The organism is Novosphingobium endophyticum (genome assembly GCF_014640675.1).
Classification (GTDB): domain Bacteria; phylum Pseudomonadota; class Alphaproteobacteria; order Sphingomonadales; family Sphingomonadaceae; genus Novosphingobium; species Novosphingobium endophyticum.
Map to the genome: position 1 here is coordinate 1 of NZ_BMHK01000014.1, position 53,255 is coordinate 53,255.

Genomic DNA, 53,255 nt, shown 5'->3' on the forward strand with positions numbered 1-53,255 from the left:
GCCGGCATCGAACTGCTCGCAGAAAATGCGTCGACCGCACACGACGGTGTCACACCAAAAGCGGCGCGCCAGGATCGTGAGAACGACGCGGCGCCCAGCAAGTGGGAGATCCGACGGCCGGCGCACATACCGGCTCTGAATCCGTCGGCTTGGACGCCCGCAATCCGGGCAAACACCTGAACTACGCCGTGAGCGGAGCATGATCTGGAAATCATCTCCGACGCTTTGCACTGATACAACCACCAAGCCTTCAGGAGCCAGGCGCGCACGTTGAAATCGACCATGCATGGCAGATCCTCCCAATGATGCGGGAGGAGCTTACCTCAGCAGCAGCAAATGTGAGTCAGAGCCAGTTCTCGATGAAAATCCCGGGTCACATCTCAGCGGACAGTCATCAGCCAGTATCTGGTCGATGATCCCGGTAAACTCCGCCAGCTTGCCGCTGTAGGTCCGGCCGGATCGCCCGTGCTGCGGCGGCTCCGGGAAAACTAGCATCTTGTCCACCGTCTTGCGGTTGATGCCAAAATACGCCGCAGCACCGCGCCGGCTCATCCCGTCGATCATCACGGCGCGGCGGACCTTCTGATAAAGTTCCACTCTCTTCATCCTCCACCCCCGCCCAAAAACGGAGGTCTAGCAGGACTGGCCCCCTTTTATCCCGGAGGTGCCGGCCGATAACTGGCCCCTTTTATTGCCGGTGTTCTCAGGTAAGCGCGCCCTGCGCGCGTTGCGGCCCGGCGCGGCGGGCCTAAAGGGAAGCGACGCCCACCCCATCGCGGGAGTGAAACGACGCAGCAACGCGATCGGGCCGGCGCAGCCCTGTCCCGATCTCCACAGTTTGAAACAGCTACAATCCGCGCGGCGGATTGGCCGATCGGCGCATTAGCGTCACCCGGCAGGGACGAGACCCGCAGGGGCTCGGTCGGAGCGCAGCGGAGATAGAGCGGCGGTCCCGCAGGGAGGCACCAGCCCTAACCTTGCATTTTTCGACCTCATCGACTAATATGCAGTCAATGACTTATGGAGGCGCATATGGCCGTCATGACAATCCGAAACATCGACGATGCAATCAAAAATCGTCTGCGCCTGCGGGCGGCAATGCACGGCCGTTCGATGGAAGATGAGGCCCGAGATATCCTGCGTTCGGCGCTCTCGACCGAAATCCCGCGGCCTCGCAATCTGGGCCAGGCCATCCATGACCGCTTCGGTGCGCTGGGCGGGGTCGATCTGCCTGACGTGCCCCGTGAGTCTATCCGGGCGGTGGACTTCGGCGAATGATCGTCCTCGATACTAACGTCATTTCCGAACTGATGCGCCGCGAGCCTGATCCGAAGGTCATGGTGTGGATCGCCGAGCAGCCAATGGCGGGCGTGTTCACCACGACGCTGACGCAGGCGGAAATCTTTTACGGACTGGCGCTACTTCCCGAGGGCCGTCGCCGCGATGACCTTCTGGCGGCCGCACGCCCCATGTTCGATGTCGATCTTGCCGGACGTGTCTTGTCGTTTGATACCGACGCTGCTCTTGCCTATCCCGAGATTGCCGCCGGGCGGAAACAGGGCGGCAAGCCGATCAGCCAGATTGACGCGCAAATCGCGGCCATCGTGCGCTCGCGCGGGGCGCGGCTGGCGACTCGCAACGTCCGCGACTTCGTTGATTGCGGGATCACGGTCGTCGATCCGTGGGGCGACGCATGACGCCTGCCGCCGTGCACCCCTATCTGCGCTTCGCCTCGCGAGAGGCTTTGCGCGGGATGCGGCTGCGCGGCAGCCTGCCGCTATGGCCCTTCCTCGCAAGCTCCGCCGCCGCACGCCTCGTCGCTGGGCCGAATGCCCGGATGACCTGCATGACTATACCAACCAAGTCGCGCCGCGCCGGGCTTCGCGCCGGTCGCACGACGATGACAGGCCAATCGTCGTATCCGACGATTGGCCGAAGCAAGTGCCGATTGGCGACGCGGAATTGCGCGCGATCGAAGGCCATATGCGGCAGGAGCTGGACAAGCTGTTCGGCCCTCTGCCGTGAAGTCAGGATTGAAGCGTCATGACCAGCGCCGCCATGCGCCGGGATGAGGATGGGGCGCCGGTCATTGCGGCCGCTCGTGCCGCCCTTTACCTGCGCGTCTCGACCGGCCGCCAGGCCGAGAGCGACCTGTCCATTCCCGATCAGCGCCGCCAGATCGAAGGCTATTGCCTGTCGCGCGGGTGGGAGGTCGCGGCCGAGTTCGTCGAGCCGGGTAACACCGCGACGGATGATCGCCGCCCGGCTTTCCAGGCGATGATCGACGCGGCCATGACCAAGCCGCCGTCATTCACCGTCATTGTCGTCCACAGCTTCTCACGGTTTTTCCGCGATCAGTTCCAGTTCGAGTTCTATGTCCGCAAGCTGGCGAAGAACGGCGTGAAGCTCGTCTCGATTACGCAAGACCTGGGCGATGATCCCATGAGCGTGTTGATGCGTCAGATCATGACGCTGTTCGATGAGTATCAGTCGAAGGAGAACGGCAAGCACACGCTGCGCGCGATGAAAGAGAATGCCCGGCAAGGCTTCTGGAACGGCGCGCGTGCGCCAATCGGCTACCGCGTGATCGCGGCCGGCGAGCGCGGCGCGAAGATCAAGAAGAAGCTGGAGATCGACCCGATCCAGGCAGAAACGGTGCGGCGCATCTACCGCATGGCGTTGAATGGCGTCGATAACAAAGGCCCGATGGGCCTCAAGTCGATCGCCACCTGGCTCAATGAGAACAACGTCCGGACCCGCGATGGCGGGCGCTGGGGCGTGGGCGCGGTGCATCAGGTGCTCACCCGCACGACCTATATTGGCCAGCACCGTTTCAACACCCGCGACCACAAGACGAGGACACCCAAGCCGGAGAGCGAGCACGCTGTCATGGGAGTGACGGCGATCGTCTCGGAAGCCGAGTTCGAGGCTGTCCAGCGCTCGCTCAAGGCGCGCAGCCCGAAAATGATGGCGCCGATGGCGGTGGGCGGCCCGACGCTGCTCACGGGCATCTGCTTCTGTGCGTGCTGCGGCGGCGCGATGACGCTGCGCACCGGCACCAGCAGCGTCGGACGCGAATATCGCTACTACACCTGCTCGACGAAGGCACGGCAGGGCGCGACCGGCTGTCCCGGTATCACCGTGCCGATGGACCGACTCACTGAGGCCGTGGTCGATCATCTCGAAGCGCGGCTACTCGATCCGGCACGGCTCGAAGCCCTGATGGATCAGATCCTCGAACGCCGCGACGAGTGGGTGAACCAGCGTCGCGAGCATGTCGCCGACCTTGCACGACGCGCGACCGAGGCGGAAGCGAAGCTCAAGCGGCTTTACGAGGCGATTGAGAATGGCGTCATCGACGTAAGCGACCCGTCTCTCAAGGATCGTATTGCCGAACTGACCGCGACGCGCGATCAGGCCAAGGGCGAATCTGAGCGCGCCTTGGCGCATATCCTCAAGATCGGCCCGACGATCACACCGGAAACCCTCCGGGCGTTTGCTGCGGCCCTGCGTATGAAGCTGCGGAACGGTGACGGGACGTTCGCCCGCGATCAGGTTCGGGCTGTTGCCCAGAGGGTCGAAGTCATGAGCAAGAGGGAAGTCCGCATCCGCGGACTGCGGAGCGAACTGCTCCGAACCCTCACCGCCGCCTCTGGCGTAGAGGCGGCGGTGCTAGGCGTTCGTGGTTTTGAACCGAAATGGCGCACCCGACAGGATTCGAACCTGTGGCCTCTGCCTTCGGAGGGCAGCGCTCTATCCAGCTGAGCTACGGGTGCAGTGGAGCGGCGGTTAGCAGAGGCCGCTTGCAGATTCCAGCGGCAAAATCTTCGTAGCCCTGCGACGGGCAATGGCGGCAAGGGGCGGGTGGTCGTCGCACGCGCGGCCATGCCCGCGCCTCTGCCCGACAATTGCCTTCGGGCGCACAGGATAGCCCGGACCTGGCGCCCGCGGCAAACGCATCCATTCTTGCAAGTTCCCATTATGTTCCTATCATGCGGGCATGACCGGACCCGATTCCCGCGTCGCGATTCCGGCGACGAACCCCGCCAGTCTCGCGGCGTCCAATGTCGTGCGCGGCATCGGCAGGTTGTTCGCGCGCAACGATATCTGGTGTCTTGCCGAGATGCCGCTGCGCTGCGGCCGGCGCGCCGATCTGATGGGAATCGACGCCAAGGGCCATGTCGTGATCGTGGAGATCAAGGTCAGCCGCGCCGATCTACTGGGCGACGGCAAGTGGACCGATTACCTCGATTATTGCGACCGCTTCTACTGGGGCCTGCCTCCCGCGCTCGACCGCGCGCCGCTCGAGAGCGAGGCCTTCTTGCCGGAGCGGTGCGGACTGATCGTCGCCGACGCCTACGATGCCGAGATCCTGCGTCCCGCCCCCCTGCGCCAACTGGCCCCCGCGCGCCGCAAGGTGGAAGTTGAACGCCTCGCGCGCGCCTCGCTGCGGCGGCTGGTGAACCTGGGGGATACGCATACCCTGCAATGGGGCAGGGAGGGTTAGGCCCTCATTTGCGGAAAGAAGGAACCGCCCTGCCAGCGAGCCTTGCCAGCACCGCGCGTTTTGCGCCCGCCCCCAGCAGCGGCCATTCGGCGATTTCGTCCATCGTGCGCCTGCAACCGAGGCAATAGCCCGTGGCGTTGTCGACCCGGCATACGCCGGTGCAGGGCGAAGGCACGTCGTGCATGATGCTTGCCTTGAGCAGGTGTGACCCGCAGGGCAAGCGTAATTTTCTTGCGCTTTCCTGCAATGCACTCTAGAGGCCCCTTCCGTAACCGGCGCGCGGGACCTGTCCCCGCCGCAATCCGAGAGCAGCGTGAGGTCGACGTGCGAAATGCGCGAAGGCCGGCCCGGATGAGCGGTTGCCAACTGAATCAAGCTTCCTTCCTCACGCAGGGTCGCCCGAAACGAACCCTTGCTGTGTTCGCGGGCCATGATGGCCCGTGCGCCCCGCACTTTTTGAAAGTGACGTATGTCCTATTTCTCCGAACTTGGCCTTGCCGAGCCCATTCTCCGCGCGCTCGAGGCCAAGGGCTACACCGATCCCTCGCCGATCCAGCGCAAGGCGATTCCCGCGCTGCTCGAGGGCCGCGATCTGCTCGGAATCGCGCAGACCGGCACCGGCAAGACTGCCGCGTTCGCGCTGCCTTCGCTCCACCGCCTCGCCCACGATCCCAAGCCGCGCAACAACGCCGGCTGCCGCATGCTGGTGCTCTCTCCTACCCGCGAGCTGGCGGCGCAGATCGCCGATAACATGCGCGGCTACGCGAAATTCCTGAACCTTTCGGTCCAGTGCGTGTTCGGCGGCGTTCCCGTCGGCAAGCAGGCGCGTGCGCTCGAGCGCGGCACCGACATCCTCGTCGCCACGCCGGGCCGCCTGCTCGACCTGATCGACCAGCGCGCGCTGACGCTGCGCCACGTCGAGATCTTCGTGCTCGACGAAGCCGACCAGATGATGGACCTCGGCTTCATCGTGCCGCTCAAGCGCGTCGCCGCTCTGCTGCCCAAGTCGCGCCAGAGCCTGTTCTTCTCCGCCACCATGCCGCAGGCGATCGCCGAGCTGGGCAAGCAGTTCATCAACAACCCGGTCAAGGTGGAAGTCGCCCCGCAGGCGACGACGGCCGAGCGCGTCGAGCAGTACGCGACCTTCATCAACCAGGCCGAGAAGCAGGCGCTGCTGACGATCAAGCTGCGCGAGGGCCTTGCGCCCGACGCGGGCGATAACGCCGAACATGGTGCAATCGACCGCGCGCTCGTCTTCACCCGTACCAAGCACGGGGCCGACCGCGTGGTGCGCCACCTCACGGCGGCCGGCATCCCCGCCGCCGCGATCCACGGCAACAAGAGCCAGGGCCAGCGCACCGCGGCGCTCGGAGGCTTCCGCCAGGGCACCGTGCGCGTGCTCGTCGCCACTGACATCGCCGCGCGCGGCATCGACGTTTCGGGCGTGAGCCACGTCTACAACTTCGAGATCCCGAACGTGCCCGAACAATACGTCCACCGTATCGGCCGCACCGCGCGCGCCGGCGCGGATGGCATCGCGATCAGCTACGTCGCGCCGGACGAAAAGCCCTACATCCGTGACATCGAGCGCCTGACCCGCATCAAGCTCGACGCGCTCGCCCTGCCCGAGGATTTCCAGAAGCAGGCGGCGCGCCTCCCCGCGCCCAGCCGCAAGGCTCCGGCGCAGCCGCAAGGTTCGAGCAAGCCGAGAGGCCAGCAGGCACGCGGCGGCCAGCGTAGCGACGAACGCCGCCACGATCGTCCGCACGGCGAGCGCCCACGTCACGACGCGCCCCATGGCGAACGCAGGGGCGAGCACGGCAGCGAGGATGGCGGCCAGCGCAAGCGCCGGTTCCGTTCGCGCGCCCCCAAGACCGTCGGCGCGCACAAGAGCGCGGTGCGCCGCGCGGGCTAGCCTATCGGGCATGGCGGGGCCATAAGGCTTCCGCCATGCCAGAAAGCTTCGGTCCGGGTCCCTGGGCGGTGATCGCCTCCGCCGCCGCCATGACGGCGATCGTGGGCGTGCGCTACCTGACGACTTCGGGCCTGTTCGCCTGGATCACAGGCAGGGTGCGCCCCGGCCTCTACAAGGGCCTGGGACAGCAGATCGGCCGAGAGATCGGCTGGTCGCTGATTTCGGCGGCGATCTACGGCATTCCCGCCGGAATCGTCGCCTGGGGCTGGCAGGACCATGGCTGGACGCGAATCTACACCGATGCGGACGATTACCCGCTGTGGTGGATGCCGCTCTCGCTGCTGACCTACCTCATCCTCCACGACACCTGGTTCTACTGGACGCACCGCTGGATGCACCTTCCCGGCCCGTTCCGCATCGCCCATGCCGTCCACCATGCAAGCCGGCCGCCGACGGCCTGGGCGGCGATGAGCTTTCATCCCCTCGAAGCCGTGACCGGAGCGGTCGTCATCCCCGCCCTTGTCTTCTTCGTGCCGATCCATGTCGGCGTGCTGGGACTCGTCCTGCTGATGATGACCGTCATGGGCATCACCAACCACATGGGTTGGGACATCTTCCCCCGTCGGCTCGTTCATTCGCGCGCAGGGCACTGGCTGATAACCGCCAGTCATCATAACCGTCATCACGAGTTCTATCGATGCAACTACGGACTCTACTTCCGATTCTGGGATCATCTGTGCGGGACCGACAAGGGCCTCTCCGCGCCCTGACCCTTGCCCTGTGCCTGCCGCTGGCAGCCGGGGCCGCACCGGTGGCGAGCGTCGACAAGGCGGACGTTTCAGCTACCGTCACCGGCTTGCGCTCGACCAAGGGACAGGTCCTTGCCTGCCTGACGACCCGCCCCGATGCCTTCCCGGATTGCGCGAAGGACCCGCACGCCTTCACCCGCATCGTCCGCGCCGGAGCGAACTTGCGCATCAATTTCGGTGCGGTGCCCGACGGCCGCTATGCGATCGCCCTCGTCCATGACGAGAACGGCAACGGCAAGCTGGACAAGCGCCTGATGATACCGCGCGAAGGTTTCGGCTTTTCCCGAGACGCGCCCGTGCGCATGGGGCCGCCCAGCTTTGCCGAGGCCGCCTTTCCCGTCGGGGGAGAGGACGCCCATGTATCGATCCGGATGCGTTACATTCTGTAGCTATCCAATAGCTCCGCAGCGAGAGGACGGGCACGCTTAGCGCTTGCCCGGGACGCGCCTCCGGAATACCCCGAGGCCGTGGTACAGGGCAGCAGCGAGAACGAAGGCGCGACCGGCGCCGTAGCCGGACGGGCTGGCACAGTGCGGGAAAACGGCACTTTCTCGCCGTTCCGCTATCCGGTCTTCCGCGCGATCTGGATCGCAAACCTCTTTTCCAACCTCGGCGCGACGCTGCAATCGGTCGGTGCCGCATGGCTGATGACCGAACTGACGCCCTCGCATCAGCTCGTCGCGCTCGTCCAGTCTTCGGCAACCGTGCCGATCATGCTGTTCGGCGTCTTCGCCGGCGCCATTGCCGACAACTATGACCGGCGACTGGTCATGCTCGCCGCGCAGGTGGGCATGCTACTGGTTTCGGGCGCGCTGGCCGCCCTCACCTATGCCGGCTGGATCAGCCCCTTCCTGCTTCTCGCCTTTACCCTGACGGTCGGCATCGGCACCGCGCTCAACTCACCGGCCTGGCAGGCATCCGTGCGCCAGCAGGTCCACCCGGAGCAGCTTCCGCAGGCCATCGCGCTCAACTCCATCTCGTTCAATATTGCCCGCTCCGTCGGTCCCGCGCTGGGCGGCGTGCTGATCTCGATCTGGGACGTATCATTCGCATTCCTGATCAACGCGATCAGCTATATCGGCCTGATCGGCGTTCTGCTCTGGTGGCGACCGCCGCCGCGTCAGGTCGAACGCCGGCCGATCCTTCCCGCCGTCGGCGTCGGGCTCCGGTACTGCGCGACCACGCCGCAACTACGCAGGATTCTGATCCGCGGGCTCGCGCTGGGCTTCAGCCTTGCCGCATACCAGGCGCTGCTGCCCGCAGTCGTCAGCGATCACATCCGGGGCGACGAGTTCGATTTCGGGCTGATGCTCGGGCTGTTCGGGCTCGGCTCGATCGTGATCGCGCCGTTCATCCGCATGATCCTGCGTAGGATCGGATTCGAGGGTATCCTGACGACGGGATCGGCGATGTTCGTCTTCTCGCTCTCGCTGATCGCGGAAGTCCACGAGGTGCTCTACGCCCTGCCCGCCGCTTTCGCCGCCGGCATCGGCTGGGTACTGATCCTGACCACGATCAACACCGCGGTGCAGATGCGCTCGCCCGACGAGATTCTCGGCCGCTGCCTGTCGATCTACCAGGCCGTGACATTCGGCGGCATGGCGCTGGGCTCGTGGACCTGGGGCGCCCTCGCCGACTGGAAGGATCTGCCTTTCGCGCTTCACGCGGGCTCGATCTTCCTGGTGGTTTCGTTCGGCGTGCTGCGTTTCCTCGCGCCGATGCCGCGCGTCGGCGAAGGTGTTCTGCGGCACCAGTAATGCCGGGCCGCACAGGCAAATCAAAAAAGGGAGCGCTTCCGCTCCCTTTCCTGAATTCCAAAGGCCTGGAGGTCTTCCCGAGGCTTAGCGCTTCGAGAACTGGAAGCTGCGGCGGGCCTTGGCGCGGCCGTACTTCTTGCGCTCGACCACGCGGCTGTCGCGGGTGAGGAAACCGGCTGCCTTGACGGTGCCGCGCAGCGCCGGCTCGTACCTGGTGAGCGCCTGCGAGATGCCGTGCTTCACGGCGCCGGCCTGACCCGAGAGCCCGCCGCCCTTGACAGTGGCGACGACGTCGTACTGCCCTTCGCGGCCGGTGATCGAGAACGGCTGGTTGATGACAAGGCGCAGCGTCGGGCGCGCGAAGTAGACTTCCTGGTCGCGGCCGTTGACGGTGACCTTGCCCGTGCCGGGCTTCAGCCAGACACGGGCCACGGCGTCCTTGCGGCGGCCGGTGGCATAGGCGCGGCCCTGGGCGTCGATTTCCTGCTCGCGCAGCGGGACGTTGGAGACGGGGGCAGCGGTGACGGTCTCGTCAGCAACGGTGCCGGCGATGTCCTTGAGGTCGGACAGGCTCTGGACGGTATCGGTATCGGACATTACGCGCCCACCTTGTTCTTGCGGTTCATGGAAGCGACGTCGAGCGCTTCGGGCTGGGTGCCGCCGTGCGGATGCTCGGTGCCGGCATAGATATGCAGCGCGCGCATCTGGGCGCGGCCGAGCGGACCACGGGGGATCATGCGCTCCACAGCCTTTTCAAGGACGCGCTCGGGGAACCGGCCGGCGAGAACCTTGTCCGCCGTCACTTCCTTGATGCCGCCGGCATAGCCGGTGTGCTTGTAATAGGTCTGCTGCTTCAGCTTGTTGCCGGTGAAGCGGACCTTCTCCGCGTTGATGACGACGACATGATCGCCGCAATCGACGTGCGGGGTGAAGCTCGGCTTGTGCTTGCCGCGCAGCAGGTCGGCGATGACGACCGCGAGGCGGCCAACCACCAGACCTTCGGCATCGATCAGATGCCACTTTTTTTCCACCTCGGCCGGCTTGATCGACCGGGTGACCTTCGTGAGCGCCTTCATGGCTGGTCTAATCCCTATGTTTCGTGCGCGGCCCGGATGAATCGCTTGAAAGTACGAATCTCCCGATGCGCGGGAAGGCGGGCAAATCGTCGAAAACCTCCGCCAAGTCAAGCAGAGCGCGGGATTCCGTGGAGGTAAAATAATACCTTCAGCAATTCCCGGCGATCGCCGCGAGCCAGGCGGCCGTTCCCGCGGCCGCCGCGTCACAGCGCCAGCCGAGTACCGCAGGCTCGTCATAAGGATGCAGTTCGGCGAGCCGTGCGACGGCGGAGTCGAGCAGCGCGGCATTGGTCTTGAGCAACGCCCCCGCCTCGCGCGCCGTGTCCTTCTCGCCATTCCAGACGAACACCGAGGTCATCCCGCCCAGCACGTTGCCGCAGGCGATCAGCTTTTCGTCAAGAAGCGTGTGAATTGCCGCCAGCGCCGCCTCTTCATCGGGAAACGGGCACCAGACGAGCGCGGGGACGTTCTCGCCCGGCCCGCTCATACGCCGTATCCGACCTGATCGCGGCGGCCAAGCGCGTGAACGCCCCAGACCGTAGCCATGACAAGCAGCGCACCGACGAGCTGGTGCGCGACGGCCAGCCACAGGCTCATGCCCGACCACACGGTGAAGATGCCGAGCAGCACCTGCGTGCCGAAGGCGCAGTGTATCGCCACCGAAATGCCCCGCTGACGACGCGCGCGCAGCCTGCGAGCGAGAACCACCAGCGCGGCGGCGACCACCCACGCCCACCAGCGATGAATGAAGTGCGTGAGGTAGGGATCGCTGAACAAGGCATGGAAGAAGCCGGCCGCCCATTCGACGCCTTCCGGAAAGAAGCGCCCTTGCATCAATGGCCAGGCATCCATGCTGAACCAGCCGGCGCCGGCAACGTACCCGGCGCGAAGCCCGGCCACCATCGCGCCCATGAACAGCTGGAACATGAGCACCGCCAGCACCCCGACACCGAACCGTTGGAGGCGCGCCGGCGCCTGGCCGCGTCGCAGTTCCATGAGATCGAGCGCGGTCCACACGAGGCCGCCGAGCGTGACCAGCGCCGTCAGCAGATGGGCCGCGAGACGAAAGTGGCTCACCCGGTCGGCCGCTTCGGGCGTGAGGCCGGAAGAGACCATCCACCAGCCGACCGCCCCCTGCAACCCGCCCAGCGCCAGCAGCGCCAGCAGCCGCGGCTTGTAACCGAGCGGGATCGTGCGCCTGAACCAGAACCACGCCAGCGGCAACGCGAAGGCCAGCCCGATCAGGCGCGCGAGCAGGCGGTGGATCCATTCCCAGAAATAGATGAACTTGTACTGCGCCAGCGTCATGCCCGCCGGGCCGTTCACATCGAGATATTGCGGGATCTTCCTGTAGTCGGCGAACTCAGCCTGCCACTGCGCCTCGGTCAGCGGCGGGATCACGCCGGTGATCGCTTTCCATTGGGTGATCGACAGCCCCGATTCGGTCAGCCGGGTGATCCCGCCGACAGCCACGATCAGCACGACAAGCGCCGCGACCGCGAACAACCATCGCACCATCGGCGTGATGTCGTCGGTTGTACCAATTATCGGGCGACCGTCTGCGACTCTCATGCCGCGCGTTCCTGCGTTCTTGGAACGAATTAGGCAAGGGCAACGTTTGCGGGCAACGTCAACGCTTGCGCAATGTTACATTATCACATAACGCATATGCCATGCGCAGCACTCTTTTCGCGATTCGTGATCGGCTCGACCGTGCGGGGATTCTCCTGAGCGGGCTTTGCGCGGTGCATTGCTTTCTCGGCGTGCTCCTCGTCGGCGTGCTGGGTCTGGGCGGTGAGGCGCTGCTTTCTCCCGCCATACACAAGGTAGGCCTGGCACTGGCACTGGTGGTCGGCCTTGTCTCGCTGGGCCTGGGCGTCCTGCGTCACGGGCGCGTCGGGCCGCTCGTCATCGGGGGCATCGGTCTTGCGCTGATGGCGGCCGCGATCGCGGTGGGCCACGGCCTGCCGGAAGCTGTGCTTACGGTCATGGGCGTCACGCTCGTCGCCTTCGCGCACATCGGCAACCTGCGTGGGCACGTTTCGCGCTGAGCAGGGCGGCCTTGCACTGACGGCACCGCACGCTATCTGCGGAGACATGCCCGCAGAACTCTCGCTCACCGTCAATGGCGAACCCCGCCGAACCGCGCCGGGTTCGAGCATCGCCGATCTCGTCGCCAGCCTTGGGCTGGACCCCCGCAAGGTCGCGGTCGAGCACAATGGCGAGATCGCTCCGCGCTCGACGCTGGCCAAGGTCCGGCTCGGCGACGGCGACGTGCTCGAGATCGTCCACTTCGTGGGCGGCGGACACTTGTAACCGCCAGCCATCGCCCCTACCGCGCTCCCCCGAAAGGAAGCGAACCTTGACCGATACCTCCGCAAAGACCGGCTCCTCCGATACCTGGACAGTCGCCGGCCGCACTTTCCGCTCCCGCCTGATCGTGGGCACCGGCAAGTACAGGGATTTCGAGGAGAACGCCGCCGCCGTCGAGGCTTCCGGCGCACAGATCGTGACCGTCGCGGTGCGCCGGGTCAATGTCTCCGACCCCAGTGCTCCGATGCTGACCGACTTCATCGACCCGAAGAAGATCACCTACCTGCCCAACACCGCCGGCTGCTTCACCGCCGAAGAGGCGATCCGCACGCTGCGTCTCGCCCGGGAGGCAGGCGGCTGGGATCTGGTGAAGCTGGAAGTGCTGGGCGAGGCCCGCACGCTCTATCCCGACATGCGCGAAACGCTGAAGGCCTGCGAAGTGCTGGCGAAGGAAGGCTTCGCGCCGATGGTCTACTGCGTCGACGATCCGATCGCGGCGAGGCAGCTCGAAGAGGCGGGCGCGGTGGCGATCATGCCGCTGGGCGCGCCGATCGGTTCGGGCCTCGGCATCCAGAACAAGGTGACCATACGCCTGATCGTCGAAGGCGCGAACGTGCCGGTGCTGGTCGATGCCGGCGTGGGCACCGCTTCGGACGCGGCCGTTGCCATGGAACTGGGCTGCGACGGCGTGCTGATGAATACCGCGATCGCCGAGGCGAAGGACCCGATCCGCATGGCCCGGGCGATGAAGCTGGCGGTCGAGGCGGGGCGCGACGCCTATCTCGCGGGACGCATGGCGACGCGGCGCTATGCCGATCCCTCCAGCCCGCTGGCCGGCCTGATCTGAAGCTTCAGCCGCGCCGGCTGTCCTCTTCTTCCAGTTCCTCCCGAAGCTTGCGCGCGCCTTCATCGGACACCCGATCGAACCTGCGGTTGCGCCTGCGGTACTGGATCGTGCCATAGAGAATGCCGAGGCCGAGCAGGATGGGTCCGCCGATGACAACAAACGCCCAGAGATATTCCATCGCCTTCTCCCGCGCACGGACCTTCCCCTATGGCAATGCGCAGGGACGGCCTTCGTTCCTTGTCGGGGGAGGGTGACGGCGCGAATATTGCCCAAGACCCGCCCGGAAGTTCGTGCCGAAACCCGCGTATAGTTAACGAGTTGGCAAGCACTGCATGGTTAACTCGGCGATGTGGAGAGGTGTACTTCACGTCTTTGGGAACACGAAAATGGCTTACGCGGGAACGGCCACTCTGACCATCAGCGAGCTGCGCGAGTTCGCGAGCTTTTCCGCCAGCGAACAGCGCTACATCCGGCGCAGCCTCGACGTTGGCCTCGGGCGACAGGACGCCTTCAAGCTCTGGGCGCGCGACGCCAACGAGTCCGCCTCGATTCGCGACCAGTACGTCGCTTACCAGAACCTGAAAGCGCTGCGAGCCATGCGGCCCGACGACGAGGCGTTCGCCGACATCGAGACCTTTGTGGGCAAGCTCCTGCGCATGGCGGCTTTCGATCTCGCGCAGGACCGGCTCGATTCGTTTTCGGCCTTCCGCTTCCTCTACGAGCGCCTGCTCGGCGCCTGGGTGCGCCCATGGCTTCCCGGCGCCTTCTGCGGCGCGGCCGCGCTGCCCCAGATCCGCCCGGACCGCCGCAGGGTACTTCTCCATTCGATCAGCGAGGCGGCGGCAACGGCCCCCGGCTGGTCGGATCGCGAGCCGAGCTTCTATCCCGAGTTCATCGAGAAGGAAGCCGCCTGACCCGTCAGTTCCGCTTGCCGAGCGTCTTGCGGATTTCGTCGCGCCAGCGCGATCCCTCGATCTCCTTGAGCAACGCGATGTCGACCGGCTCACGCAAGGGACTGCCCTGCCCGAGCGCAATACCATAGTCCTGCCGTCCGAAAGTGCCCGGCAGCATTCTCAGTTCGTCGCCAACCTCCTTGCGCGACAGATAGCGCAGCAGCGGCTTGTCATAGACGAAGGCGTCGATCCGGCCCTGACGGAGCGCATCGAGACCCGACTGGACGTCGGGAAACCCGGTAAAAACGATACCGGCGTCGGTCAGCCATTCGTCGGTGGCGGAATGCCGAGTCGAACCGACCGTGGCGGCGGGAAGGTCATCCGGCCCCGCAATCGCGTCCGCAAGACGCCCTTCGGTAAGCGAGGAGGCGATCATGCCGGTGAAAGTCGAGATGATGATGATCGCGGCGAACATCCAGACCAACGCGATCACCTTGCCCGCCGCCGTGCGCGGCGCTTTGTCGCCATAGCCGACAGTGGTCATCGTCACCGCCGAAAACCAGAAGCCCGAGCCGATGCCCCTGGGACTCCGGGAAAATTCCTCCGGGTTGTGCTTGCGCTCGGCCAGCCAGAACAGGAACCCGACAAAAAACAGCACCGCCGAGAGCGCCAGCACCGCCGAGAGCGCCAGCACCGCCGAGAGCGCCAGCACCGCCTTGAGAGAATCGAGGGTGAAGAAGTTGCAAGAAGAGGCAACAATAGTAATAATTAACAATTCCAGATTTGGACTGGCCTGGGCACCTTAACTCAAAATTCTGGTCGAGGTTTTCGCGCAGTTCGGATTGAAGCTCGATGCCCGGCCCAGGAGAGGATGGATAAGGCGGTTCGGGAGGCGGCGCTCAGCCCCCGCTAGGGCATGGTTGTCAGCCGTTCGATGAAACGCTCCTTCCGAGCATGCCGCTCGCGGATTCCGTGAAGCCGCCGGCCGAATTCGGCCACTGCACCTTGCGTCTCGGCAATGGCACGAAGATCGACAAGAAGGGCGACGGCCTTGTCATAGCCGGGAGCATTGCGACGCTCGATTTCGGCTTCCACCTCCTGCCAGGCACCCTCGCCGCGTCGAGCAAGGGCATCGATCCGGACAAGGCGCGCTTTCTCGGCTTCCTCCAGTTGCCGACGGCGGTCGGCCGCCGCCTTCTCAGCCTTCGCACGATCCCGAGCGAGGCGGATGGCGCGTGCGCGGGACCGCAATTCGCCAGCGGTTCGCGTACCATTGGGCAAGCCGACATGTTGCTCACCCAGCTGTTTTCGAACCAGCGCGCGTAACTCTACGGCGATGTTGGGATCGCCGCCGAACAGGCGGGTGAGCAGGTCCGTCTTCTCACGATCGGTCATGGCCGCAATGACTTCTCCTGCGGCGGCGGGCGACATCGCCATCATATCCATGGGGCGATCGGCCGCCGCCTGCACAAGGTCGGGATCGATGTCGAAAAATTCTGCAAATGCTCCAAGCGCCCCCGTCAGCGGCCCGATGCCTGCCATGGGCTCAATCTCGTCATCGCCCAGCCCTTCAGCCTCGATCGCGCCCAGCCACAACAGATAAAAGAGCCGAAGGTCGCCCGCGAGGAGATCGGCCCGGAGCGGCGCAAGCGCGGCGAGCCAGCCAGAGCCGTCATCCCAATCCTCATCCAGTTCGACTTCGTCGCGCGCGATATCGAGGATCAGGGTGTCGCCAGCCGCCTGCAGCGTAGCCCAATCGATCCCGAGCAAAAGCGGCTTGAGAAACCGCTGATCCACCAGCTTTTTGGGCAACCGGATCATCAGCCGCCGTGTTCCCCAGTTTGCCAGATAGAGATGAAGGTCGAACCAGCGCTTCATGAAATCGGCGGGGTCGCCCTTCAGGTCGCCCCATTCGTAGGAATTGGTGAAGCTCGTCGCCGTGATCCGCGCCCGTGTCGATATCGCCCGGAGCGCCTGCCGATCCGTTTCGTCGAGCGGATGATCGACCGCCTGGAATTCATAATATTGATATTCGCTCACGCCTGCCTCCGCTGCGCCTCCACCGTCATGGACGTCGCCGATAGGCGACCGGCCGCCTGCGATGGAAGATCGCACCGCTTGATGAAGCGCGCATTCGGGCCGTCATCGCATCACCTTCGCATGCGAATCGGCACTGATCCTGTAAAAGAGACGAGTCGGGGACATTGATGGCGACCGCATGACAGACGAGCAAATTCAACATATTCGGACCCGGCTTGCTGCGCTCGGAACCGAGCAGGCGGAGCTTGAAGCCATGCTTCGAAAGCTCGAATGCCAGCAAACATCGCCCAGGTCCAATGATCGGCAATCGGCGCTTGGCGTGAACAAGCCCACCATTATGGCTTCCTCCTCTTCGGCAGAGAAAGTGGCGCTTTTTCGCCGCCTCTTCGTCGGTCGCACCGATATATTCCCTGTCCGCTGGGACAACCCAAAGACGGGGCGCTCGGGCTATTCCCCTGCTTGCGCGAATGAATGGGCAAAAGGGGTGTGCGGCAAGCCGCAGATCAAATGCGGCGAGTGCCCGCATCAGGCATTCGTCCCGGTGTCGGATGAGGTGATCGACAAGCATCTTCGCGGCGGGGACGGTCGGCGCCGCGCTGCTGGCGACTTCGTTGCCGGAGTTTACCCGCTGCTCACGGACGAAACCTGCTGGTTCCTCGCCGCCGACTTCGACAAGCAGGACTGGGCGGACGATGCATTGGCGATGATCGACACATGCCACGCCAAGGGCGTTCCTGCCGCTCTTGAGCGGTCACGATCCGGTAATGGCGGGCATGTCTGGATTTTCTTCGCGGCCCCGATTGCGGCGCGGATCGCCCGTCAGCTCGGGGCGGCAATCATGACCGAGACGATGGAACGCCGCCCGGAGATTGGTTTCGCTTCCTACGACCGCTTCTTTCCAAGCCAGGATACGATGCCGCCCGGCGGCTTTGGCAACCTTATCGCATTGCCCTTGCAGGGCAGGGCGCGCGAGAACGGCAACAGCGTCTTCATCGACAGAAATCTTCGCCCCTATGACGATCAATGGGCGTTTCTGTCGTCATTGCCCCGGTTGGCCCCCGAGCGCGCTTCGGAGATGGTCGCCGAGGCGGAAAGGCGCGGCACGGTTTTGGGCGTGCGGATGCCAGTCGACGATGAGGATGCCGACGAGCCGTGGCGCATGACGCCATCACGGCGCCGGGAGCCAGGACCGATCGACACCCCCTTGCCGGAGAAAGTCGGCATCGTCTTCGCTGATCAACTCTATGTTGACCGCACTGCATTGCCGCCCGCCATGACGGCGCGGATCATTCGCCTAGCGGCCTTCCAGAATCCCGAATTCTATCGTTCCCAGGCCATGCGATTACCGACTTTCGGCAAGCCCCGGATCATCTCCTGCGCCGAACTTCATCCGCGCCATGTAGCGTTGCCACGGGGGTGCCTGGACGAAGCCGTCGAACTCCTTCGTGTTCACGGGGCCGAAGCGGTGATGGAAGACTTACGGACGACAGGCTCTCCATTTTCCGGGGAAGTTTGCTTTCGGGGCACGCTACACGGCTCTCAGGTGAAGGCCTTCGATGCATTGGCACCGCATGATTATGGGGTACTGGCGGCAACGACTGCATTCGGCAAAACGGTCGTGGCCGCTGCACTCATTGCTCAGCGGGCGCGCAACACGCTCGTTCTCGTTCATCGCCGTGAGTTGCTCACCCAGTGGGTCGAACGTCTCCGGACATTCCTCGACATCGATCCCAAGGAAATCGGCATTGTCGGTGGGGGACGCCGGAAACCTACGGGCATCATCGATGTCGCGGTGATCCAGAGCCTCGTGCGCAAGGGCGAGGTATCGGACATGGTGGCGGATTACGGACATATCGTTGTCGATGAATGCCATCATCTGTCGGCGGCAAGTTTCGAGTTGGTAGCAAGGCGGGCCAAGGCGCGATACGTGCTGGGGTTATCGGCGACCGTTGCCCGAAAGGATGGTCATCACCCCATCATCTTCATGCAATGTGGCCCTGTCCGTCATCGCGTCGATGCGCGCGTGCAGGCCGCTGAGCGGGGCATTGCGCATCGCGCCAGGCATCGCCGGACAACGTTCCGCTTGCCGCCGCCGCTGGCTACTGCAGATCGCCCTTCCATGCCGGCCGTGTATGCTGCCCTCGCACAGGACGAACCGCGCAATGATCTAATTTTCGACGATGTTCTGAAGGCGCTCGAAGCGAAGCGATCGCCGGTTGTTCTGACCGAGCGGCGGGATCATCTCGACTATCTCCAACGCCGCTTCTCACATTTTGTACGCAATCTCGTCGTTCTGAGGGGAGGCATGTCCGCGGCTGAACGGAGGGCTTCGGAAGCCGCGCTGCGCGTATCGGACGGTGAGGAGCGTCTAATTCTGGCGACCGGACGTTACATCGGAGAGGGATTTGACGACCAGCGGCTCGACACGCTTTTCCTGACGATGCCTATCTCATGGAAAGGCACGCTGGCTCAGTATGTCGGGCGGCTGCACCGCCAGCATGCCGGCAAGACGGACGTTCTCGTTGTCGATTATGTCGACGAAGCGGTTCCAACGCTGGCGCGTATGGCGGCAAAGCGGCGAACTGGATATCGAGCCCTCGGCTATACGATCGAATAATATGGTCTTGGGTGCGTGACCAAGGCACGCATCGTGATCTTGCAAATCTGGAATTATGATCCATAAATGCAAGGATGATCGAGCGCAGAATCACCGCCCAGTTAACCGAGCGATTGGACACCACACCCGCCGTTGCCCTTCTGGGTCCGCGCCAGGTCGGCAAAACCACCCTGGCGCGCATGATCGGCGATCAGCGTTCCTCGCTCTATCTCGACCTCGAATCCGATGCGGATCGTGCCCGGATGGCAGACCCCGAACTCTATCTCGCAGGCCATGAGGACAAACTCGTCATACTCGACGAGGTTCACCGGCTCCCTGGCCTGTTCCAGATCCTGCGCGGCCTCATCGACGAGGGCAGGCGCAAGGAACGTCGGGCCGGCCGTTTCCTGCTCCTCGGGTCGGCGTCGCTGGATCTGCTCCGCCAATCCGGGGAAAGTCTGGCCGGGCGTATCAGCTATCTCGAAATGGGACCGATTGATGGGTTGGAGCTCCCGGCCGAAGACCTGCCCAGTCTGTGGAATCGTGGCGGCTTCCCCGACAGCTTCCTTGCCCCCGACGACCGCCTCAGCCAGCGCTGGCGTCAGGATTTCGTCCGCACCTATCTCGAGCGCGACGTGCCGATGCTGGGGCCGCGCATTGCTGCCGAGACGCTCCGGCGCTTCTGGACCATGCTGGCGCATCACCAGTCTGGTTTGCTCAATGCCGCCGAGTTCGCGCGCGCGCTCGGCGTCGATGGCAAGACTGTCGCTGCTTATCTGGATCTGCTGATCGATCTGTTGCTGGTTCGGAGATTGGAGCCTTGGCACGCCAATGCCGGTAAGCGACTGGTCAAGTCTCCGCGCGTCTATGTGCGCGACAGTGGTCTCGTGCACACGCTGCTCGGGCTCGCTACTCTTGAAGATGTGCTCGGCCATCCGGTGGCGGGGGCAAGCTGGGAAGGCTTTGTTATTGAGACGATGATCGCAGCCGCGCCGGAAGGGACGCAGGCGAATTTCTACCGCACTGCCGCCGGTGCCGAGATCGATCTGTTGCTGACCTTGCCGGGCGGAGCGCTCTGGGCGATCGAGGTCAAACGGAGCCTGGCTCCGACTTTGGAGCGGGGCTTTTATCAGGCCTGCGCGGATTTGACCCCTCAGCGGCGAATTGTCATCTATCCGGGTTCAGAAAGCTATCCGCTCCGGGAGGGCATCGAGGTCATGCCGCTTCGAATCGCAAGTGCGGTTCTGGACAAAGTTGGACCCTGATGAACGTCGGCGGGCATCGAGTAGAAGAAAAACAAAATGCCAGAATTTGACTTGGTTTACCGGGAGGCAAAAGGACCTCTTCCTATTTCGTCAATTACCCATCGGCTGAACCCTGACGCTGCACCTGACAGACCGCCTGGTCACGTTCGCACTCGCGCTTTTGGCGGCCACGTCTCGCCTTGCCGCCTACAAAAACGATTCGACCATCCGTGAAGGTGCGCTGCTCGTTGATGGCATAGGGCGCACGATCCCACCCCGCTTCAACCAGCCTGGGAATAACCTCCTTTCGGCAGGTATCTGCTTCAGTGTCCATGTCGCCCCCGAGATCGCAAAAGAGCGTTATATGGTCACTTCTTGATCGCCTTGCGGCCTATGTGCATTCACGTAAGGCATAACCTTGATCTCGCCCTCGCGTTTACGGGCCTGCGCAATGTCATAGCTGTTCTGCATCCGCATCAGCGTGTCCATCGACACGCCGAACGCCTTTTCGACACGCAACGCCATTTCGGAGGAAAGCTGCGAATGCTCATTGAGCAGCGTCGAAAGCGTCGCGCGGGTGACACCCAACACCTGCGCCGCCGCCGTCACCGACAGGCCTAGCGGCTCGATAATCTCGGTCTTCACGAAACCGCCCGGATGCGCCGGGTTCTTCATACGGATTCCTGCAATCGCACTCATGGCCACCTCCTAATGGTAATCTTCGTAATCGAGGTCGATGATCTCGATCTCTTCGCGGTCGATCCGAAACGTCATCCGCCGGTTCTTCGTCACGAATAGGCTCCACGTTCCCTTGCGGTCACCGGTCAGCATGTGCGCCTTCCAGCTCGGCACAGTCCGCAACTCCTCTTCGCTCTCCATGTCCTGGAGGAAGGAGACGATGCGCTGCACCTTGGCGACAACGGCGGACTGCAATCCGCTGGCGTCGTCATCCTTGATGAACCGCCGCAGCCCTTTATGGATCACGTTTCGAATCCTCATGGTCCCTCCTAATAAACCGATCGTTCGGCGTCAAGTGACGCCATACGGTCTTGCGCTGCGACTCTCCGTTTAATGTCATTGGCGTGATGCGCCGCCCGCCGGGATCAAGGCGGCGGAAATGTCCGACTCGTGCGCAGATTCCGTCCGCTGCCGAAGCAAATTTCCGCCAACCGAGGCGAAAATCGTCGTCGATGACCCAAAGCCGGACTGATCGGAAAATTTTTCCCACGCCATCAAACGCCAAGCCACGCCGTCCGCTTCCGGCCCTATCCGTCCGTGGCCGTCTGCCACCGTTTCCCTGTCTTTACCGCCGTCAGTACGCCGGTGCCGAGATTCACCAGAAACGTACTTGCGCGACGAATCCCGATCGCCAATGTTTGGCTCATGGGGAGCCATTGACCATCAAGGAATGGAAGAACGTCCCCATGTCTCACACTGACAAAATCATCCGTATCAAGACCGTTCTCGCCCGCACCGGCCTGTCCCGCTCCACCATGTATCGCAAGATCGCCGAGGGGTCATTTCCGTCCCAGGTGAAGATCAGCATTCACGGTGCGGGCTGGCGGGAGTCCTCCGTCAACCGCTGGATCGCTGATCCGATTGGGTATCGCGAAGAGCAGCCCAGCCAGAATTCGTAATGCGCCGTTTCAACCCAGCGTCGCCGGGATACAGGGCACGCGCTAGGCGCGGGCCCTGATCTTCTCGGCTTGGCCTGTGGCGACGGCGTCGCGCATCTCGTCCAGATAGTCGCTCCACCACTGGTGCATGGCGACGCGCTCGCCCCAATAGCGGCGACGATTATAGACGCCGCGAATGCTGTTGGCGTCGGCATGGGCAAGCGATCGCTCGATGGCGTCCGGGGACCATTTGCCGCCCTCATTGAGCAGGGTCGAGCGGTGGTTCGCAGTCCGTGTGCCGTCGTTTCACCCACCGCATACCCCATTCGGCGGAACGACTGATTGACGGTGTTTTCGCTCAGCGGACGCCGCGATGTGTGGAACGCTGGAAAGACATAACCTTCCGGCCCGGTCAGCGCGAACAACTCGTGCAGATAGGCCAGCACCTGCCGGGACAGGGGAACCTCATGGGGGGCGGCGCATCTTCATGCGTTCGGCGGGGATTTTCCAGACGGCGTTTTCGAGGTCGAATTCCGACCATTCCGCCATGCGCAGTTCGCCGGGCCGCGCCATGACATGTGGCGACACCTGCATGGCCAGGCGAGTGATCGCATGGCCGGTATAGGCGTCTATCGCGCGCAGAAGCTCGCCCATCTGTTTGGGATCAAGGATCGCCGCATGATGCTTGACCTTCGGCACGACCAGCGCGCCGCGCAGGATCGAGCTGGGATCACTCTCGCCGCGCCCGGTGGCGACGGCATAGCGGAACACGCGACCGGCAAAGGATCGGCAACGCCGCGCCGTTTCATACTTTCCCTTGGCCTCGATCCGCTTGAGCGCGGCCAGCACATCTATGGGCTTGAGGTCTGCGACTGGGCGTGCCGCGATAGGCTCCAGTTGCTCCAGCAGCCAGTTGGCCTTTTGCGTGGTGGTGTCTGCCTGGCCCTGCGCCACCTGCTTGTCGATATACTCCTTGGCGATCTCACCAAAGGTGTTGGCTGCCTTGAACACGGCGACCAGCTTTTCGTGCTTGCGCTCGGCCAGCGGGTCGGTCCCGGCTTCCAGTTGCCTGCGCGCATCATCGCGACGTTTCCGCGCCTCGGCTAGGCCGACATCGGGATAGCGGCCAAGGGCCAGCCGTTTCTGCTTGCCCATGTAGCGGTATTTGTAGCGCCACAGTTTCGACCCGTTTGGATGGACCTCCAGATAGAGGCCTCGCTCATCGGTGCATTGGGTCACTTTGTCGGTCGGACGGATGTTCCGGATTTGCAGCTCTTTCAGCGCCACGAGCGAATCTCCTCAACTGGTCCGGGAGGAGACCGGCGAGGGCTTTTCGGGGCCATGGTGCCATCGAATTTTGGGTGGGGCCATATTAGCCCAACCGTGGCACCTCATGGCCCCGGATTGCCTGATATCGCTTGGCACGCTCCGGGAGGGGTGAGGCTTAAAAATGGCAGATTTCCGCCGGTTTGTCGCCCCTTGTGGGATGCCCTGACACGGAAAAATGGTGCCCAGAAGAGTAACCCATGTGCCCGGCGATTTGTGCACGGCAATGCCGAATCCGGTAGCATAGAAGGGATGCGTAAAGTCCACCCTTTCCTCGCGGCCCGAGGTAATGGTGAGGGCGCCGACGCTGGCATCGAAGCGGCCGTCGGCCACGCCGTCGACCATTCCGGGCAGGTCCGTCTCGACGAACCGGTAGTCATCGCCGCGCTCGACCGCGATGTCGCGCCAGAGATCGATGGCGAGGCCGCTCCACTCCCCGTCCTCGCCCTTCATCGCAAAGGGCGGTGGGTGGCGACCACAAGCTGCTTGGCGGGCTGCGCCATCGCGGGAATGGCGTTCAGGGACGCCGCGAGAATCGATACGAAAACGAAAAGAATGGCAGTCAGGTCATTGAGTTTCTTGAACAGCGTTCGATCTCCCCGGAATTGCGCTGCGTGTCAGCGGCCCCGCTCAGTTCTTGTAAAGTCCGTCCAGCCGGCCGTCATAGCGTTCCTTGAGCTTGTGGCGCCGGATCTTCAGGCTTGGCGTCATTTCCTCGTTGTCGATGGCGAAGGGCTCGTCGGCGAACGCGAACTGGCGGACCTTTTCGATCACCGAGAGGTCGGCATTGATCCTGTCGATCGCCGCACGGATCACCCTTCGAAAGGCGGGAAGATCCTGCAGGGCCTTGATGTCGAAGGGTATGTCGTTGAGGCGGCACCAGTCCAGCGCCCAGTCGGCATCGGGAACGATCAGCCCGACGACGTAGGGCCGGCGATCACCGCTGACCATGGCCTGCGCGATTTCCGGCTGCAGCGTGAGCATCGATTCGATCTTCTGGGGCGAGACGTTGTCGCCCTTGTCGTTGACGATCATGTCCTTCTTGCGGTCGGTGATCACGATCCTGCCGGCATCGTCGAAATGGCCGATGTCGCCGGTGTGGAGCCAGCCGCCACGCAGCGAGTCGGCGGTCGCCGCCTCGTTCTGCCAATAGCCGTGCATCACCAGCTCGCCGCGCGCCAGGATTTCGCCATCCTCGGCGATGCGGATCTCCGCTCCGCGCAGCGGCGGTCCCACCGTATCCATCGCGAGGCCGGCGGAAGGGCGGTTGCAACTGATCACAGGACCGGCCTCGGTCTGGCCGTAGCCCTGCAGCAGCGTCAGGCCCAGCGCATTGAAGAACACCCCGATCTCCGGGTTGAGCGGCGCGCCACCGGAAACCATCGCCTTGATCCGCCCGCCAAACCTGGCGCGGATTTTGGGGCGAAGCGTGTGTTCGAGCAGGAAATCGAGCGGATAGTCGATCACACGCCGGCGTCCGCCGGCCTTGCGCGCGCCCACACCCAGCGCCAGATCCATCAGCCGCGGCGCGAGCCCGCCCTGTTTCTCGATCTGCTTCATGATCCGCGTGCGCAGCACTTCGAACAGGCGAGGCACGACAACCATGATCGTCGGGCGGACTTCCTCGATGTTCGAGGCCAGCTTGTCGAGACCCTCGGCATAATAGATCTGCGCGCCCAGGCCGATCGGGAAGAACTGTCCGCCGGTGTGCTCATAGGCGTGGCTGAGCGGGAGAAACGAGAGGAATATCTCGCTGGGATCCCGGCCGAAGTCGTCGTCTATGATCTCCACCGCCCCCGCGACGTTCGACAGCAGCATCCCGTGATGCTGGCGCACACCGCGAGGCGCACCGCCGGTGCCGCTGGTATAGATGATGCAAGCGAGATCCTGGCGGGTGAACGATGCGAGGCGCGCCTCCACTTCCGCGCGCGCCTGTACGGCATCGCCCTCGAGCAGTTCGTCCCACCGGTGCACCGCGTATGTGGCGCCCTGGATTGACGGCACCGGCTCCATGCCGATCACGTGGCGGCACAGGTCGGTCTGAATGATGCCTGAGAGCAATGGCCTTGCCAGCTTCGCGTTCGAAACGATCGTCGCCCTTGCACCGGAATTTTCCAGGATATGCATGTGATCGCGCGTGGTGTTGGTCGTGTAGGTCGGCACCGTGACGCATCCGGCCGCCATGATGGCCAGATCGGCAAGGCACCATTCGGGCCGGTTCTCCGAAACGATCAGGACACGATCGCCCGGCTCCAGCCCCATGCGCCGCAGCGAAGCCGCGATCAGGCAGACCTGTCGCGCGGCCTCGGCCCAGCTCGTCGCGACCCATTCGCCGCTCTTCCTGGCCCACAGCATCGGCGCATCGCCCAGGGCATCGGCCCGCGCGAAGAACAGGGAGACGACGTTGGTGCTCTTGTCGAACTCGGCACGTTTCATCTGTGGCATCTACTCCTGTGCGCCCGCCGCGCCACGTCTAGGCGCGACTGGCAGGAGCGGCAAGCGCTCGAGGCCGGGCGGTGCTACTCCGTCCCCACGGCCTCGGCGATCGAGCCGAAGCCGTCGCGCTTCATCAGCGTTTCCAGGCCCTTGCAGATGGCCTTGGCAATGCCCGGCCCCTCGTAGACCATGGCGCTGTAGAGCTGGACCAGGCTTGCCCCGGCACGAATGCGCGCCCAGGCGTCTTCGGCACTGGCGATCCCGCCGACGCCGACCAGAGGCAAAGCGCCGCCCGTCGCCCGGTGGAAGTCACGCAGCCGCTGCTGGGCGAGGTCTCGCAAAGGCACGCCCGACAGGCCGCCGGCTTCGCGGGCGTGGCGCGAGGCCAGGGGCGGGCGCGAGATCGTGGTGTTCGAAACGATCAGCGCGCCCAGCTTCCGGTCCATGGCAATGCGCGCGATGGCGTCGATATCCGCCGGCTCAAGATCGGGCGCGACCTTGAGGAAGATCGGCGGCCCGCCTTCGCCGCAGACTTCCGCGCGCGCGTCGATCACCGCGTCGAGCAGTCCGATCAGGGCGGCTTCGTCCTGCAAGGCGCGCAGGCCGGGCGTGTTGGGGCTGGAAATGTTGACGGCGAGATAACTCGCGAGCGGCGCCATCAGCCGCGCCATGACGGCGTAGTCCGCGACACGATCGGCCGAATCCTTGTTCGCGCCGATATTGATCCCGACCACGCCGTTCCTCCGGCGCGCCGCGAGCCGGCGCATCGCCGCCTCGGCACCATGGTTGTTGAACCCCATCCGGTTGATCACCGCCCGATCCTCCGCAAGCCGGAACAGGCGCGGCTTCGGGTTGCCCTCTTGCGGTAGCGGCGTAATCGATCCGACTTCGGCAAATCCGAAGCCCAGGCCCAGCAGGGCGTCCGGTACCTCCCCATCCTTGTCGAATCCGGCGGCCATGCCGACGGGATTGGGAAAGTCGATCCCCGCGACTCGGGTGGCGAGGGCCGGCGAAAAGCGCTGCGGAACGCCTGACGAGCGCTGCTTGAGGGCCTTGATGGCGAGCCCGTGAGCCGCTTCTGCGTCGATTCGGAACAGGAAGGGGCGGAGAAATGAATAAAGCACCTGAGCCCGATAAGGCCGCTGGCATCCGATCTCAAATGCTTCTTTGCGTTGGACCACTGAATCAATGAGATAATCCGCCGCCGGTCCCGGTTTTGCCGCGCCATGTCGCAATTCTACAATAAATTCTCACGCCCGGCGCCTAGATCAGTAATGCGACCCGAAGGGCTCGTAGCGAGATGCTCACGAGTTCTTTATTACCTTATGGCGGTTTCCGGCTTCGGCAGGGGACCGCCTTTTTTTGTCCGGCGAACGCGGTTTTTTTGCCGGCGAACCGGGGCGCAGCGCTTGCCTCGTCGCGAGAAAAACGCCCATTGAAACTCCGGGTTCCCTGCACTAGGTGAAATCGGAAGGAATTACTCCGATTTAGCTCCGGGACCGGAAACCACTCGCAATGCGCCTTTCGAGCATGGCCGATTATGCCGTTGTCATCATGTCCGCCGCCGCGCGGCATTGCGGCGGTGCGCGGGTATCCGCCGGGCAGCTTGCGGATGAAACCGGGCTGCCGGCGCCGACGGTGCAGAAGCTGGTGAGCAAGCTGACGGGTGCGGGACTCTTGCGATCCTCGCGCGGCGTCGGGGGCGGGTTGAAGCTGGCGCGCCCGCCGGCAGCGATCTCGATCGCGGACATCGTTGAGGCGATCGAAGGGCCGATCGCCCTCACCGCCTGTCTCGAGCAGGGCAAACACGACTGCACGCTGGAGGGCGCCTGCACCACGCAACCGCACTGGCCGCCGGTAAACGCGGCGCTGCGCAGTGCCCTGGCGCAAGTCTCGCTGGTGCAGTTCGTCGAGGAAGTGGAATGACCGAAGAAACGATCCAACCTGAACTGCGTGATCGCGAGGCTCGCGAGGCGGCCGCGCGCGCGGCAGAGTACGAGCACGGCTGGGCTTCCGACATCGAGCAGGAATTCGGACCCAAGGGGCTGTCCGAAGATACCGTGCGCTTCATCTCCGCCAAGAAGAACGAGCCGGAGTGGATGCTCGAATGGCGGCTCAAGGCCTATCGCCGCTGGCTGGAAATGACGCCGCCGGACTGGGCCAAGCTCAACGTGCCGCCGATCGACTATCAGGAGGCCTATTACTGGGCCGCGCCCAAGCAGAAGGACGGGCCCAAGTCGCTGGACGAGGTCGATCCCGAGATTCTCAGGGTGTACGAGAAGCTGGGCATTCCGCTGGAGGAGCAGAAAGTGCTGGCCGGCGTCGAAGGCGCGCGCAAGATCGCGGTCGACGCGGTGTTCGATTCGGTCTCCGTCGCTACCACCTTCCGCAAGGAGCTGGAGCAGGCGGGCGTGATTTTCCGCTCCATTTCGGAGGCAATTCGCGAATACCCCGATATGGTCCGGAAATGGCTGGGCAAGGTGGTGCCGCAGCACGACAACTACTTCGCGGCGCTCAACTGCGCGGTCTTTTCGGACGGCACCTTCGTCTACATCCCGGAGGGCGTGCGCTGCCCGATGGAGCTGTCGACCTATTTCCGCATCAATGCCGAGAATACCGGCCAGTTCGAACGTACGCTGATTATTGCCGAGAAGGGCAGCTACGTCTCCTATCTGGAGGGCTGCACAGCTCCCCAGCGCGACGAGAACCAGCTCCACGCCGCCGTGGTCGAGCTGATCGCGCTCGAGGACGCGGAGATCAAGTATTCGACGGTGCAGAACTGGTACCCGGGCGATGCGCGGGGGAAGGGCGGCATCTACAACTTCGTGACCAAGCGCGGTCTGTGCCAGGGCGCGCGCTCGAAGATCAGCTGGACCCAGGTCGAAACCGGTTCCGCCATCACCTGGAAATACCCGAGCTGCGTGCTCAATGGCGAGGATTCGGTCGGTGAGTTCTACTCGGTCGCCGTCACCAACAACTACCAGCAGGCCGACACCGGCACCAAGATGATCCACAACGGCAAGGGCAGCCGCTCGACGATCATCTCCAAGGGCATTTCGGCGGGCAAATCGAACAACACCTACCGGGGCCTCGTGCGCGTGGCGCCGGGAGCCGAGGGCGTGCGCAACTTCACCCAGTGCGATTCGCTGCTGCTCGGCAAGGAATGCGGCGCTCACACCGTGCCCTATATCGAGGTGCGCAATCCCTCCGCGCAGATCGAGCACGAAGCGACAACCAGCAAGATCAGCGACGATCAGCTTTTCTACGCCATGCAGCGCGGCCTCGATACCGAGGAGGCCGTGGCGCTGATCGTCAACGGGTTCGCCAAGGAAGTGCTGCAGCAATTGCCGATGGAATTCGCGGTCGAGGCACAGAAGCTGCTGGGGATTTCGCTTGAAGGGAGCGTGGGGTGATGGCCGAACGCAAGACCCTCGGTGTCAGCCGGTCCGTGAGCGACGCCAAGCCCGACATCAGCACATTCAACGTCACCGGCGCCCGCCTTGAGCGGCTCAAGGAGCGCGCGCGCGAAATGCGCCGCCACCCGACCGACGCGCAGAAGGCACTCTGGACGGAACTGTCGAGTTCGAAGCTCGGCGGCGTGAAGTTCACGCGGCAGGCCGTGGTCGGCTCGTCCGTGGTCGACTTCGCTTGCCCCTCGCGCTGGATCGTCGTCTCGATCAGCCCGGTCGACGCCAACCCGGAGGTGGATTCGCTGCAGGACAAGAAGCTGGCCGACGTCGGCATCCGCGTCCTGCGCTTCACCGAGGACATGGTGCTCGCCCGCCTCGACGAGGTCGTCGACACCATCAACGCCGAAGTGAACAAGCCGTTCGACAAGCGCCGCGCGCGCACCCAGTTCGCTCCCAAAATGGAGAGCGTCGAAGGATGACAATGCTCAAGATTGATAACCTCCAGGCGAATGTAGCCGACAAGCCGATCCTCAAGGGCCTTTCGCTCGAGATCAATCCGGGCGAGATCCATGCCATCATGGGTCCGAACGGTGCGGGAAAATCCACGCTCGGCTACACGCTTGGCGGGCGGCCGGGCTATGAAGTGACCGGCGGATCTGTGAGCTTCGGCGGGCAGGACCTGTTCGAGCTGGAACCGCACGAGCGCGCCGCCGCCGGGCTGTTCCTCGGCTTCCAGTACCCGGTCGAGATACCGGGCGTCTCCTTCGTCCAGTTCCTGCGCGAAGCCGCCAATGCGCAGCGCAAGGGCAGGGGCGAGGAACCGCTTTCGGGCGGCGAGTTCCTCAAGCTCGCGCGCGAGAAGGCGGGCCTGCTCAAGATGGACATGGACATGCTCAAGCGTCCGGTGAACGTCGGCTTTTCCGGCGGCGAGAAGAAGCGCGCCGAGATGGTTCAGATGGGCATCCTCGAGCCGAAACTGGCGATCCTCGACGAGACCGACTCCGGCCTCGACATCGACGCCCTGCGCATCGTGGGCGAGGGCATCAACACGATCATGCGCGCGCCGGACAAGGCGGTGCTGCTGATCACGCACTACCAGCGGCTGCTCGACTACGTGAAGCCGGACAAGGTGCACGTCCTGGCCGGTGGGCGCATCGTCAAGTCCGGCGGACCGGAGCTGGCGCACCAGCTCGAGGAAGAAGGCTACGAGGCGGTGGCTGCGTGATGACGCATTGCAGCTTCTTTCCCGGAAGCCCCGCGAAGACCGGGCTCCAGCCGCCATGCAACCTCGCGGACAAGCGCGATCCCCGCCTGCGCGGGGCCGGACGGGGATTTTTGACGTGACGCAGGTCCAGACCCTCCCCACCCGCAGGGAAGAAGCCTTCCGTTATACCGACCTCGACGCGCTGGCCGGTGTATGGCCCGTCGAGCGCGAGGAAATCTGCGTCGTCGCGGGAACCGAGGAATCGCGTCAGGTCGTCGAGCTTGGCGAAGGCGCGGTGGCGCGCCATCTCGTCATCCGGCTGGAAAAGCAGGCGAAGCTCGACTTGCGCATCCTTTCGGCGGGTCCTGTCTTCGGCCGGATCGCGGTCGACGTCGAACTGGCCGAGGGCGCCGACTTCACGCTCGGCGCCGCGCAGCTCGCGACCGGTTCGGAGACGCTGGAAATCGTCACCGAAGTCACCCATCTCGAGCCGGATGCCACATCCTCGCAGACTGTGCGTACCGTGCTTGCGGGCCATTCGACCGGAACCTACCTCGGCCGCGTCGCGGTGGCGCGCGGGGCTGACGGAACCGATGCGGAACAGTCGGTGCGCGCCATGCTGCTCGAGCGCACGGCGACGGCCAACGCCCGCCCCGAGCTTGAGATCTTCGCCGATGACGTCAAGGCGGCACACGGCTGCGCGGTCGGTGAACTCGATGCGCAGGGCCTTTTCTATCTCGAATCACGCGGGCTCACACCGCCGCAGGCCAAGCGCCTGATGTTGCAGGCCTTCATCGCCGAAGCCTTCACCGGCGCGCCGGGTGAAGACGCCCTGAGCGAGGCGGCATTGGCCCGACTGGAGGCGATACTGTGAGCAGCAGCACCCAGACCCTGATTGAAATCTCGCTGCGCGACCAGTTTCCCGGAATGGAGGGCGGCTGGCACTATCTCGATACGGCGGCGACGGCGCAAAAGCCGCGGGCCGTGATCGATGCCACGGTGAACGCGCTGGGGCGCGACTACGCGACGGTGCATCGCGGCGTCTACGCACGCTCGGCCGAAATGACGCTGGCGTTCGAGGCGGCGCGGCGGCGGGTCGCCGGGTTTCTCGGCGGACGCGAGGAAGAGATCGTGTTTGTCCGGGGCGCGACCGAGGCGATCAACCTCGTCGCCAACACCTGGGGCGCGCAGACCCTCAAGGCGGGCGACCGCATCCTGCTCTCGACGCTGGAGCATCACTCCAACATCGTCCCCTGGCAGCTCCTGCGCGATCGCACCGGGGTCGAAATCGATGTCTGCCCGCTCACCGACGACGGCCGGATCGACCTCGAAGCCGCCGAACGCATGCTCACCCCGGCGCACAAGCTGGTGGCCTTTGCCCATGTCTCCAACGTGCTCGGCTCGGTGCTCGACGTGGAACATGCCGCCCGCCTGGCGCACAATGTGGGCGCGAAGCTGCTGATAGACGGCTGCCAGGCCGCGCCGCGGATCAGGCTCGACGTGGCCGCGCTCGGCTGTGACTTCTACACCTTCTCGGCGCACAAACTCTACGGGCCGACCGGCGTGGGCGCGCTCTGGGTCCGCTCCGAAATTCTCGATGCCATGCCCCCCTGGCACGGCGGCGGCTCGATGATCGACCGGGTGACGTTCGAGAAAACGACCTGGGCCCCCGCGCCGCAGCGCTTCGAGGCGGGCACCCCGGCCATTGCCGAAGTGATCGGCCTGGCCGCCGCCATCGACTGGCTCGAAGACGTCGGCCTCGACCTCGCCGAAGCGCATGAACGGGCGCTCGCGACGAAGCTGCGTGAGGAACTCTCGCGGCGCAATGACGTCACTGTGTTCGGCCCCGCGCATTCGGCGGGAATCGTCAGTTTCGCGCTCGACGGCGTGCATCCGCACGATCTCGGCACGATCCTCGACGAGGAAGGCGTTGCCATCCGCGCCGGCCACCACTGCGCGCAGCCGCTGATGGACCACCTGGGCGTTCCCGCGACGGCGAGGGCCAGCTTCGGCCTCTACAACGACGAAAGCGACATCGAGGCGCTCCTGAAAGGGATCGAGCGCACGAGGAGAATATTCGGATGAACGACGAGACGCGCAAGTTCCAGGTAGAGGAAGTCGACGCAACGACGCCGCCGCCCCGGGCGCGGGTCGAGGATGCGGCTCCGTCTGCCGAGAGTTCGGCCGAGAAGCTGGGGCGCAAGCGCGACTACCTCGAAGGGTTCCTGGCCGAGAAGCCGCAGGACTCCGATCCCGCCGAACCGGGCGGAGCGGTCTACGACGGCGTGATTGCCGCGCTCAAGGAGATCTACGACCCGGAAATTCCGGTGAACATCTACGATCTCGGCCTGATCTATGGTGTCGACGTCTCGCCCGACGCCTCGGTCGCGGTGACGATGACGCTGACGACGCCGCATTGCCCCGTCGCCGAATCGATGCCGGGCGAAGTCGAGCTACGCGTCGCTTCGGTCCCCGGCGTGCGCGACTGCGAGGTCAATCTGGTCTGGGATCCGCCGTGGGACATGGCGAAGATGTCCGACGAGGCGAAGCTGGAACTGGGCATGCTGTGACCGGAACGCTCGCCCTTCCCCAGCTTGTCGAAGGATTGACCGTTCGCCTTGCCGACTATGGCTACGAAGGCGACGCGGCAGCTGTCGTGGCGCTGCTCGATGCCTATGCGCGCGATCCGATGGGCGGCGGCGAGGGCCTGGACGAAGCGGTGCGCGGCAGGCTCGTCCCCGCTCTCGATGCCTTCCCCGGTGCCTTCACGCTGCTGGCGTTCAACGGCGAGGAGGCGGTGGGCCTCGCCAACTGCTTCACCGGCTTTTCGACGTTCGCGGCGAGGCCGCTCGTCAATATCCATGATCTTGTGGTATCCTCCGGTCACCGGGGCCAAGGCATCGGCCGCGCCCTGATGCAGGCGATCGAAGCCGAGGCCCGCGCACGCGGCGCCTGCAAGGTCACTCTCGAAGTGCTGAGCGGCAATGCGCCGGCCAGGGCGCTCTACGCATCGCTCGGCTACGGAAACTACGCGCTCGATCCCGAGAAGGGAACGGCGCAATTCTGGGAAAAGAAGCTGCCATGACGACAACAGCGACGACACGCCAGCGCCCCGCAGCCGTCATCCTGACGCCTTCCGCCGAAGAGCGTATCGCCCGGCTCATGGCGCAGGCCCCCGATGGCGCGATCGGCGTCAAGCTCTCGACACCGCGCCGGGGCTGCTCGGGCCTTGCCTATTCGGTCGATTACGTGAGCGAGGAAAATCCGCTCGACGAGAAGATCGAGACGCCGGGCGGCAACTTCTACATCGACGGCGCCTCGGTGCTCTACCTGATCGGTTCGACGATGTCGTGGCAGGAGGACGACTTCACCGCCGGCTTCGTGTTCGAAAATCCCAATGCCAAGGGAAGCTGCGGCTGCGGCGAGAGCTTCACGGTCTGAGGCGTGAGAGCCGGTTTTCAGTGACCCCAGGTGTCGAAAGTGGAATAGCGCGTTTCGGTGTCGGCGCGCGTCTGTTCGGCCAGCGAGATCATTTCGGCATCGCCTTTCCACTCGCGCGGATCGAAGCGGACCGCGCTATAGATATCGACGACCTCGTATTCGTCCTCATCGAGCGCCTCGCTGGCGAGCCATATGGCCTCGCGAATGTCGGGACTCGAAACAAGGCAGGTGACATAGGCGCCCGCGTAGCCTTCCCGGCGTAATGGCAGACTGTCGCCGGCAAGCTCACAGGACACGAGAAAGACACTGTCCGTCGCCATGAAGCACAGACTAGCGCCGGATAACTAACTTTGACAATTCGTATTTTCCCCCGGCACGGCCAACGCGTGCGCGGGGGACCGGGCCTCAGCGTTGCCGCAGCGCCGCCACGCAGGCCGCGCGATCGACGTCCTGCCCGTCCGAGCCCCGGCGCGCGTCCACGAACGTCGCCAGCGGTTCACGCGAACCCGAAGTCGGGTAGAGGTAGATATCCAGCACGCAGGCCGCGCCGGTGAACTGCAGCTTGCGGGCATCGCCTTCCCATACGTCGAGGCGCGGCGTGCCGAACTCGCGGACGAGCTGCTTCTGGTTCGCGCCGATCACGCCTTCGAGGCCGGGCATGCTCTGAATCTTCGGATCGCGCGGCAAGGTGCGGCTGGGCTGACGGACCGGTGGAACCTTGCTCGACGAGGCTCCGCCCGGTGCACTGACGATGCCCCCAGGGACCGCGCTGCACGCGGCAAGGGCCAGGGCAAGGCAGAAACTGGCGATGGATCCGCGCACTCGGGTGAAAGGGCGGCGCGGGGCAGACCCGGACAATGTCGTCATCATGGCTGGGCACCGCATCGCGCGCCGCCGCGCCGCTGTCAACGCCGCGCAACCCGAAGCCGCGCTTGCGGAGCGGCAGGCCGCGCGCTAGTCGCGCCGTGACGCCTTTCCCAACGAATTGATCGAAGGACTTCCCTGCATGGCCTCCAATCCCGTGGCGCCCGTTCTGGACGTCATCGCCATAGGTAATGCGATCATCGACGTGATCGCCGATTGCGAGGACAGCCGCATCGAGGAGCTGGGGCTCGCACGCGGCGGCATGATGCTGATCGACACCGATCAGGCCCGCGATCTCTACGCTGCGATGGGTCCGGCACGGGAGATTTCGGGGGGCTCCGCCGCGAACACGCTGGCCGGCCTCGCCTCGCTTGGCGCAAGGTGCGCCTTCATCGGCCAGGTTGCGGACGACCAGCTCGGCGAAGTCTTCGCGCATGACATTCGCGCCGCCGGAATCGCGTTCGATATCGCACCGCGCGCGGGCGACCCGCCGACGGCGCGCTGCCTGATCTTCGTGACGCCGGACGGCCAGCGCACGATGAACACTTTCCTCGGCGCCTCGCATTACCTCCCCGCCGAGGCGCTCGACGAAGCGGCCATCGCGCGCGCCGCCGTGCTCTATCTGGAAGGCTACCTCTGGGATCCCGAGGAGCCGCGCGCGGCCATGCGCAAGGCGATCGCGGCCGCGCGCCGGGCAGGCCGCAAGGTCGCCTTCACCCCTTCGGAAAGCTTCGTGATCGAGCGCCACCGCGACGACTTCATGGCGCTGATCGACGCGGGCGAGATCGACGTGCTGTTCTGCAACGAGCACGAGATGGCCGCGCTGGTCCGGACCGACGACTTCGAAGCCGGGATCGCCATGCTGGCGCCGAAAATCCCCGTGCTCGTCGTCACGCGCGGCCCCGGCGGCGCGGTCGCCCTTTCAGGCGGCGAGCGCGCCGAAGTCGCGGCGGAGCCGATCGACCGGGTCGTCGACACGACGGGGGCGGGCGACCTCTTCGCAGCCGGGTTCCTCTTCGCCCACGTGCGCGGCATGCCGCTCGAAAAGTGCCTGAGACTCGGCGCGATCTGCGCCTGCGAGGTGATTTCGCACTACGGCGCCCGTCCCGAAAAGAACCTGAGCGCGCTGATGGCCGAGCGGCTGGGCTAGGGCCGGAAAAGCCCGTCAGCCCACCGTCCGGCTCGCCTGCAGCTTGCCCAGGCATTGCTCCTTCGCCCGGTCGCGGTCCTCGGCAAGGGCAGCGGCAAGCTGCGAGGGAAGGGCGCAGCCGCGCTCGGGCCGGATCGGATGGCGCCGGCGGCACGATTTCTCGGTGCTGAAGAAATTGTCGAGGCAATCCTCGAACTCGGCGACATCGCTGCGATGCATCGCGCGGCAGGCTGACGCCCAGCGGTTCTTGTAGCGCAGTTCGGCGAAATTCAGGCAGTCCTCATATTCGACGCGGGCGGCCTGCTGGCGCCGCGACTGCTCGGCCGCGAACCTCGCCTCGGCATCGCGCCGCGCCTGCTCCCCGGCCTCGGCCTCGGCCTCCCGGCGCTCGGCCTGGAGCCGGGCGTGGTTCGGCAGGAATATTCCATAATAGTAGCCGGCGCCGCTTCCCGCGATCAGCAGCGCCAGAGCGGCGCAGAGCTTGAGGATGGCCCCGGCACGGTCGAGCATCGCGGCGTTCCGGTCAGCCCTTGCCGGCTTCGCGCGCGACTTCGCGCCAGCCGATGTCGCGGCGGCAGAAGCCGGTCGGGAAATCTATGGCATCGACTGTGGCATAGGCGCGTGCCTGGGCCTCGGTCACCGAGGCTCCGAGCGCGGTGACGTTGAGCACGCGCCCGCCATTGGCAACGAGCGCACCGTCCGCGATCGCGGTGCCCGCGTGGAACACCTTGGCGCCGCCGCGCTCCGCCTCGGCAATGCCGCCGATCCGCCCGCCCTTCTCGGGCGTTCCGGGATAACCCCTGGCCGCCATGACCACGGTGAGCGCGGTCTGTTCCGAAAAGCGCGGCGAAGGAATCGCGCCGAGCCGGTTTTCCGCGCAGGCATGGAGGATTTCGACAAGATCGCTTTCGAGCCGCATCATCATCGCCTGGCATTCGGGATCGCCGAAGCGGCAGTTGTACTCGATCAGCTTCGGCCCCTCCTGGGTCAGCATCAGCCCCAGGAACAGCACGCCCGAATAGGGCATGCCCTCGTTGGCCAGCGTCCGGACGGTCGGCGCGATGATCCTCGTGAACGCTTCCGCCTCGAGCGCGGGGGTGAGCACCGGCGCGGGGCTGTAGGCGCCCATGCCGCCGGTGTTGGGGCCCGTATCACCGTCGCCCACGCGCTTGTGGTCCTGCGCGGATGCGAAGGGGACGATGGTGCCGCCATCGGTCAGCGCGAAGAAGCTGGCCTCCTCGCCTTCGAGGAACTCCTCGATCACCGCCTCCGCCCCGGCCTCACCGAATCGGCCGGCGAAGATCTCGCGAACGGCGTCCTCGGCCTCCGCCATGGTCATCGCGACGGTCACGCCCTTGCCCGCCGCGAGCCCGTCGGCCTTGATGACCACGGGGGCGCCGAACCGCTCGAGCGCCGCCATGCCGTCCGCCTCGCTGGAGACGCGCACATAGCCGGCGGTCGGAATGCCGGCGCGCTCGCACAAGTCCTTGGTGAAGCCCTTGGAGCCTTCGAGCTGCGCGGCGGCCTTGCTCGGCCCGAACACCGAAAACCCGGCGGCGCGCAGGGAATCGGCAAGGCCGTCCACCAGCGGCGCTTCCGGCCCGATCACGACAAGACCGATCACCTTTTCCTCGCAAAAGGCGACCACGGCGGCATGATCGCCGGCGTCGAGCGAGACGCATGTGCCGACCTCGGCAATACCCGGATTTCCGGGCGCGGCGTATAGCGCGCGGCAAAGCGGGGATTGCGCCAGCTTCCACGCCAGCGCATGTTCGCGTCCGCCCGAGCCCAGAAGAAGGATATTCATGTCGCAGCCTTTCGACGATGACGAGTACGGAAATGGTCGTCCGGGGGGGCTGGTAGCGAAGCAATCGGCCGGGGACAACGCCGCGCCGCTGACCATCAGCGAGATTTCGGCGCTGCTCAAGCGCACCGTCGAGGACCGCTTCGGCTTCGTGCGTCTGCGCGGCGAGCTTTCGGGCGTCAAGCGCGCCGCCTCCGGCCACCTCTACTGCGCGCTCAAGGACGAGAAGGCGGTAATCGACGGCGTCATGTGGCGCGGCGGTGCCCAGCGGCTCGGCTTCCGGCCCGAGGACGGGCTGGAAGTGGTCGTTTCGGGCAAGCTGACGACTTATCCCGGCCGTTCGAAGTACCAGATCGTCATCGAGACGATGGAGATCGCGGGCGAGGGCGCGCTGCTCGCGCTGCTCGAAAAGCTGCGCGCGCGCCTCGCCGCCGAGGGCCTCTTTGCGCCCGAGCGCAAGCGGCCGCTGCCCTTCCTGCCGCAAGTCATCGGCGTCGTGACGTCACCCACCGGCGCGGTGATCCGCGACATTCTCCACCGCCTCGCGGACCGTTTCCCGAGCCATGTGCTGGTCTGGCCGGTTCTGGTGCAAGGCGAGGGAGCCGCGCAGCAGGTTGCCGATGCCATACGCGGATTCTCCCGGATGCGGGCCGATGGACCAGTGCCGCGCCCCGACCTTGTGATCGTCGCGCGCGGCGGCGGTTCGATCGAAGACCTCTGGGCCTTCAACGAGGAGGCGGTCGTGCGCGCGGTCGCCGAGTGTGCGATCCCGGTGATCTCGGCGGTCGGGCACGAGACCGACACGACGCTGTGCGACCATGCCGCCGACCGCCGCGCGCCCACGCCCACCGCCGCCGCCGAAATCGCGGTGCCGGTGCGCGCCGAACTCATGGCGACGCTCGACGAACTGGCCTTGCGCAAGCGCCGCTGCGCGCTGCGCCCGGTCACGCTCGGGCGCGAGCGGCTGGAGGCACGGGTGCAGCGTCTTCCGAAGCCGGAAGCAATCCTCGCCGCCAAGGCCCAGAAACTCGACGAGCTTTCCGAACGCCTGCGCAGGGGGTTGCAGGACCGCGCCGCCATCGCCGAAAAGCGCCTCAACGCGGTAGGAAGGCCGCTGCCGCTCCTGCGCCACCGCGCGCAGGCCTGCGGCGAACGTCTGGCGCGTGCCGGCCTGACGCCGCCCTTGCTGACCCGCCGCTGGGCGCTCGCGCGCGACGCCTTCGCGCCGGTCGCCCGCGTGCTGCCCCAGCTCGACCCGCGCCTGCCGCTGCAGCGCGGCTATGCGCTGGTAAAGGCGAGCGATGGACGGGCGCTGACCAGCCGCGAACAGGCCGCGCGCGAACAGGCGCTGGTTCTGGAATTCCGCGACGGGGAGCTGCCGGTCACGGCAGGTTCAGGCGATCCGGCGTCTACTGCGCCCACGCCTTCGCCTCGCCCGCCCGCCCGCAAACCCTCCGCCAGACCGGCGCCGCGGGGATCAGGGGAGCCGAAGCAGGGCGATTTGTTTTGAACCTCGCGCTCTGCTAGAAATGTGCTCATGTTGATGTCCTCCGCCGACCGTCCCGCCACGCTCAGTTACGGCCCCAACGGGTTTCGTATGATCAGTTCCGGCCACTTCGTGGTCTGCGCCGTCACAGGCGAGAGAATCGCTCTCGAGGCGCTGCGCTACTGGAGCGTCGAGCGTCAGGAACCCTATGCCACTGCGGAAATCGCCACCCGGCGCCTGCTCGGGAAGGCATGAAGGGACGCAATACCCGCCTCGCACTGCTGAAGATCGGCGGGATCGCCGCGGTCCTGACGCTGTTCGCCGTCGGCCGCTGGCTGATCGGCCCGGGCGCTGCATCAGCGGAGGAACAACCGCGTAGCGCGGCGATGGCGCAGGCTTCCACCGCCGGACCGCCGCCCGAGCGGCCGGCCAAGCTCACTTTCAGCGGTGAGCTGACGCAAGGCGGCTGGATTCGCGGCGTGGCGCCGCTCGGCACGGCGCAGCTCATGCTCGACGATCAGGTCGTGGAAATTTCCGCCGAAGGCGACTGGTTTGCCGCCTTTGACCGCGACGCAAAGCCCGCCGAGACGCTGCGGGCGACACTGGCGGACGGCCGTTCGCTGACGCAGCGGCTGACGGTCAGCCCGCGCGCCTGGCACATCGAGCATGTCAACATCGCGCGGCGGGCCGGCGGGCCGAGCGAGGCGTTCATGAAGCTGCGCCAGCCGGAGCTGGAACGCATCAATGCGGCGCGCGCGCTGCGGACCGGTGCGCAAGGCTGGCGGCAGCAGTTCATCTGGCCCGTTCGGGGGCGCATTTCCGGCCGTTTCGGATCGCAGCGGATCTATCGGGGCGAGCCGGGCAGCTATCATTCGGGAATCGACATCACGACCGGCAAGAGCGGCACGCCCTTCGTCGCGCCCGCTGATGGCGTGGTCATCCTCGCGGCGGAAAATCCCTTCACGCTGGAAGGCAATCTGCTGATGATCGACCACGGCATGGGCCTCAACAGCGCGTTCCTGCACTGCTCCGAGACCCTCGTGAAGGAAGGCCAGCATGTGAAGCAGGGGCAGGTCATCGGCAGGATCGGCATGACCGGCCGCGCAACGGGGCCGCACCTGCACTGGAGCATCAAGTGGGCGTCCGCCCGGCTCGATCCGCTGCTGTTCACCGGACCTATGGACTGATACGCCGCAAGCCCTTGCGGCGCGGGTGCGATCGACTATTCAGCCCTTGTGCGCCGCAGCATCGCCCTTGCCTTCCTGACCCTGCTCGTCGGTCTGACCTGGGCGCGTTCGCCGGAACCCGCGCGCGATCGCGGGCAGTCGTTCGCGTATGTCCCCCTCGCTGTCCCGCCGTGGGCGGATGCGGAATACCATCTCGGCGCGTTCAGCCTCGACGGCGCGTGGCAGATGGCAAGCCGCTCCTACGGCTTCGGCAGCTATTCCGCGCTGCTCGCGATGCCCGACAGAACGCTGCTCGCGCTGAGCGATAACGGCACCTATCTTCGCTTCACGCCGCCCGGCGCGGAGCGCGGCCGCTTCGAGACCGGCGAAATCAAGGTCGGCAAATTCAGGAGCAAGGAACAGCGCGACATCGAATCGGCGGCACGCGACCCACGGACCGGACAGCTCTGGCTGGGCCTGGAGGGCTCGAACGCGGTCATCCGTCTCGCGCCCGGCCTTGATGTGCTGGGCAAGGCTCGTCCGCGCGCGATCTCGCGGTGGGGGAGCAATTCCGGGGCCGAGGCGATGGCGCGGCTTGCCGATGGCCGCTTCGTCCTGCTGCGCGAAGCCGCCGATGACTGGCTCGCGAAATGGCGCCACGACGCTGTGGTATTCGAAGGCGATCCGACGGCGGGCGCGAAATCGTGGCATTTCGTTTTCGACGGGCCGGCCGGTTTCAGCCCGACCGACATGACGCAAATGCCCGATGGCCGGCTGCTGATTCTGATGCGGCGGCTGGTCTGGCCGATGCCGCAGCGCTTCGCAGGGCGCCTCGTCCTTGCTGACCCCGCGGACATTCGTCCGGGCAAGGTCTGGAAGGCGCGTGAGGTCGCCCGCATCGCCTCGAGCCTGCCGGTGGACAACTTCGAGGGGTTGGCCGTCGTGCCCTCCCGCGACGGTCGCCTGACCGTCTGGATCATCTCGGACGACAACTTTTCCAGGCTGCAGCGGACCGTTCTCTGGAAACTCTCGGTCGATCCGCGCCGGCTTCGCTGATCCGCCCCGGGGATCCCCGGCACGCGAAAAGGCGCGCGGGGACAGCCCCGCACGCCTTTTTGGAAACCGAATGCCCCCATGCTCCCCGAAGGGAGCGGAAGATCAGGCGGCCTGCTGCTTCTTGAGTTCGCGCTTTACCTTGACGGCGCGCGGGCTGAGCTTGGCGTCAGCGGTCTTGAGAAGCCAGTTGTCGAGGCCACCATTGTGCTCGACCGAACGCAGGCCATGCGTCGAGACGCGGAACTTGAAGCTGCGCTCAAGCCCGTCCGACATCAACGTGACGTTCTGGAGGTTGGGCAGGAAGACGCGCTTGGTCTTGTTGTTGGCGTGGCTGACGTTGCAGCCAACCTGGCGGCCCTTGCCGGTCAGTTCGCAGATGCGGGACATGTCTACTCTCGCTCGAAAAATCTGTGCCGTTGGTACGGGAAGGCGCGCCCTTACCGACTCACCCACGGAAGGTCAAGTTGCGCGGCGGATTTTGGCAGGCTAGCGCGTTGTCATGACTCGCTGGCCGCTCCCCGAATACATGCGTCTCGCCCTGGCGCAAGCCCGCAAGGCTGCCGAATCGGGCGAAGTGCCGATCGGCGCGGTGGTCGTGAAGGATGGCGAGGTGATCGCGGCTGGCCGCAATGCCCCGCGCGAGCGGCACGATCCCACCAGCCACGCGGAAATGGAGGCGATTCGCACCGCCGCGCGCATTCTCGGCAACGAACGCCTCGAAGGCTGCGAGCTGTGGGTGACGCTGGAACCCTGCGCGATGTGCGCCGGGGCGATCGTCCATGCCCGGATCGCGCGGCTTTATTACGGTGCCTCCGATCCCAAGGGCGGAGCCGTCGAACACGGCGCGCGCGTATTCGAGCAGGAGCAGTGCCTGCACCGCCCGGAGGTCTATCCGGGCATCGGCGAAGCCGAATCGGCGGACCTGCTGCGAAAGTTCTTCCGCGAACGGAGGTGAGATCGACCTTGCCGGGCCTATAGTCCCCGCCAGATCTTCAGATTCGCCGAATCAGCCGCCCCGAACCGCCATTTGTCGCAGGCCCTGGGCATGAAGTCCTTGCCGTAGCACAGCCGCACCTCGCGCAGCCAACCGGTGCGGCTCAGTTCGACACCAACGTAATCTGCCATCCAGTCGGGATTGAGCGCCACGAAGGCCTTGCGCAGATCCCCCACGGTGAGGTCGTCCTGCCGCGACAGGCGATCGGCGTCGGGCCAGCGGATCGAGCGCCAGAGAATCGCGCTGGCATTGAAGTAGGTCTCCGGCTTCTTCGTCATGCATGTCCCGTGCTTGGCCCATTCGTGCGCCAGCAGGCGGGCGGAGGGGGTCATGCACAAATGGCGGCGCAGGAGATCGGGGGAAGGCGCCGAACCGCTCCCGCACCATTGCGGAGGAGGGCCGAACCTCGCCTCGGGCCAGAGACCATGCAGGATGAAGCCGAAGCGTCCGTGGCGGCGCGAACATTGCATCGAGGATCTCTCGCCGCTCACCTTGCAGTAGTCCGGCGACCAGCTTGCCGCGAGCGTGTAGCCTGCAATCGCCACGCGGCGCGACGGCCCGTCCGGCGTTTCGGGGGGAACAGCCTCGATGGTGCGCGGCACGCTGCACTGGTAGGCCTGCGCCAGCGCGGGGGCGGGCAGGAGCGCCAGAGCGGCGAACAGCGCCCTCACAGCGGCGTGAAGTCGAGGCCGATGTCGGCGGCGGGCGCGCTCTGGGTGAGGCGGCCGACCGAGACGTAAGTGACGCCGGAAGCCGCAATCGCGCCGATGGTCTTGAGATTGACGCCGCCCGAAGCCTCGGTAGGCACCCGGCCCGCCACGATCGCCACGGCCTCGCGCAGCATGTCCGGCCCCATGTTGTCGAGCAGGAGATGATGCGCGCCGGCATCAAGGGCCGGTTCGATCTGCTCCAGGTGGTCGACCTCGCAGATGATCCGCGCGACCCCCGCTTCCCTGGCGCGCGCGACGGCGGGGCCGACACCGCCGGCGACGAGGACGTGATTGTCCTTGATCATCGCCGCGTCCCACAGGCCCATCCGGTGATTCATCGCGCCGCCCATGCGCGTGGCGTACTTTTCGAGGTGACGCAGGCCCGGAATGGTCTTGCGGGTATCGAGCAGCGTCGCGTGCCCGCCCATCGCATCGACATATTCGCGCGTCATCGTGGCGATACCCGAGAGGTGCTGGGCCGTATTGAGCGCCGAGCGCTCGGCCGTCAGCATGGCGCGGGCATTGCCGGTCAGGCGCATCAGGTCCGCGCCGGGCGAAACACGCGCGCCTTCCTCGACCAGGATCTTGATCTCCATCGCCGGATCGAGCTTGCGGAAGAAGGCGGCGGCGATCGGCAATCCGGCGACAGTGATGGCATCGCGCGAATCCATCACGCCGGAAAACCGGGCTTCGGCCTCGATCACGCTCTCGGAGGTGACGTCATGCCCGCCACCGGGCAGGCCGACGCCGAGGTCTTCGGCAAGCGTGGCGGCAATGAAGGCGTCAAGGTCGAAACCGGGAATGCTGAAGGTGTTCATGCCCGCGTCTTTTGCGCGTTCCCATCAGGATGTCGAGAGCAGGGCGTCATCCCGGCGCAGGCCGGGATGACGGGGTCGAGGTACAGACGTTCAATGCACGAAGCGCGCGATCACGTCCCGGTACGATCGGCTCACCTTCACCTGCGCGCCCGAATCCAGCACCAGGAAGCATTCGCCATTGGTATGTGGCTTCACCTGCCGGACCTGGTTGAGGTTGACGATTGTGGAGCGGTGGACGCGCTGGAACACGCGCGGATCGAGTCGGCGCTCGAGGTCCTTCATCGTCTCGCGCAGGATCAGCGAATTGTCGGCCGTGCGGATGCACATATAGTCGCCGGCCGCCTCGATATGTTCGATCGAATCGACGTCGATGCGGAAGATCTGCCCGCGATCCTTGATGTTGATGAGCTTTTCGTAGCGGTCGGCGCCGGGATCGGTTTCCTCGGGCATCGCCTCGATGGCATCGGGAGCAACCTCGGCGAGCACGTTCTTGAGCTTTTCCGCCTCATCGGCCGAACGTTTCTCGGTGAGGCGCTGGCGCACGCGGGCGAGCGTGTCGTCGAGCTTGTTCTCGTCGACCGGCTTCATCAGATAGTTCACCGCATTGGCCTCGAAGGCGCGCACGGCGTGTTCCTGATAGGCGGTGACGAAAACGAAAAGCGGCGGCTCGATCTCCATCACGCCCTTGACGACGGAAAAGCCGTCGAAGCCGGGCATCTGGATGTCGAGGAAGACGAGATCGGGCTTTTCGGTCTTGATCTTGCGGATCGCCTCACGCCCGTTGGCACAGGTGTCTATGATCTCGACGTCAGGGTATTTCTCCAGCCGCAGCTGAAGGCCCTGGATCGCGAGTTTCTCGTCATCGACGAGGATGGTGCGGATGGTCATATTGGTCAGTTCTCCGGACCGGCAAACGCACGTGGTCCTCAATTGTTTCATCTTGCGGCGATTGCCGCAAGTCTTGGAGCGTCCAATGCGTCCTCGATCGCTTCCTGGCGCTCGGCCGGAAGCTCGATCAGAACGGCGAAGCCGCCCTCGATCGGTTCGAGAGTCTCGAAACGATGCTGGTCGCCATAAGCCTGCGACAGACGATCACGGATGTTCGAAAGGCCGACGCCCGTGGAAACGGGCTCTCCTCCATCGTAAGTCATGCCTGAAAGTCTGTTGTTGGTCGTGGGGCTTTGCAAGCCGGGGCCCGTATCCGAAACGGTGATACGAAGCGTGGACCCGACGAGTTGCGTCGAGACGGTGATTTCCGCCCCGCTTTCCTGCGGGGTAACCGCGTATTTCACGGCATTTTCGACCAGCGGCTGCAGCAGCAGCGAAGGCAGCAGGCAGCTCTCGCTCGCCGGATCGATATGGAATTTCGTACGCAGGCGTTCCTCGAAACGCATGCGTTCGATGTCGAGGTAGAGCTTGAGCGTCTCCACTTCCTGCGCGACGGTTACCCGCGCCGAGGGCTTGTTGACGAGCGTATAGCGCAGGAACGAGGAAAGCCGCGAGAGCATGGCATTGGCCGGCTCGGTCTGCTTGAGCAGCACCAGCGTGGAGATCGAATTGAGCGTGTTGAACAGAAAATGCGGGTTGAGCTGATAACGCAGCATCGCCAGCTGCGCCTGCGCCGCCTGGTTCTCGAGCCTGATGAGCTGGTCGCTCTGTTCCTCGATCTGGAGGTAGAAGTTGATCGCATAGTAGAGCGCGGACCATGCGCCCAGCAGCGTCGCATCAAGATAGAACACGCCGAGGAACAGCTGCGTGAAACTCGCATCGCCGTCGGTGCGGTAGAGCGAAATCACCCAAGCATCGATGAAAGCGTGAAGCCCCACCGCCAGAGGGAGAATCAGCGCGGTCACGCCCCAGGTCACAATCGGGCGCTTGGTGATGAGCGTCCGGTAGACCACCGAAAGCACGAGCGAAATGGAAAAGCCGGTGATCGTCGCGATCACCACCAGCACGAGGTTGGACAGCGGCTGGTTGTTGGCGATCGCCGACATCGTTCGCAGCAGCATCGCGCCGGCCCAGCCGACGATCTGCAGGCGCCAGAACGCCTTGTCCTTGTCGGCGAAGAACGGGATCGGCTGGATCTGCAGGACGCTCATGGCTCAGTATCTAGCCCAGATCGGCGCAAAGCAGAACATTGCGCCGCTCTTAATCAACTCCCTCGTGCATCCTCGACAGCCTGCGCGAGCTGATCGAGGCCAACGGCGCCGGCGATCAGCCTTTCGCCCGCCACCCAGCTTGGCGTGCCGCCGAAGCCGAGGTTCTGGGCCATCTCGTAATTGCGATTGATCTCCGCCTCGACGGCGTCGCTCGCGGCGGTCTCGCGGGCACGTTCCAAGTCGAGCCCGACCGACTTCGCCACTGCCTCTATCGTCTGCGGATCGACCTGACCGGCAGCGAACATGGCATCGTGGAACGCGGCGAACTTGCCCTGTTCGGCGGCCGCGAGCGCCATTTTCGCCGCCTCGGCGCTGTGCGGACTGATGATCGGCAATTCGCGGATGACGATGCGCAGATCGGGATTGCTCCTCGCCAGTTCGTTCACGTGGGGCAGGCTCTGGCGGCAATAGCCGCAGGCATAGTCGCTGAACTCGACGAGCGTGACCTTGCCGTCGGGGTTGCCGAGCACGGCGCCGGGGAAGGGTGCCTCGACCGATTGCCGCACACCGGCGAGCTGCTGGCTGTTCTGCCGGTTCTGGAGGTTCTCCATCGCCTGGGGCAGGATTTCGGGATGCTCGAGAATATAGTCGTGAACCACGCTTTCGATTGCGGCGCGCCCGCCGAACCAGCCCCCGACCCCCACCAGCGCGATGCATCCCGCCGCCAGCGCAAACTTCAAACCACTTCCCATTCGTGAGTTCCTGCCTACGTACCGCGGTCCATCCCCGGCCTGTCGTTGCGTTCCTAGCGACGCTTCTTCTGGCGTTCCAGCTCGGCGCGGGCCTGCATCTCGATGTCCTGCGCGCGCAGCCAGTCGGGCGAGCCGGTCGGCAGGCCCGCCACCGCCGCCTGCGCGCTCGCCAGCGCCGCGCTCATGTCACCCGACAAGACCTGCTGTTCTGCGCTGGCGAGCCGGGCGCGCGGCATGTCCCCGCCTGCCGCGTAGATCACGCCAAGCTGGTACCAGGTGAACGGGTTCTCGCGATCGCGCGCCACCGCGTTGCGCAGGACGCGCTCGGCCTCCTTGAAATTGGCGGGATCCTCGGTGGCGATCAGCGCGTGGCCGAAAAGCGTGGCGATCAGCGGCTGGTTGCCCGTCAGTTCGGTGGCCTTGCGAAGCGCCGGCAACGCTTCTTGCGGCCGGCCCGATTCGAGCAGGATCTGCCCTTCAAGCTCAAGGAAATAGGGATCCTCGGGGTCGGCGGCGATCAGCGCGTCGGTCTCTGCCCGGGCCAGATCGAACCTGGCTTCCCTGTGATAGGCATAGGCCCGGGCATAGCGCGCCGGAATCGAATTGTCGGTAAGCGGATACTTGCGCAGCACGTCGCGCGGCTCGGCGAGATAGCCGAAGAGCTTGGCCTTCATGCGCAGGAAGCGATGCTGCAGCTCGGGATCGTCCGGCCTTTCCCAGGCATGATCGTGCTCGTAAGTGTCCTGCAGCGTCTGGATGCGGTCGCCGGTAAGGGGGTGGGTGGTATAGAACTCGTCCCCGTCACGCGGCCGGTAGCCGTAGCGGAACTCCATGTTCTGCAGCTTCTTGAAGAATTCGATCGAGCCGCGCCCGCTGATGCCCGCTTCCGAGAGGTACTTGGCGCCGGCGGCGTCGGCCGAGGCCTCCTGCGAACGGTTGTAGGCGAGGTACTTGCCCATGGCGGCCTGCTGGCCGGCCATGATCACGCCCATCGCCGCTTCGCCGCCGCCGGCCGCCGCCGCGGCAGCGCCGAGCAGCAGCGAAAGCAGCGAGATGTTGGTGGCGCTCCGGCTGCCGAGATTGAGGACGGCGTGGCCGCCCGTAACGTGGCCGAGCTCGTGCGCGATCACGCCCTGGACTTCGCCGGCGGTCTCGGCCTCGTTGATCAGGCCGCTGTTGAGATAGACCGCCTGGCCTCCGGCAACGAAGGCATTCACGGAAGGGTCGTTGATCAGCACGATGTCGACGTTCGCCGGATCGAGGCCGGAAGCCCTTACCAGCGGCGTGGCCATGTCCCTGAACAGCGCCTCGGTTTCGGCATCGCGCAGGATCGACTGGGCCACCGCGGGCGCCGCCATCCACCCGAGCAGGGCAAGAAAAGCCAGGAATTTTGCAAAGGGAGCGGCAATTCGCACGAAGGGCATCGTCTCTCTTGGAGCCTTTCGGCCTGAACAGGCGCTTAAGCGCCCGGGGAAGGGCGGTTCAGCGCACTTCCGCGAGTCTAGCGATGCAGCGCGATGTTTCCAAGAGAGACGACGAAATGTCCGTGCCGCGCGGCGTCAGTCCAGCAGATGACGCGCGGCGCGATCAAGCAGCGCCTGATCGTCGGCCACTTCGCCCAGCAGCACGACTTCGCCCGACTCCAGCCGGCGCGCGACGAGGACGGTGAACTCGCTGTCTCTGGCGACATCCTCAATCGGCTTGGGCGAGAGGTCGCGCAGACCCGACACCAGGCGTTCATGCCGCGAGAGAAGCTTTGCGTCCCTCCCGCTTTCCGCCCGGCGAAGACGGCGCTCTTCCCTGACCAGCCCCTTGAGCCCGCCCGGCGCTTCGGCGAGAAAGGCCGCCAGCGCGCCGCATTCCAGCCCCTGCCGCTGCCCGTGAGCAATTACGGTGGCGAATTCGGTGAGCCGGGTCTTGTCGTAGTCGGCACCGAAGACCAGCTTGACCAACGGAATCAGCGGGGCGCGATCCTGAACCTTGAGCCCGGCGTCCGCGACCAGTTCGGCGAATTCGTCCGGCGCTTCGGCGGCGGCCAGCGCGAAGTCGTACGCGCGGCCGATCGCGGAATAGAGGGCCTGGCGCGAGCGTTCCTCGCTGCTGCGCGCGGCAAGCGCCAGCTCGCGCGCCGAAGCCAGCCAGTCGCCCAGGCCCATGAGCCCAGCGGACGAAGGCAGCGGCGCATCGTCGGAATGTTCCTCGACGATTTCATAGCCGTCGAGAGGCAGGTCCATCTCCTCCGGCCCTTCCAACGGCTCCACCATTCCCCGCACGACGGGGCCGTCCGCCCAGTCCGTCAAAGGCATCGAGGCACGCAGCATGGCCGGGCGCGCCTCGACCGCTTCGTCGATCTGTCTCATCAGCGAATCGGTACTCGACTGGTCGGCGAGCTCCTTCCAGTTGATGACACCGTAGATATGGTCGATGGCCGCGTCATCGCGGGAGAAGGGCAGCAGGATGCCGCGATAGAGAATCGTCACCCCGCGCTGGTTGACGAATTCCGCCTCGAACCCGATCGGCGCCTGGTTGGCGATGATCTGCATGTAATGGTCGGTGATGCGGGTGAGCAGCGACCGGCTGGGAACCTCGCTGAGCGACCGAATCGCGCCGGTAACGTCGCATTCCGCGGAAAGCTCGGCTCCAAGGTAGGCAATCCGGGGGTCGTCGACGCCACCCGTGAAATCCAGCAATACGCTATGGGGGCCGAAATCCCCGAGTTCCTCCGGGTGGAGATCGGCGACGACCGGAAAACTGCGGTTGCCGAGCAGACTGGCCCAGAAATTGTAGGCGCGCACCTGCATGCGGCGCTCGTCCTTGCCGGCCACGGCCTCGGGCGGCTGCCTGCTGCTGCTGGCGTCGTCCATGCGGGAAAGGTCATCGTCGGACCTGTCCTCTCCGGAAAATGGGCCGCGCATAGTGTCCATGTGGAGTCCCTGAGAAATCGAGCTGGCCTCCATTCTGGCACAACGTGGTAAACCTTTGCTTAAGTTGCGCCCTCACGCGGCCCGGCAGCGAATGACCGTGCTCGTGCCGGCCCAGGGCCTTCTGCTAGTGGACCGGCGGATCGACCGGCGGCACGGCTCCGACGGGCGCCACGGGCTCGCCGCTCTCGCGCGGCGGCAGCGCGTTTTCGGGGACCTGCCGGATCTGCATGTCGGGCGTCGCGACATGCTCGAGATTGCGTGCCGTGACGTGAATCCGCGCGCCATCGATCACGATCTCGTTGAAGCTCGGCGGGGTGGAGCGGATGCGCCGGGACAATGTGCCGGCTCCGATCATGCGCAGCGGTCCTGCGGCGGTATCCACCGTCAGATCGAAGGGATCGTGGATGTGCCCCGAAAGAACCGCGGCAACCCCCCGACCGGCCAGAACCTCCATCGTCCGCGTGCCGTTTATCGTCAGCAGCTTGCCATCGCGCTCGCGGCGTTCGGTCAGCGGATGATGCGCGGCGATGAGGATGCGCGTGCCCGGCGGATGCGAATCAATGGCATCGAGCGTCTCGTCCAGCGCCCGCTCCGTCACCCAGCCGTTCGACCAGGGAAAGCGCTGCCATTGCCCGCGCGTCGTCGTCTTGAGCGGGACGATGGCAAGCCCGGGCAGATCGAGTTGCGCTTCGACCAAGCGCTTGATCCTCGCGAAGCGTTTGTAGGGGGTCACGAAGCGTTCGATGAGATTGAAATAGGGCAGATCGTGATTGCCCACTTCGACCGTAACCGGAACATCGAGCGCGGAGATCCAGGCATTGGCGGCATCGAACTCGCGGTGCCGCGCGCGCATTGTCAGGTCTCCGGTTATGGCAACCGCATGCGGCTTTTCGCGCGTTATGCAGGCTTCGACCCAAGACAGCGCGCGGCGATCCTCCAGCCCGAAGTGAATGTCGCTGAGATGGAACAGCTTGATCGGTCCCGAAAACATGTCGGAAACCTTACCGTGCATTGATCGTCTCCAACAGGTCCACTTCGCACGTCGCTAGGCGGAAGAGTTCCTCTGAAGCCCCGTCGAAGGGTTCGCCGTCGATCAGAAGGCCCATGGGTTCACCTTCCGGACACACCAGCCGGACCTCAGGGAAACAGCCGAGTTCGTCGTGCGGCCCGGTACGGTAATTGCGGTTGAGCAGCGCAATTCCCTGCCCGGCGTAGTCGGCAAGTGTCTCGGCATAGTAGCCTTTCAGTTCGAGGCCGGTTTCATGCGGGGTCACCGTGATCGCGGCATAGCCCTCCTCGCGCGCGCAGTCGACCTCGGGGCAAATGACCTTGGGCCCGGTCGCGGACCAGGCGATCGCGTCCTTGGTCGCGGTCATCATTTCGAGCACGTTCGAGGTCCGCAGGGCTTCGCGCACTTCGTTCCAGATCGTGCCGGGACCGGCCAGCACCCCGGTCAGTCCCTCTCCGTGGCGCGACCCGACGACCCCGGGCCGCACCCGGCGTGGCTCCGCATTCGCGAGCCTCTCGGCGATCTCCAAAGCCGGGACGTCTCCGTGGAGTCGCTTCGATAGGATATTCATCGTCCCGCCGGGCAGGACCAGCACACCGCCGTCCCAGCCGTAGACGCCGGTGACAGTACTGTGGACCGTGCCGTCGCCGGCGAAAACGGCGAGGATGTCGATCCGCTCCGAAACCAGTTGGTCGATGCCGGGCGCATCCTCTTCCGGGAAACGCGTCATGCCCGCGACGTCGTAGCCGGCGCCACGCAGCGCATGCACAAGCTGCTCCAGCGTTTCATCGTCGTTGCTGCCGCTATCGGGGTTGCTGACGAGCCAGATTTTCCTTGCCTGTGCCATGTATCAGAGAACCGGCCGGGCCTCCCCCGGTTCCCGCCTGGTATCAGACCTTACCGCTGAAAATGAGCCATGCCGAAATCCCGTTAAGCCCCGTGTAGAGCGCATAGAGCCACGCCCACCCCGCAGAGCCGGAAGCGGCCATGACCAACGCGCCCAGCAGCATGGCGAATTCGACAACCAGGCTGAGCCTGCCACCGAGCGGCCGGAAGAACCACGGGACCTGCGCCAGGATCGGATGCCCGCTTTCGAGCACGGCCTTGTGTGCGGCGAAGTTCACTACACCAAGGCAGAAGACGACGATAATGCCCAACATTGCCCCGCCATTCTACATCGCGGTCCGCGCGCGGGCCAGCGCGGGATGCGAATTACCGCGCGGCCATCCTCTCGGCGCTGTTGGTCGATTTCTGCCCATGTCGTTCGTCGACCGCGGACGTCGTTCGTCCGCCTGTCCGCGCATTCGTCGAAAGGGAAAGCCCCGCGGTCGAGGCCCGCGTGAACGGTGCCCGCTTCGCGTGCAGAACACACTCATCGAGCCGCACGGAACATCCCCCGCCCCGGCTCACCCTGAGGAGGAAGATTCGATGTTCAAGAGCACCCCGATCGCCGCCGCCCTGCTGGGCATGGCCCTGACCGCAACCCCCGCCTTCGCGAAGGATGTCGAAGTCCGTTACTCCGACCTCAACCTCGCCACCGTCGAAGGGCAGAAGACGCTGGATAAGCGGATCGAGCGCGCCGCCCGGGAAGCCTGCCACTATGACGTCAGGGTGACCGGCTCGCGCCTGCCCACGGCCGAATCCAGAGCCTGCTACAACAAGGCGCTGGACAGCGCGAAGACAATGATGGCCAGCAAGATCGAGGCCGCGCAGGAAGCGCAGCTCGGCGGCTGAGGCCGACACCCCCACCACGAGGTCCCAAAAAAGAAAAGACCCGAAACAAACTCGGCGGGCTTCGCGGCCCGCCGTTTTCTTTTTCCCGCTTTGGAAGATGGTTTGGAAATGCGCCGCAGGCGCGTTTCGCCGCACCGAAAGTACCCATCCGGGCATTTCCAAACAGTTCTCAGCGCCCCGCCATCTTCTTGACGGCCGGCAGGTAGGTACGGCCGATGCGCAAGGCATCCCCATCCCCGGTTTCGGCGGACCAGACGCCCAGGCCCTCGTGCCTCAGGCCGGTAACATGGTCGCGGCGAAGGATGGTGCTGCGATGGATACGGATGAAGCGCGCCGGATCGAGCTTCTGTTCAAGGCTGGTGATGGTCTGGAGCAGGAGATAGCTCTGTCCCGGCACATGGAGCCGCACATAGTCGCGCTCGGCATCGATGCGGTAGACATCGCTCGCCGGAATGCGCACCAGCTCCGACCGGTATGGCACCCAGAATTCCTCGAGCCACTTGCTTTCGGTCATGGTGCGCTCCCCGCGCCGCGCCATGACGCGGCCGATCGCGCGTTGCAGCCGGTCCGGCGCGACGGGCTTCAGCACATAGTCGACGGCATCGAGGTCAAAGGCCTCGACGGCGAATTCATCGTGCGCCGTCACGAAGATCACGGCCGGTGCATCGGGCTTTCCGCCCAACCTGCGGGCGACGGCAAGGCCATCGGTTTCGGGCATGGTCAGGTCCAGCAACACGACGTCGGGCTTCAGCGCGTCGATCAGGCGCAGGCCGGCCTCCCCGTCACTCGCGGTGCCGATCACGATAATGCCATCCATCCGCGCGCAGATGACCTGCATGCGCTCGACCGCGAGCGGCTCGTCGTCGACGATCAGCGTCCTGAGGGCAGCGCCCCCTCCGGCAATCTCACCCACGTCCCAGCTCCAACGGCATTCGCAGAATGGTGGAGAAGCCCCCTTCGGGCTGCTCACCGTATGCGAGGCTGGCGGCCTCGCCGTAGCGCGCGCGCAGGCGATCGCGCACGTTGGCCAGACCGATGCCGCAGCCTGGCGCCTTTCCCGTCCCCACACCGGGCCCGTCATCGGCGACGCAAACCACCAGTTCGTCTCCTTCCCGGCGGGCCGCGATCGAGATCGTCACTGGCCGCTGCGTGGCGGCGACCGCGTATTTGACCGAGTTCTCGACAAGCGGCTGGAGGATCATACCCGGCACCATCGCACCGACCACGGCCTCGTCAATATCGATCTTCGTCAGCAAGCG

Annotated in this window: 65 protein-coding genes, 1 tRNA gene and 2 pseudogenes (1 of these 68 running past the window's edge); 33 read left to right on the forward strand and 35 right to left on the reverse strand. The window is 65.1% G+C overall.

Going from position 1 to position 53,255, the window contains the following annotated elements; translation table 11 throughout:
- Together IEX32_RS21080 and IEX32_RS11355 are read right to left on the reverse strand one after the other, a co-directional pair.
- On the reverse strand, positions 1 to 288 hold a 288-nt coding region (locus tag IEX32_RS21080; RefSeq protein ID WP_188771585.1), incomplete at its 3' end, for a transposase family protein.
- A 30-nt stretch (positions 289 to 318) separates the two neighbouring features.
- Positions 319 to 606 carry a hypothetical protein gene (locus tag IEX32_RS11355; RefSeq protein ID WP_188771587.1) on the reverse strand — a complete coding sequence of 96 codons (288 nt, stop codon included), beginning with the start codon at positions 604 to 606 and terminating at the stop codon, positions 319 to 321.
- 426 nt (positions 607 to 1,032) lie between these two features.
- On the opposite strand from IEX32_RS11355, the gene IEX32_RS11360 reads away from it, so the two are divergent.
- The 4 genes and pseudogenes from IEX32_RS11360 to IEX32_RS20680 form a co-directional block, all read left to right on the forward strand.
- A complete protein-coding gene (locus IEX32_RS11360) occupies positions 1,033 to 1,278 on the forward strand; it encodes a FitA-like ribbon-helix-helix domain-containing protein (protein ID WP_188771589.1) in 246 nt (81 codons plus the stop codon).
- Positions 1,275 to 1,697 carry a type II toxin-antitoxin system VapC family toxin gene (locus tag IEX32_RS11365; RefSeq protein WP_188771591.1) on the forward strand — a complete coding sequence of 141 codons (423 nt, stop codon included), beginning with the start codon at positions 1,275 to 1,277 and terminating at the stop codon, positions 1,695 to 1,697. The genes IEX32_RS11360 and IEX32_RS11365 overlap by 4 nt, the downstream gene beginning before the upstream one ends.
- Positions 1,698 to 1,779: 82 nt before the next feature.
- The gene (locus IEX32_RS11370) at positions 1,780 to 2,025 is read left to right on the forward strand and encodes a hypothetical protein (protein ID WP_229736327.1); all 246 of its coding nucleotides are present in this window, start codon (positions 1,780 to 1,782) and stop codon (positions 2,023 to 2,025) included.
- A gap of 33 nt (positions 2,026 to 2,058) precedes the next feature.
- Positions 2,059 to 3,123, forward strand: a pseudogene (locus tag IEX32_RS20680) (recombinase family protein); the annotation flags it as partial.
- A gap of 69 nt (positions 3,124 to 3,192) precedes the next feature.
- Here the strand turns inward: IEX32_RS20680 and IEX32_RS20685 are convergent.
- Both IEX32_RS20685 and IEX32_RS11380 read right to left on the reverse strand, forming a co-directional pair.
- Positions 3,193 to 3,450 carry a hypothetical protein gene (locus IEX32_RS20685; RefSeq protein WP_229736328.1) on the reverse strand — a complete coding sequence of 86 codons (258 nt, stop codon included), beginning with the start codon at positions 3,448 to 3,450 and terminating at the stop codon, positions 3,193 to 3,195.
- 249 nt (positions 3,451 to 3,699) lie between these two features.
- Positions 3,700 to 3,776, reverse strand: a tRNA-Arg gene (locus tag IEX32_RS11380).
- A gap of 224 nt (positions 3,777 to 4,000) precedes the next feature.
- On the opposite strand from IEX32_RS11380, the gene IEX32_RS11385 reads away from it, so the two are divergent.
- A complete protein-coding gene (locus IEX32_RS11385) occupies positions 4,001 to 4,507 on the forward strand; it encodes an MmcB family DNA repair protein (RefSeq protein WP_188771594.1) in 507 nt (168 codons plus the stop codon).
- 4 nt (positions 4,508 to 4,511) lie between these two features.
- Here the strand turns inward: IEX32_RS11385 and IEX32_RS11390 are convergent, their stop codons facing one another.
- Positions 4,512 to 4,691, reverse strand: a complete 180-nt coding sequence (locus IEX32_RS11390) for a DUF1289 domain-containing protein (protein ID WP_188771596.1) — start codon at positions 4,689 to 4,691, stop codon at positions 4,512 to 4,514.
- A gap of 285 nt (positions 4,692 to 4,976) precedes the next feature.
- Here IEX32_RS11390 and IEX32_RS11395 point away from each other — a divergent pair, with 285 nt between their 5' ends.
- From IEX32_RS11395 to IEX32_RS11410, 4 genes are all read left to right on the forward strand, one after another.
- Positions 4,977 to 6,422 (forward strand): DEAD/DEAH box helicase, encoded by a 1,446-nt coding sequence (locus IEX32_RS11395; RefSeq protein ID WP_188771598.1) that lies wholly within the window; start codon positions 4,977 to 4,979, stop codon positions 6,420 to 6,422.
- Positions 6,423 to 6,457: 35 nt separating this feature from the next.
- Entirely contained in the window at positions 6,458 to 7,192 is a 735-nt protein-coding gene (locus IEX32_RS11400) for a sterol desaturase family protein (protein ID WP_188771600.1), read from the forward strand.
- A gap of 20 nt (positions 7,193 to 7,212) precedes the next feature.
- Positions 7,213 to 7,620, forward strand: coding sequence for a DUF2141 domain-containing protein (locus IEX32_RS11405; RefSeq protein WP_373285443.1), 408 nt, complete (start codon positions 7,213 to 7,215; stop codon positions 7,618 to 7,620).
- 78 nt (positions 7,621 to 7,698) lie between these two features.
- Positions 7,699 to 8,988 (forward strand): MFS transporter, encoded by a 1,290-nt coding sequence (locus IEX32_RS11410; protein WP_188771605.1) that lies wholly within the window; start codon positions 7,699 to 7,701, stop codon positions 8,986 to 8,988.
- 84 nt (positions 8,989 to 9,072) lie between these two features.
- Here IEX32_RS11410 and rpsI read toward each other — a convergent pair whose 3' ends face one another.
- The 4 genes from rpsI to IEX32_RS11430 form a co-directional block, all read right to left on the reverse strand.
- A complete protein-coding gene (gene rpsI / locus IEX32_RS11415; protein WP_188771607.1) occupies positions 9,073 to 9,585 on the reverse strand; it encodes a 30S ribosomal protein S9 in 513 nt (170 codons plus the stop codon).
- Complete coding sequence (rplM, locus tag IEX32_RS11420; RefSeq protein WP_188771609.1) at positions 9,585 to 10,064, reverse strand: 50S ribosomal protein L13; 480 nt, start codon at positions 10,062 to 10,064, stop codon at positions 9,585 to 9,587. The genes rpsI and rplM overlap by 1 nt, the downstream gene beginning before the upstream one ends.
- A gap of 148 nt (positions 10,065 to 10,212) precedes the next feature.
- Positions 10,213 to 10,551: a divalent-cation tolerance protein CutA gene (gene cutA, locus IEX32_RS11425; protein ID WP_188771611.1), complete on the reverse strand. Its 339-nt coding sequence runs from the start codon at positions 10,549 to 10,551 to the stop codon at positions 10,213 to 10,215.
- The gene (locus IEX32_RS11430) at positions 10,548 to 11,636 is read right to left on the reverse strand and encodes a COX15/CtaA family protein (protein ID WP_188771613.1); all 1,089 of its coding nucleotides are present in this window, start codon (positions 11,634 to 11,636) and stop codon (positions 10,548 to 10,550) included. Before IEX32_RS11430 ends, cutA begins: the two co-directional genes overlap by 4 nt.
- 101 nt (positions 11,637 to 11,737) lie before the next feature.
- On the opposite strand from IEX32_RS11430, the gene IEX32_RS11435 reads away from it, so the two are divergent.
- Genes IEX32_RS11435 through IEX32_RS11445 form a run of 3 tightly spaced genes read left to right on the forward strand, consistent with a single transcriptional unit; the run spans position 11,738 to position 13,224 of the window.
- Entirely contained in the window at positions 11,738 to 12,115 is a 378-nt protein-coding gene (locus IEX32_RS11435) for a MerC domain-containing protein (RefSeq protein ID WP_188771615.1), read from the forward strand.
- Between the two features lie 46 nt (positions 12,116 to 12,161).
- Positions 12,162 to 12,380, forward strand: a complete 219-nt coding sequence (thiS, locus tag IEX32_RS11440) for a sulfur carrier protein ThiS (RefSeq protein WP_188771617.1) — start codon at positions 12,162 to 12,164, stop codon at positions 12,378 to 12,380.
- Positions 12,381 to 12,426: 46 nt separating this feature from the next.
- A complete protein-coding gene (locus IEX32_RS11445; RefSeq protein ID WP_188771620.1) occupies positions 12,427 to 13,224 on the forward strand; it encodes a bifunctional sulfur carrier protein/thiazole synthase protein in 798 nt (265 codons plus the stop codon).
- Between the two features lie 4 nt (positions 13,225 to 13,228).
- On the opposite strand, the gene IEX32_RS11450 is transcribed toward IEX32_RS11445, so the two are convergent.
- Positions 13,229 to 13,402: a hypothetical protein gene (locus tag IEX32_RS11450; protein ID WP_188771622.1), complete on the reverse strand. Its 174-nt coding sequence runs from the start codon at positions 13,400 to 13,402 to the stop codon at positions 13,229 to 13,231.
- Between the two features lie 208 nt (positions 13,403 to 13,610).
- Here IEX32_RS11450 and IEX32_RS11455 point away from each other — a divergent pair, with 208 nt between their 5' ends.
- Positions 13,611 to 14,138, forward strand: coding sequence for a hypothetical protein (locus tag IEX32_RS11455; RefSeq protein ID WP_188771624.1), 528 nt, complete (start codon positions 13,611 to 13,613; stop codon positions 14,136 to 14,138).
- Between the two features lie 4 nt (positions 14,139 to 14,142).
- On the opposite strand, the gene IEX32_RS11460 is transcribed toward IEX32_RS11455, so the two are convergent.
- Positions 14,143 to 14,892: an ion channel gene (locus IEX32_RS11460; RefSeq protein WP_229736329.1), complete on the reverse strand. Its 750-nt coding sequence runs from the start codon at positions 14,890 to 14,892 to the stop codon at positions 14,143 to 14,145.
- 134 nt (positions 14,893 to 15,026) lie between these two features.
- A complete protein-coding gene (locus IEX32_RS11465) occupies positions 15,027 to 16,157 on the reverse strand; it encodes a coiled-coil domain-containing protein (RefSeq protein ID WP_188771626.1) in 1,131 nt (376 codons plus the stop codon).
- A gap of 178 nt (positions 16,158 to 16,335) precedes the next feature.
- Between IEX32_RS11465 and IEX32_RS11470 the strand changes: the two genes are divergently transcribed.
- Positions 16,336 to 18,774: a TOTE conflict system archaeo-eukaryotic primase domain-containing protein gene (locus IEX32_RS11470; protein WP_188771627.1), complete on the forward strand. Its 2,439-nt coding sequence runs from the start codon at positions 16,336 to 16,338 to the stop codon at positions 18,772 to 18,774.
- A gap of 74 nt (positions 18,775 to 18,848) precedes the next feature.
- Positions 18,849 to 20,018, forward strand: a complete 1,170-nt coding sequence (locus IEX32_RS11475) for an ATP-binding protein (RefSeq protein ID WP_188771629.1) — start codon at positions 18,849 to 18,851, stop codon at positions 20,016 to 20,018.
- A gap of 339 nt (positions 20,019 to 20,357) precedes the next feature.
- On the opposite strand, the gene IEX32_RS11480 is transcribed toward IEX32_RS11475, so the two are convergent.
- Both IEX32_RS11480 and IEX32_RS11485 read right to left on the reverse strand, forming a co-directional pair.
- Entirely contained in the window at positions 20,358 to 20,696 is a 339-nt protein-coding gene (locus IEX32_RS11480) for a HigA family addiction module antitoxin (protein WP_188771633.1), read from the reverse strand.
- A 9-nt stretch (positions 20,697 to 20,705) separates the two neighbouring features.
- Positions 20,706 to 20,996, reverse strand: coding sequence for a type II toxin-antitoxin system RelE/ParE family toxin (locus IEX32_RS11485; RefSeq protein WP_188771635.1), 291 nt, complete (start codon positions 20,994 to 20,996; stop codon positions 20,706 to 20,708).
- Positions 20,997 to 21,421: 425 nt separating this feature from the next.
- On the opposite strand from IEX32_RS11485, the gene IEX32_RS11490 reads away from it, so the two are divergent.
- Entirely contained in the window at positions 21,422 to 21,634 is a 213-nt protein-coding gene (locus IEX32_RS11490; protein WP_188771764.1) for a helix-turn-helix transcriptional regulator, read from the forward strand.
- Between the two features lie 42 nt (positions 21,635 to 21,676).
- Here IEX32_RS11490 and IEX32_RS11495 read toward each other — a convergent pair.
- From IEX32_RS11495 to IEX32_RS11510, 4 genes and pseudogenes are all read right to left on the reverse strand, one after another.
- A pseudogene (locus IEX32_RS11495) lies at positions 21,677 to 22,900 on the reverse strand (tyrosine-type recombinase/integrase).
- A 12-nt stretch (positions 22,901 to 22,912) separates the two neighbouring features.
- Positions 22,913 to 23,392 carry a transporter substrate-binding domain-containing protein gene (locus IEX32_RS20690; RefSeq protein ID WP_229736330.1) on the reverse strand — a complete coding sequence of 160 codons (480 nt, stop codon included), beginning with the start codon at positions 23,390 to 23,392 and terminating at the stop codon, positions 22,913 to 22,915.
- Between the two features lie 177 nt (positions 23,393 to 23,569).
- Complete coding sequence (locus tag IEX32_RS11505; protein ID WP_188771637.1) at positions 23,570 to 25,375, reverse strand: AMP-dependent synthetase/ligase; 1,806 nt, start codon at positions 25,373 to 25,375, stop codon at positions 23,570 to 23,572.
- Between the two features lie 83 nt (positions 25,376 to 25,458).
- Positions 25,459 to 26,499 carry a quinone-dependent dihydroorotate dehydrogenase gene (locus IEX32_RS11510; RefSeq protein WP_188771640.1) on the reverse strand — a complete coding sequence of 347 codons (1,041 nt, stop codon included), beginning with the start codon at positions 26,497 to 26,499 and terminating at the stop codon, positions 25,459 to 25,461.
- Between the two features lie 391 nt (positions 26,500 to 26,890).
- On the opposite strand from IEX32_RS11510, the gene IEX32_RS11515 reads away from it, so the two are divergent.
- The 9 genes from IEX32_RS11515 (at position 26,891) to IEX32_RS11555 (ending at position 33,430) form a co-directional block, all read left to right on the forward strand.
- Positions 26,891 to 27,301, forward strand: coding sequence for an SUF system Fe-S cluster assembly regulator (locus IEX32_RS11515; protein WP_188771642.1), 411 nt, complete (start codon positions 26,891 to 26,893; stop codon positions 27,299 to 27,301).
- Entirely contained in the window at positions 27,298 to 28,788 is a 1,491-nt protein-coding gene (gene sufB, locus IEX32_RS11520) for a Fe-S cluster assembly protein SufB (RefSeq protein ID WP_229736331.1), read from the forward strand. The genes IEX32_RS11515 and sufB overlap by 4 nt, the downstream gene beginning before the upstream one ends.
- Positions 28,788 to 29,264 carry an endonuclease domain-containing protein gene (locus IEX32_RS11525; RefSeq protein ID WP_188771645.1) on the forward strand — a complete coding sequence of 159 codons (477 nt, stop codon included), beginning with the start codon at positions 28,788 to 28,790 and terminating at the stop codon, positions 29,262 to 29,264. The genes sufB and IEX32_RS11525 overlap by 1 nt, the downstream gene beginning before the upstream one ends.
- A gap of 2 nt (positions 29,265 to 29,266) precedes the next feature.
- Complete coding sequence (gene sufC, locus IEX32_RS11530; protein ID WP_188771647.1) at positions 29,267 to 30,010, forward strand: Fe-S cluster assembly ATPase SufC; 744 nt, start codon at positions 29,267 to 29,269, stop codon at positions 30,008 to 30,010.
- Positions 30,011 to 30,125: 115 nt separating this feature from the next.
- Positions 30,126 to 30,863: a SufD family Fe-S cluster assembly protein gene (locus IEX32_RS11535; RefSeq protein ID WP_229736332.1), complete on the forward strand. Its 738-nt coding sequence runs from the start codon at positions 30,126 to 30,128 to the stop codon at positions 30,861 to 30,863.
- Between the two features lie 53 nt (positions 30,864 to 30,916).
- Complete coding sequence (locus IEX32_RS11540) at positions 30,917 to 32,074, forward strand: aminotransferase class V-fold PLP-dependent enzyme (RefSeq protein ID WP_188771766.1); 1,158 nt, start codon at positions 30,917 to 30,919, stop codon at positions 32,072 to 32,074.
- A complete protein-coding gene (locus IEX32_RS11545) occupies positions 32,071 to 32,559 on the forward strand; it encodes an SUF system Fe-S cluster assembly protein (RefSeq protein ID WP_188771652.1) in 489 nt (162 codons plus the stop codon). Before IEX32_RS11540 ends, IEX32_RS11545 begins: the two co-directional genes overlap by 4 nt.
- Positions 32,556 to 33,074 (forward strand): GNAT family N-acetyltransferase, encoded by a 519-nt coding sequence (locus tag IEX32_RS11550; protein ID WP_188771654.1) that lies wholly within the window; start codon positions 32,556 to 32,558, stop codon positions 33,072 to 33,074. The genes IEX32_RS11545 and IEX32_RS11550 overlap by 4 nt, the downstream gene beginning before the upstream one ends.
- Positions 33,071 to 33,430, forward strand: coding sequence for a HesB/IscA family protein (locus IEX32_RS11555; protein WP_188771656.1), 360 nt, complete (start codon positions 33,071 to 33,073; stop codon positions 33,428 to 33,430). The genes IEX32_RS11550 and IEX32_RS11555 overlap by 4 nt, the downstream gene beginning before the upstream one ends.
- A 17-nt stretch (positions 33,431 to 33,447) precedes the next feature.
- Here IEX32_RS11555 and IEX32_RS11560 read toward each other — a convergent pair whose 3' ends face one another.
- Complete coding sequence (locus IEX32_RS11560; protein WP_188771658.1) at positions 33,448 to 33,750, reverse strand: hypothetical protein; 303 nt, start codon at positions 33,748 to 33,750, stop codon at positions 33,448 to 33,450.
- A gap of 85 nt (positions 33,751 to 33,835) precedes the next feature.
- A complete protein-coding gene (locus IEX32_RS21085) occupies positions 33,836 to 34,090 on the reverse strand; it encodes a hypothetical protein (protein ID WP_373285441.1) in 255 nt (84 codons plus the stop codon).
- Positions 34,091 to 34,238: 148 nt separating this feature from the next.
- On the opposite strand from IEX32_RS21085, the gene IEX32_RS11570 reads away from it, so the two are divergent.
- Together IEX32_RS11570 and IEX32_RS11575 are read left to right on the forward strand one after the other, a co-directional pair.
- Entirely contained in the window at positions 34,239 to 34,388 is a 150-nt protein-coding gene (locus IEX32_RS11570; protein ID WP_188771777.1) for a hypothetical protein, read from the forward strand.
- A gap of 48 nt (positions 34,389 to 34,436) precedes the next feature.
- The gene (locus tag IEX32_RS11575) at positions 34,437 to 35,444 is read left to right on the forward strand and encodes an adenosine kinase (protein ID WP_188771662.1); all 1,008 of its coding nucleotides are present in this window, start codon (positions 34,437 to 34,439) and stop codon (positions 35,442 to 35,444) included.
- A 15-nt stretch (positions 35,445 to 35,459) separates the two neighbouring features.
- Here the strand turns inward: IEX32_RS11575 and IEX32_RS11580 are convergent, their stop codons facing one another.
- Together IEX32_RS11580 and purD are read right to left on the reverse strand one after the other, a co-directional pair.
- Complete coding sequence (locus IEX32_RS11580) at positions 35,460 to 35,954, reverse strand: hypothetical protein (RefSeq protein WP_188771664.1); 495 nt, start codon at positions 35,952 to 35,954, stop codon at positions 35,460 to 35,462.
- 13 nt (positions 35,955 to 35,967) lie between these two features.
- Positions 35,968 to 37,251 carry a phosphoribosylamine--glycine ligase gene (purD, locus tag IEX32_RS11585; protein ID WP_188771666.1) on the reverse strand — a complete coding sequence of 428 codons (1,284 nt, stop codon included), beginning with the start codon at positions 37,249 to 37,251 and terminating at the stop codon, positions 35,968 to 35,970.
- Between purD and xseA the strand changes: the two genes are divergently transcribed.
- Genes xseA through IEX32_RS11605 form a run of 4 tightly spaced genes read left to right on the forward strand, consistent with a single transcriptional unit; the run spans position 37,250 to position 40,956 of the window.
- Entirely contained in the window at positions 37,250 to 38,758 is a 1,509-nt protein-coding gene (gene xseA / locus IEX32_RS11590) for an exodeoxyribonuclease VII large subunit (RefSeq protein WP_188771667.1), read from the forward strand. The two genes, purD and xseA, sit on opposite strands and share 2 nt — an antisense overlap.
- A gap of 27 nt (positions 38,759 to 38,785) precedes the next feature.
- The gene (locus IEX32_RS11595; protein ID WP_188771669.1) at positions 38,786 to 38,989 is read left to right on the forward strand and encodes a DUF2093 domain-containing protein; all 204 of its coding nucleotides are present in this window, start codon (positions 38,786 to 38,788) and stop codon (positions 38,987 to 38,989) included.
- A complete protein-coding gene (locus IEX32_RS11600; protein ID WP_188771671.1) occupies positions 38,986 to 39,921 on the forward strand; it encodes a M23 family metallopeptidase in 936 nt (311 codons plus the stop codon). The genes IEX32_RS11595 and IEX32_RS11600 overlap by 4 nt, the downstream gene beginning before the upstream one ends.
- 48 nt (positions 39,922 to 39,969) lie before the next feature.
- Positions 39,970 to 40,956 (forward strand): esterase-like activity of phytase family protein, encoded by a 987-nt coding sequence (locus IEX32_RS11605; protein WP_188771673.1) that lies wholly within the window; start codon positions 39,970 to 39,972, stop codon positions 40,954 to 40,956.
- Positions 40,957 to 41,058: 102 nt separating this feature from the next.
- Here IEX32_RS11605 and rpmB read toward each other — a convergent pair whose 3' ends face one another.
- Positions 41,059 to 41,343 (reverse strand): 50S ribosomal protein L28, encoded by a 285-nt coding sequence (gene rpmB / locus IEX32_RS11610; protein ID WP_188771675.1) that lies wholly within the window; start codon positions 41,341 to 41,343, stop codon positions 41,059 to 41,061.
- A 112-nt stretch (positions 41,344 to 41,455) separates the two neighbouring features.
- Between rpmB and IEX32_RS11615 the strand changes: the two genes are divergently transcribed.
- Positions 41,456 to 41,911 carry a nucleoside deaminase gene (locus IEX32_RS11615; protein ID WP_188771677.1) on the forward strand — a complete coding sequence of 152 codons (456 nt, stop codon included), beginning with the start codon at positions 41,456 to 41,458 and terminating at the stop codon, positions 41,909 to 41,911.
- A 17-nt stretch (positions 41,912 to 41,928) separates the two neighbouring features.
- Here the strand turns inward: IEX32_RS11615 and IEX32_RS11620 are convergent, their stop codons facing one another.
- From IEX32_RS11620 to IEX32_RS11665, 10 genes are all read right to left on the reverse strand, one after another.
- Positions 41,929 to 42,621: a ribonuclease T2 family protein gene (locus IEX32_RS11620; protein ID WP_229736333.1), complete on the reverse strand. Its 693-nt coding sequence runs from the start codon at positions 42,619 to 42,621 to the stop codon at positions 41,929 to 41,931.
- Positions 42,618 to 43,478: a carboxylating nicotinate-nucleotide diphosphorylase gene (gene nadC / locus IEX32_RS11625; RefSeq protein WP_188771679.1), complete on the reverse strand. Its 861-nt coding sequence runs from the start codon at positions 43,476 to 43,478 to the stop codon at positions 42,618 to 42,620. Before nadC ends, IEX32_RS11620 begins: the two co-directional genes overlap by 4 nt.
- A gap of 90 nt (positions 43,479 to 43,568) precedes the next feature.
- Entirely contained in the window at positions 43,569 to 44,366 is a 798-nt protein-coding gene (locus IEX32_RS11630; protein ID WP_188771681.1) for a LytR/AlgR family response regulator transcription factor, read from the reverse strand.
- Positions 44,367 to 44,413: 47 nt separating this feature from the next.
- A complete protein-coding gene (locus IEX32_RS11635) occupies positions 44,414 to 45,577 on the reverse strand; it encodes a sensor histidine kinase (protein ID WP_188771682.1) in 1,164 nt (387 codons plus the stop codon).
- Between the two features lie 53 nt (positions 45,578 to 45,630).
- Positions 45,631 to 46,329: a DsbA family protein gene (locus IEX32_RS11640; RefSeq protein WP_188771684.1), complete on the reverse strand. Its 699-nt coding sequence runs from the start codon at positions 46,327 to 46,329 to the stop codon at positions 45,631 to 45,633.
- A gap of 53 nt (positions 46,330 to 46,382) precedes the next feature.
- Positions 46,383 to 47,753 carry a M48 family metalloprotease gene (locus IEX32_RS11645; RefSeq protein ID WP_188771686.1) on the reverse strand — a complete coding sequence of 457 codons (1,371 nt, stop codon included), beginning with the start codon at positions 47,751 to 47,753 and terminating at the stop codon, positions 46,383 to 46,385.
- Between the two features lie 135 nt (positions 47,754 to 47,888).
- A complete protein-coding gene (locus tag IEX32_RS11650; protein ID WP_188771688.1) occupies positions 47,889 to 49,253 on the reverse strand; it encodes a PAS domain-containing protein in 1,365 nt (454 codons plus the stop codon).
- A 124-nt stretch (positions 49,254 to 49,377) separates the two neighbouring features.
- The gene (locus tag IEX32_RS11655) at positions 49,378 to 50,265 is read right to left on the reverse strand and encodes a metallophosphoesterase family protein (protein WP_229736334.1); all 888 of its coding nucleotides are present in this window, start codon (positions 50,263 to 50,265) and stop codon (positions 49,378 to 49,380) included.
- Entirely contained in the window at positions 50,255 to 51,109 is an 855-nt protein-coding gene (locus IEX32_RS11660) for a diacylglycerol/lipid kinase family protein (protein WP_188771690.1), read from the reverse strand. The genes IEX32_RS11655 and IEX32_RS11660 overlap by 11 nt, the downstream gene beginning before the upstream one ends.
- A gap of 43 nt (positions 51,110 to 51,152) precedes the next feature.
- Positions 51,153 to 51,422 carry a hypothetical protein gene (locus IEX32_RS11665; protein WP_188771692.1) on the reverse strand — a complete coding sequence of 90 codons (270 nt, stop codon included), beginning with the start codon at positions 51,420 to 51,422 and terminating at the stop codon, positions 51,153 to 51,155.
- Positions 51,423 to 51,690: 268 nt separating this feature from the next.
- Between IEX32_RS11665 and IEX32_RS11670 the strand changes: the two genes are divergently transcribed.
- On the forward strand, positions 51,691 to 51,996 hold the full coding sequence (locus IEX32_RS11670) for a UrcA family protein (protein WP_188771694.1): 306 nt from the start codon (positions 51,691 to 51,693) through the stop codon (positions 51,994 to 51,996).
- 169 nt (positions 51,997 to 52,165) lie between these two features.
- Here IEX32_RS11670 and IEX32_RS11675 read toward each other — a convergent pair whose 3' ends face one another.
- Positions 52,166 to 52,909 (reverse strand): LytR/AlgR family response regulator transcription factor, encoded by a 744-nt coding sequence (locus IEX32_RS11675; protein ID WP_268236740.1) that lies wholly within the window; start codon positions 52,907 to 52,909, stop codon positions 52,166 to 52,168.
- On the reverse strand, positions 52,902 to 53,255 hold the 3' portion of the coding sequence (locus IEX32_RS20695) for a sensor histidine kinase (protein ID WP_229736335.1). 936 nt of this gene lie beyond the right edge of the window; only the last 354 of its 1,290 coding nucleotides appear in the window; its start codon lies off the right edge, out of view; its stop codon occupies positions 52,902 to 52,904. Before IEX32_RS20695 ends, IEX32_RS11675 begins: the two co-directional genes overlap by 8 nt.

Coding starts and splice junctions, on each gene's coding strand:
- IEX32_RS11355 (WP_188771587.1), bottom strand. CDS start 606: ATGAAGAGAGTGGAACTTTATCAGAAGGTCCGCCGCGCCGTGATGATC.
- IEX32_RS11360 (WP_188771589.1), top strand. CDS start 1,033: ATGGCCGTCATGACAATCCGAAACATCGACGATGCAATCAAAAATCGT.
- IEX32_RS11365 (WP_188771591.1), top strand. CDS start 1,275: ATGATCGTCCTCGATACTAACGTCATTTCCGAACTGATGCGCCGCGAG.
- IEX32_RS11370 (WP_229736327.1), top strand. CDS start 1,780: ATGGCCCTTCCTCGCAAGCTCCGCCGCCGCACGCCTCGTCGCTGGGCC.
- IEX32_RS20685 (WP_229736328.1), bottom strand. CDS start 3,450: ATGCGCCAAGGCGCGCTCAGATTCGCCCTTGGCCTGATCGCGCGTCGC.
- IEX32_RS11385 (WP_188771594.1), top strand. CDS start 4,001: ATGACCGGACCCGATTCCCGCGTCGCGATTCCGGCGACGAACCCCGCC.
- IEX32_RS11390 (WP_188771596.1), bottom strand. CDS start 4,691: ATGCACGACGTGCCTTCGCCCTGCACCGGCGTATGCCGGGTCGACAAC.
- IEX32_RS11395 (WP_188771598.1), top strand. CDS start 4,977: ATGTCCTATTTCTCCGAACTTGGCCTTGCCGAGCCCATTCTCCGCGCG.
- IEX32_RS11400 (WP_188771600.1), top strand. CDS start 6,458: ATGCCAGAAAGCTTCGGTCCGGGTCCCTGGGCGGTGATCGCCTCCGCC.
- rpsI (WP_188771607.1), bottom strand. CDS start 9,585: ATGTCCGATACCGATACCGTCCAGAGCCTGTCCGACCTCAAGGACATC.
- rplM (WP_188771609.1), bottom strand. CDS start 10,064: ATGAAGGCGCTCACGAAGGTCACCCGGTCGATCAAGCCGGCCGAGGTG.
- cutA (WP_188771611.1), bottom strand. CDS start 10,551: ATGAGCGGGCCGGGCGAGAACGTCCCCGCGCTCGTCTGGTGCCCGTTT.
- IEX32_RS11430 (WP_188771613.1), bottom strand. CDS start 11,636: ATGAGAGTCGCAGACGGTCGCCCGATAATTGGTACAACCGACGACATC.
- IEX32_RS11435 (WP_188771615.1), top strand. CDS start 11,738: ATGCGCAGCACTCTTTTCGCGATTCGTGATCGGCTCGACCGTGCGGGG.
- thiS (WP_188771617.1), top strand. CDS start 12,162: ATGCCCGCAGAACTCTCGCTCACCGTCAATGGCGAACCCCGCCGAACC.
- IEX32_RS11450 (WP_188771622.1), bottom strand. CDS start 13,402: ATGGAATATCTCTGGGCGTTTGTTGTCATCGGCGGACCCATCCTGCTC.
- IEX32_RS11455 (WP_188771624.1), top strand. CDS start 13,611: ATGGCTTACGCGGGAACGGCCACTCTGACCATCAGCGAGCTGCGCGAG.
- IEX32_RS11470 (WP_188771627.1), top strand. CDS start 16,336: ATGACAGACGAGCAAATTCAACATATTCGGACCCGGCTTGCTGCGCTC.
- IEX32_RS11475 (WP_188771629.1), top strand. CDS start 18,849: ATGATCGAGCGCAGAATCACCGCCCAGTTAACCGAGCGATTGGACACC.
- IEX32_RS11480 (WP_188771633.1), bottom strand. CDS start 20,696: ATGAGTGCGATTGCAGGAATCCGTATGAAGAACCCGGCGCATCCGGGC.
- IEX32_RS11485 (WP_188771635.1), bottom strand. CDS start 20,996: ATGAGGATTCGAAACGTGATCCATAAAGGGCTGCGGCGGTTCATCAAG.
- IEX32_RS11490 (WP_188771764.1), top strand. CDS start 21,422: ATGTCTCACACTGACAAAATCATCCGTATCAAGACCGTTCTCGCCCGC.
- IEX32_RS20690 (WP_229736330.1), bottom strand. CDS start 23,392: ATGAAGGGCGAGGACGGGGAGTGGAGCGGCCTCGCCATCGATCTCTGG.
- IEX32_RS11505 (WP_188771637.1), bottom strand. CDS start 25,375: ATGAAACGTGCCGAGTTCGACAAGAGCACCAACGTCGTCTCCCTGTTC.
- IEX32_RS11515 (WP_188771642.1), top strand. CDS start 26,891: ATGCGCCTTTCGAGCATGGCCGATTATGCCGTTGTCATCATGTCCGCC.
- sufB (WP_229736331.1), top strand. CDS start 27,298: ATGACCGAAGAAACGATCCAACCTGAACTGCGTGATCGCGAGGCTCGC.
- IEX32_RS11525 (WP_188771645.1), top strand. CDS start 28,788: ATGGCCGAACGCAAGACCCTCGGTGTCAGCCGGTCCGTGAGCGACGCC.
- sufC (WP_188771647.1), top strand. CDS start 29,267: ATGCTCAAGATTGATAACCTCCAGGCGAATGTAGCCGACAAGCCGATC.
- IEX32_RS11540 (WP_188771766.1), top strand. CDS start 30,917: ATGGAGGGCGGCTGGCACTATCTCGATACGGCGGCGACGGCGCAAAAG.
- IEX32_RS11545 (WP_188771652.1), top strand. CDS start 32,071: ATGAACGACGAGACGCGCAAGTTCCAGGTAGAGGAAGTCGACGCAACG.
- IEX32_RS11555 (WP_188771656.1), top strand. CDS start 33,071: ATGACGACAACAGCGACGACACGCCAGCGCCCCGCAGCCGTCATCCTG.
- IEX32_RS11560 (WP_188771658.1), bottom strand. CDS start 33,750: ATGGCGACGGACAGTGTCTTTCTCGTGTCCTGTGAGCTTGCCGGCGAC.
- IEX32_RS21085 (WP_373285441.1), bottom strand. CDS start 34,090: ATGCCCGGCCTCGAAGGCGTGATCGGCGCGAACCAGAAGCAGCTCGTC.
- IEX32_RS11570 (WP_188771777.1), top strand. CDS start 34,239: ATGGATCCGCGCACTCGGGTGAAAGGGCGGCGCGGGGCAGACCCGGAC.
- IEX32_RS11575 (WP_188771662.1), top strand. CDS start 34,437: ATGGCCTCCAATCCCGTGGCGCCCGTTCTGGACGTCATCGCCATAGGT.
- IEX32_RS11580 (WP_188771664.1), bottom strand. CDS start 35,954: ATGCTCGACCGTGCCGGGGCCATCCTCAAGCTCTGCGCCGCTCTGGCG.
- xseA (WP_188771667.1), top strand. CDS start 37,250: ATGTCGCAGCCTTTCGACGATGACGAGTACGGAAATGGTCGTCCGGGG.
- purD (WP_188771666.1), bottom strand. CDS start 37,251: ATGAATATCCTTCTTCTGGGCTCGGGCGGACGCGAACATGCGCTGGCG.
- IEX32_RS11595 (WP_188771669.1), top strand. CDS start 38,786: ATGTTGATGTCCTCCGCCGACCGTCCCGCCACGCTCAGTTACGGCCCC.
- IEX32_RS11600 (WP_188771671.1), top strand. CDS start 38,986: ATGAAGGGACGCAATACCCGCCTCGCACTGCTGAAGATCGGCGGGATC.
- rpmB (WP_188771675.1), bottom strand. CDS start 41,343: ATGTCCCGCATCTGCGAACTGACCGGCAAGGGCCGCCAGGTTGGCTGC.
- IEX32_RS11615 (WP_188771677.1), top strand. CDS start 41,456: ATGACTCGCTGGCCGCTCCCCGAATACATGCGTCTCGCCCTGGCGCAA.
- nadC (WP_188771679.1), bottom strand. CDS start 43,478: ATGAACACCTTCAGCATTCCCGGTTTCGACCTTGACGCCTTCATTGCC.
- IEX32_RS11630 (WP_188771681.1), bottom strand. CDS start 44,366: ATGACCATCCGCACCATCCTCGTCGATGACGAGAAACTCGCGATCCAG.
- IEX32_RS11635 (WP_188771682.1), bottom strand. CDS start 45,577: ATGAGCGTCCTGCAGATCCAGCCGATCCCGTTCTTCGCCGACAAGGAC.
- IEX32_RS11640 (WP_188771684.1), bottom strand. CDS start 46,329: ATGGGAAGTGGTTTGAAGTTTGCGCTGGCGGCGGGATGCATCGCGCTG.
- IEX32_RS11645 (WP_188771686.1), bottom strand. CDS start 47,753: ATGCCCTTCGTGCGAATTGCCGCTCCCTTTGCAAAATTCCTGGCTTTT.
- IEX32_RS11650 (WP_188771688.1), bottom strand. CDS start 49,253: ATGGACACTATGCGCGGCCCATTTTCCGGAGAGGACAGGTCCGACGAT.
- IEX32_RS11655 (WP_229736334.1), bottom strand. CDS start 50,265: ATGCACGGTAAGGTTTCCGACATGTTTTCGGGACCGATCAAGCTGTTC.
- IEX32_RS11660 (WP_188771690.1), bottom strand. CDS start 51,109: ATGGCACAGGCAAGGAAAATCTGGCTCGTCAGCAACCCCGATAGCGGC.
- IEX32_RS11665 (WP_188771692.1), bottom strand. CDS start 51,422: ATGTTGGGCATTATCGTCGTCTTCTGCCTTGGTGTAGTGAACTTCGCC.
- IEX32_RS11670 (WP_188771694.1), top strand. CDS start 51,691: ATGTTCAAGAGCACCCCGATCGCCGCCGCCCTGCTGGGCATGGCCCTG.